This window comes from Streptomyces arenae (assembly GCF_022343545.1).
GTDB classification, from domain to species: domain Bacteria; phylum Actinomycetota; class Actinomycetes; order Streptomycetales; family Streptomycetaceae; genus Streptomyces; species Streptomyces humi.
In genome coordinates, this window is the sequence record NZ_JAKQYH010000037.1 from 1 (window position 1) to 57,671 (window position 57,671).

Below are 57,671 nucleotides of genomic sequence, written 5' to 3' on the forward strand. Positions count from 1 at the left end.
GGTGGTGCCGGGCCGGGCGCGGGTGCCGGGCCGGGCGCGGGTGCCGGGCCGGGCGCGGGTGCCGGGCCGGGCGCGGGTGCCGGGCCAAGCGGTGGGCCGGATCTGTTGCCTACGGCCTCCGCTGTCCGTACCCGGGCCGTCGTGCGTGAACTCTTGTGGCCGCAGCGGGCGTTGGCGGTCGCCGGCTTCGGCACGCTGGTGGTCGCCACGGCCGTCGGGCTGCTCACCCAGCCGCTGCTCGGGCACATCGTCGACGTGGTCACGGAGCACCGCTCCCCCGCCGCGCTCACCTGGCCGGTGCTCGCGCTCGCCGGGGTCGCCCTGGTCCAGGGCGTCACGACCGCGCTGGGCATGTCCCTGGTCTCCCGGCTCGGCGAGACCGCGCTCGCCCGGCTGCGCGAACTGTTCGTGGCACGCGCGCTGTCGCTGCCGCTGGAGCGGCTGGAGCGGGCGGGCTCGGGCGATCTCAACGCCCGGGTCACCCGCGACGTCTCCCGGGTCGCCGACGCGGTCCGCGGCGCCCTGCCGGAACTGGCCCGCTCCGCCCTGTCGATCGTGCTGACCCTGGGCGCCCTCGCCCTGCTGGACTGGCGGTTCCTGCTGGCGGCACTGGTCGCCGTGCCGGTACAGGCGCACACCGCGCGCTGGTACGTCCGCAACGCCGTGCCCCTGTACGCGCGGGAGCGGATCGCCACCGGGGCGCAGCAACAGCAGCTGCTGGACACCATCGGCGGGGCCCGGACGGTCCGGGCGTACCGGCTGCAGGACGGCCACGCCCGCCGGGTCGCCGAGCGCTCGCGGACGGCGGTGGAGCTGACCATGCGCGGAGTGCGGCTGGTGCTGCGCTTCTACAGCAGGCTGCACATCGCGGAGTACCTGGGTCTCGCCGCCGTACTGGTGACCGGGTTCCTGCTGGTGCGGTCCGGATCCGCCTCGGTCGGTACGGCGACGGCCGCCGCGCTGTACTTCCACAGCCTCTTCGGGCCGGTCAACACCGCGCTCGTGCTGCTCGACGACGCCCAGTCGGCGACCGCGGGACTGGCCCGCCTGGTCGGGGTGGTCGACGAGCCCGCGGCCGCCGCGGACCCGGACGGTCGTACGGCCGCCGCGCCGGGCCCGCACGCCGTGACCGTCACCAAAGTCACGCACGCCTATGTGCCCGGCCGCCCGGTCCTGCACGGCGTCGGCCTCGAGGTGCGGCCCGGGGAGCGGGTCGCGCTGGTCGGCACCACCGGGGCGGGCAAGACGACCCTCGCCAAGCTGGTGGCCGGACTGCACCGTCCGCAGGCCGGCCGGGTCGACGTCGGCGGCGCCGAACCGGACGCCGCCGGCGGTCTGGTGGGCCTCGTCACCCAGGAGGTGCACGTCTTCGCGGGACCGCTCGCCGACGACCTGCGGCTGGCCCGCCCCGAGGCGGCCGACAGGGAGCTGCGGGAGGCGCTGGCCACGGTGGGCGCCCTCGGCTGGGCCGAGGCGCTGCCGGAGGGTCTCGACACGGTCGTCGGCGACGGCGGCCACCGCCTGACCGCCGACCAGGCCCAGCAACTGGCGCTGGCCCGGCTGCTGTTGGCGGATCCTCCGGTCGTCGTGCTGGACGAGGCGACCGCGGAGGCCGGCAGTTCGGGCGCCCGGCTGCTCGACAAGGCCGCCGAACGGGCGCTCCGGGGCCGTACGGCACTGGTCGTGGCCCACCGGCTGAGCCAGGCCGCCACCGCCGACCGGGTGGTCCTCATGGACGGCGGCCGGGTCGAGGAGGAGGGCACCCACGACGAACTCCTGGCAGCCGGGGGCCGGTACGCGGCCCTGTGGCGCGCCTGGACGGACCACCGCGCCCCCGCGGCCACCGCGGACACTCCCGCCGGGGAACCGGCCACCGCCGACACCCCCGCCTGACCTCCCGCACGTACAGGACCCGTCGCCGAAGAACAGAAGGATCACCCGATGCCCCGCGCCACCAGAGTCTCCAGGCTCACCGGTCTGCTCGCCTCCGTACTCCTGCTCGCGGCGACCGCGGTCGCCTGCGGCTCCTCCGACTCCGGGGACGGCTCCGGCTCGTCCGCGGCCGGCGGTTCGGGCTCCTCCGCGTCCGCCGGCGCCTTCCCCGTGACGATCGCCCACAAGTACGGCAGTACGACGATCAAGTCCGAGCCCAAGCGGATCGTGACCGTCGGCCTCACCGACCAGGACGCCGTCCTCGCCCTCGGCAAGGTGCCGGTCGGCACCACCGAGTGGCTCGGCGGCTACAAGGGCGCGATCGGGCCGTGGGCGCAGGACAAGCTGGGCGGCGCGGCGGCGCCGACCGTGCTGAAGGACACCGGGACCGGGCCCCAGGTGGAGAAGATCGCCGCCCTGCGGCCGGACCTGATCCTCGCCGTCTACTCGGGGCTGACCAAGGCCCAGTACGAGAGCCTGTCGAAGTTCGCGCCGGTCGTCGCCCAGCCCGGGCAGTACAACGACTACGGCGTGCCGTGGCAGCGGCAGACCGAGGAGATCGGACAGGCGCTCGGCAAGGCGGACCAGGCCAAGACGCTGGTGGCCGGGGTCGAGGCCAGGTTCGCGGCGGCCGGGAAGGCGCACCCGGAGTTCGCCGGCGCGAGCGCCGTCATGGCGACGCCGTACGAGGGCACGTTCGTCTACGGCAGTGAGGACCCGCGCTCCCGGCTCCTGTCCGACCTGGGCTTCTCGCTGCCGAAGGACCTCGACAAGGTGATCGGGGACCAGTTCGGCGCCAACATCAGCAAGGAGCGCTTCGACCTGCTCGACCAGGACGTGGACGTGTGGATCGTGCCGGACACCACCACGGCGGTCGCCAAGCTGCACGCCGACAAGGTCTACGCCGACCTGAACGTGGTGAAGCAGGGGCGTGAGGTCTTCATCAAGGAGACCAGCGACTACGGTAACGCGGTGTCCCTGTCGACCGTGCTGAGCATCCCCTACGTGCTGGACCGTCTGGTGCCGCAGCTGGCGGCGGCGGTGGACGGCAAGGCCTCGACGAAGGTGGCGCAGCCCGCCGCGTAGTCCACGCGGAGAAGCGGGAAGCGGGGAAGCGGGGGCCGATCCGGGATCGGCCCCCGCTTCCGTGTGTCAGGCGCCTTCGACGAGGCTCCTGGGCCGCAGGTCCGTCCAGTTGGCCTCGATGTGGTCCAGGCACTCCTGCCGGCCCGCCGGTCCGTGGACGACCGTCCAGCCTGCCGGTACGTCCACGAAGTCGGGCCACAGGCTGTGCTGGCCCTCGTCGTTGACGAGGACGGTGTAGACGCCGTCGGGGTTCTCGAACGGGTTGCTCATGTCAGCGGGTCCTTGCCTTCCGGTCGGTGCGGTGCTCGGTCAGGGTGGCGTGGTGGATCGGTCAGGGGTGGCGGGGTGGGTCGGTCGGTGTGCGGTGGTGGTCAGTTCAGTTCGTCCGCGCGGCGCACCAGCGCGGTCAGCGCCCGGAACCAGCTCTCGGCCAGCTCCCGTACCTCGTCCTCGGTGAGGAGTCCGGCCGCGTACGCCCAGTGGGCGCTGAGTTCCGGTCCGGCGGGACGGTCCTCGGTGAGCGCGTTCAGGGTGAGCGCGTGGGACATCGGCATGCCCGGGTCGGCTTCGAGGTCGGCGGCGTCCTCCTCGGGGGCGTAGGACCAGTCGGCGGCTTCGGGGCGGCCGAAGCGGCCCATGTAGTTGAACTCGATCTGCGGCTTGCCGAGTTCGGCGAGGCGCGGACCGGTCCCGGGGTTCAGGTGGCGGAGCAGGCCGTGGCCGATGCCGGCGGCGGGCAGGGCGGTGAGGTGGTCGCGGATCCGGGCCACCGCCGAGTCCAGGGCGGGGCCGCCGGCCGGGGCGCCGGCCGTGCCCGGGTCGAGCCGGACCGGGACGACACTGGTGAACCAGCCGACCGTTCGGGACAGGTCGGCGGCGCCCGCGAGGTCCTCCGCACGGCCATGGCCCTCCAGGTCGACCAGCACGGGCCCGCCGGCCGTCGTGCCGCCCGGCGTCCGGGCCGCCCGCCACTCGCCCACGGCCAGCGCGAACGCGGTGAGCAGCACGTCGTTGACGCTCGCCCCGAAGGCGGCCGGGGCCCGGCTCAGCAGCGGGCCGGTGACGTCGGCGGGCAGGGTGAGGGACAGGTGGCGGGTGGTGGCGACGGTGTCCCGCGCGGGGTCGAGCGGGCGGGGCAGCGGCAGTTCGGCGCCGGGGGCGAGGACCGCGTGCCACCAGGACAGCTCGTCCTCGGTGGCCGGGTCGAGCGCCCGCGCGCCGAGCAGCCGCGACCAGCGGCCGAACGACAGCTCCACGGGCGCCGGTTCGGGGGCTCGGCCGCCCCGGACGGCCGCCCAGGCGCCGGCCAGGTCGGGCAGCAGTACGCGCCAGGAGACGCCGTCGACCACCAGGTGGTGGACGAGGAGCAGCAGCCGACCCGGCCGGCCGGGGCCGGTGTCGAACCAGACCGCCCGCACCATCGCCCCCGTCTCGGGGTCGAGTTGGCGCAGCGCCGTCTCACCGTGCCGGGTGACGGCGGCCCGCAGCGCGGTCTCGTCGGCGGCGTCCCGTACGTCGACCCGGGTGAGCCAGGTCCGTACGTCGGTGTCCCGCGCGGCCGGCACCCACAGGGCGGGCTCCGGTTCGCGTACGAGCCGGGCGCGCAGCATGTCGTGGCGTCCGGCGAGGGCGCCGAGCACGGCCAGCAGGCCGGGTCCGGTCAGGTCGGCCGGGGTGCGCAGGAGGGCCGCCTGGTGGTAGGCGGCGAGCGGGCCGCCGCGGTCGAGCAGGGCCCGCATGATCGGGGTGAGCGGCACGCCGCCCGTGCCGTCGTCGTGGGCGGCGCGCCGGTCCCGCGCGCCCAGCGGCACGGCGACGGCGGCCAGGGCGGCGACGGTACGGTGCTGGAGGACCTGCCGGGGTGTGATCCGCAGGCCGCCGGAGCGGGCGCGGGCGACGAGCTGCATGGCGACGATGCTGTCCCCGCCGAAGGCGAAGAAGTCGTCGTCGGTGCCGATCGCCTCGGCGGGGATGCCGAGGGCGTCCGCGAACAGGGCGCGCAGGGCGCGCTCGGTGTCGTTCTCCGGGGCGCGGCCGCCGCCCACGGCGGTGAAGTCCGGGGCGGGCAGGGCGGCCCGGTCCAGCTTGCCGTTGGACAGCAGCGGCAGCCTGTCCAGGACGACGACGGCGGCCGGGACCATGTAGTCGGGCAGGACGGCCGCGGCGTGCGCCCGCAGCTCCGCCCCCGTGGCGCCCGAAGCGCCCGCAGCACCCGCAGCACCCGCGGCGCCCGCGGCGCCCGCGGCGACGGCGTACGCGATCAGCTGCCGTACCCCGGGGCGGTGTTCGCGGGCCACTACGACGGTCCGGGCGACGGCCGGATGGGTGTCCAACGCTGCCTCGATCTCGGCGAGTTCGACGCGGTAGCCGCGGATCTTGACCTGGTCGTCGGTGCGTCCGGCGAACTCCAGCAGGCCGTCCTCGGTCCAGCGGGCCAGGTCGCCGGTGCGGTACATCCGCGTCCCCGGCACCCCGAAGGGGTCGGCGACGAAGCGTTCGGCGGTGAGGTCCGGCCGGCCCAGGTAGCCGCGGGCCAGTCCCGGTCCTGACAGGTACAGCTCGCCGGTGACACCGGGCGGGACCGGGCGCAGGGCGGTGTCCAGGACGTAGGCGCGGGAGTGGTGGACGGGTCGTCCGACGACCGGGCGGGCGCTGTCGCGGACCCGGCCGACGAGGGCGTCGACGGTGGCCTCGGTGGGGCCGTACAGGTTGACCGCCTCGGTGTCCGGGAGCGCGGCCAGCCGCTGCCACAGCGACTCGGGCACGGCCTCGCCGCCGAAGCCGACCAGCGCGAGCGGGCAGTCGCCGTCGGGTCCGATCAGCCCGCTGTCCGCCATCCGGGCCAGCAGGGAGGGGGTGACCTCGATGAAGTCGATGTCCTGTGCGCGGACGAAGGCGGCGAGGAGTTCGGGGTCGCGGCGGGTGTCGTCGTCGGCGATGTGCAGGGCGTGTCCGTCGAGCAGCCACAGCTGCGGCTGCCAGGAGGCGTCGAAGGCGAACGACCAGGCGTGGGCGACGCGCAGCCGGCGGCGGCCGGTGCGGTCCTTCGCGAGGTCGTGCAGGTCGTGGCGGTGGCTGTGGAAGAGGTTGGCGAGCCCGCGCTGGGTGACGACGACGCCCTTGGGGCGGCCGGTGGAGCCGGAGGTGTGGATGACGTAGGCGGGGTGGTCGGGGCCGGGGGCGGTGGGTTCGGCCTGGGGCAGGCCGTCCGTCGGGGTGTCCAGGAGGAGGACGGGGGTGTCGCCGGCGGGCAGGCCGGTGGCGGTGTCGGAGGTGGCGAGGACCAGGACCGGGCGGGCGTCGGCGAGCAGGGCGGTGACGCGGCCGGCGGGCAGGCCGGGGTCGAGGGGCAGGTAGCCGGCGCCGGCCTTCATCACGGCGAGGATGGCGGCGATGTGATCGGCGGTGCGGGGCAGGGCGAGGGCCACCAGCCGCTCGGGGGCGGCGCCTTGTCCGGCCAGGACGCGCGCCAACTCGTTGCTGCGGGCGTCGAGTTCGGCGAAGGTCCAGGTGGTGCGGCCGTCGGTGACGGCGATCGCGTCCGGGGTGGCGGCGACCTGCGCGGCGAACAGCGCCGGGACCGTACCGAGGCGTTCGGCGGCCGGCAGCGCGGTGTCGTTCCAGGTCTCCAGGACGGTGCCCCGGTCCTCCGGGCCGAGCAGGTCGAGGCGGCCGACGGGACGGTCCGGGTCGGCGGCCATGCCGGTGAGGACAGCGGTCAGGGCGTCCGTGATCCGCCGTACGGTGGCCGCGTCGAACAGGTCGGGGCGGAACTCGGCGGTCACCCGCAGCCGTTCGGCGGGTTCCACGGCCCAGGCCAGCGGGTAGTGCGTGGAGTCGGCGTGGTCGCGGACGGTGACGCGCGGCGCGTCCCCGCTCGCCTGGTCGCGCTCCGCCACCGGGTACGACTCGAACACCACGAGGGTGTCGAAGAGTTCACCGAGTCCGGCGGCGCGCTGGATGTCGGCGAGGCCGAGGTGCTGGTGGGCGATGAGCCGGGACTGCTCGTCCTGGAGCCGTGCCAGCAGGGCGGCGGTGCTCTCCTCGGGGCGGATCCGCACCCGGACCGGGAGCGTGTTGATGAACAGGCCGATCATCGCCTCGGAGCCGGGCAGTTCGGGTGAGCGTCCGGCGACGGTGGCGCCGAACACCACGTCGTCGCGCCCGGTGAGCCGGCCGAGGAGCACGCCCCAGGCCGCCTGTACCAGGGTGTTGACGGTGACGCCCCGGCGGCGGGCGAACGCCTCCAGCGCCGCGGTGCGGTCGGCGGCCAGTTCCACGGTGTGGGTGCCCGGGACGGTGGCCGTCCGGTCGGGGTCGGCGGGTGCGAGCCGGGTGGGTTCGGCGAGGCCGGCGAGGGCCTCGGACCAGGCGGCGGCGGAGACGGCCGGATCCTGGGCGGCCAGCAGCCGCAGATGGGCGCGGTACGGGGCGGGCGGGGCCGGGGTGCGGCCCTCGTAGCGGGTCCACAGCTCTGCGGTGAGCAGCGGCAGCGACCAGCCGTCGAGGAGCAGATGCTGGTGGGAGAGGACCAGCCGGTGCCGGTCGGGGCCGACCCGGGCCAGCAACAGCCGTAGCAGCGGCGGTTGTTCCGGGTCGAAGCGGCGCCGCTCCCGCTCCAGCAGCCGGTTCCACTCCCCCGGTCGCCCGGTGAGGTCGAGCTGCCGCCAGGGCAGCACGGCGGTGCGCGGTACGACGGCCACGGGCCGCCCGCTGGACAGGTACCGGAAGCCGCCGCGCAGGTTCTCGTGGGCGTCGAGCAAGCTCTGTCCCGCGGCCCGCAGCCGGTCGGCGTCCAGGGGCCCTTCGAGGTCGTAGGAGACCTGGACGGTGTAGACGTCCGGGCCGTCGTCGCCGGCGTCCACGGCCGCGTGGAAGAGGAGCCCGGCCTGGAGCGGGGTAACGGGCAGCACGTCGGTGCCGGGGGGCAGGCCGGCGAGTTCGGCGCGCTCGGCGTCGGCGAGGTCGAGCAGGTCGGTGTCCTCGCCCCGCTCCTCGGAGGCGGCCGTCGTCGTCACGGCGGCGAGTCCGGCGACCGACCTGTGCCGGAACACGTCGCGCGGGCTGAACGCGAGGCCGGCGGCGCGGGCCCGCGCGACCAGCTGCATGGCAGCGATGCTGTCCCCGCCGAGGGCGAAGAAGTCGTCGGTCGCACCGACCCGTTCGAGGCCGAGCACCTCGGCGACGAGGACGCCGAGGGTCTCCTCCAGCGGGGTGCGCGGCCGGGTGCCGGTGACCTCGGCGGCGAAGTCGGGCTCGGGCAGGGCCCGGCGGTCCAGCTTGCCGTTGGGGGTGAGCGGCAGGGCGTCGAGGACGATCACGGCGGCCGGGACCATGTGGTCGGGCAGGGCGGCCGCGGTGTGCGCGCGCAGCGCCGCGGGGTCGGCGGTGGCTCCGGCGGCCGGGACGACGTACGCCACGAGGCGGTCCGCGCGCATGAGCACGGTCGCGTGGGCGACGCCGGGGTGCCCGGCGAGCACGGTCTCGATCTCGCCGGGCTCGACGCGGAAGCCGCGCAGCTTGACCTGGTCGTCGGTGCGGCCGAGGTACTGGAGCTCGCCGTCCGCCGTCCAGCGGGCCAGGTCGCCCGTGCGGTACATGCGGCTGCCCGCCGGGCCGTACGGGTCGGCGGTGAACCGCTCGGCGGTCAGCCCTGGCCGGTCCAGGTAGCCGCGGGCCAGCTGGACGCCCGCCAGGTACAGTTCGCCGGCCACGCCGGGCGGCACCGGACGCAGGTGGGCGTCGAGCACCTGGGCGCGGGTGTTCCACACCGGGCGGCCGATCGGCACGGTGACCGGGTCGGCGGGCACCTCGTGGGCGGTGACGTCGACGGCGGCCTCGGTGGGGCCGTACAGGTTGTGCAGGCGGCTGTCCGGCAGGACCAGACCGCAGCGGGCGGCCAGCGCCGCGGGCAGGGCCTCGCCGCTGCACATCACCTGGCGGAGGGTGGTGCAGCCGGCGGCGGTGGGCTCGTCGAGGAAGGCGCGCAGCATCGACGGCACGAAGTGGGCCGTGGTGATCTGCTCGCGGCGGATCAGTCCGGCCAGGTACCGGGGGTCCTGGTGGCCCTCGGGGCGGGCCACGACCAGGGTCGCGCCGGTGACGAGCGGCCAGAAGAACTCCCACACCGACACGTCGAAACTCGACGGCGTCTTCTGCAGCACCCGGTCCCCGGCGGTGAGCCGATAGGTGTCCTGCATCCACAGCAGCCGGTTGGCGATCGCCTCGTGGGGGACGCAGACGCCCTTGGGGCGGCCGGTGGAGCCGGAGGTGTAGATGACGTAGGCGGGGTGGCGCGGGTCGGGGGCGGTGGGCAGCGGGGCGTCGGCCGGGTGCTCGGGGGTGCCGTCGGCGGCCACCGTGAGGCGGGGCACGCCGGTGTCCGGGAGGGCGACGCCGTCGGCGGTGACCAGGCAGACGGGGCGGGCGTCGGTGAGCGTGTACGCCAGCCGCTCGGCCGGGTGGCCGGTGTCGAGGGGCAGGTAGGCGGCGCCCGCGCGGTGCACGGCGAGCAGGGTGACCACGAGGGCGACGGAGCGCGGGAGGGCGACGGCGACCGTGGCCTCGGCGCGGGCGCCGTGCCCGGCGAGGGTCCTGGCGAGCCGCTCCACCCGCAGGTCGAGTTCGGCGTAGCTGAGCGCGGTGCCCTCGAAGACGAGTGCCGTGGCTTCGGGGGTGCGGGCCGCCTGGGCGCGGAACAGCTCGGGCAAGGTGGTGGGCGGCAGCGGGTGCCCGGTGGCGTTCCAGCCGGTGAGGACCAGCGCGTGTTCCTCGTCGCGCAGGACGTCGAGGCCGGAGACGCGCCGTGCGGGGTCGGCGGCGACCTGGGCGAGCAGTGACTCGAGGCGGCGGGCGAGGAGTTCGGCGGTGCGCTCGTCGAAGAGGTCGGCGCTGTACTCGATCCAGCCGTCGATCTGCTCGCCGCGCTCCACGAAGTCGAAGCCGAGGTCGAACTTGGCGCTGTCCTGGCCGACGGTCTCCCGGCGGACGGCGAGGCCGGGCAGCACCAGGCCGTCGCCCTGTTCCGCGAGGTGGACGACCATCACCTGGAACAGCGGGTGCCGGGCGAGGGAGCGTTCCGGGTTGAGGGCCTCCACCAGCCGCTCGAAGGGCAGGTCCTGGTGTTCGTAGGCGGCGAGGTCGGTGTCCCGGACGCGGGCGAGCAGTTCGGCGAAGGTGGGGTCGCCGGTCAGGTCGGTGCGCAGGACCAGGGAGTTGACGAAGAAGCCGACCAGGTCTTCGAGGGTCTCGTCGGCGCGGCCCGACACGGGGGCGCCGAGCGGGATGTCCTCGCCGGCGCCGAGCCGGTGCAGCAGGGCGGCCACGGCGGCCTGGGCCACCATGAACATGCTGACGCCGTGCTCGCGGGCGAGGCCTCGCAGGGCGCCGGCCAGGGCGGGCGGGACGGTGAAGCCGGTGGTGCCGCCACGGCCGGTGGGCTCGGCGGGACGGGGCCGGTCGGTCGGCAGGTTCAGCTCGGCGGGCAGTCCGCGCAGGGCCTCGGTCCAGTGGGCGAGGAGTCCGGGTTCGGCCGCGGCCAGCAGGTCGCGCTGCCAGAGCGTGTAGTCGGTGTAACTGGCGGGCAGCGGCGCCCAGTCGGGGGCCCGGCCGGTGCTGCGGGCCGCGTAGGCGGTGGCGAGGTCGGCGAGAAGGGGGCGGTCGGACCACTCGTCGGTCGCGATGTGGTGCAGCAGGAGCAGCAGCACGTGCTCGTCGGGTCCGATGCCGAACAGGGTTGCGCGCAGGGGGAGTTCGCGCGCCAGGTCGAAGACGTGGCGGGACTTCGCGGCAAGGTCCTCGAACGCGGCGCTCTCCAGGGGCACCTGGATTCGTGCCGGGTCCAGGACGTGCTGGTGCGGGACTCCGTCGACGGCCGGGAAGACGGTCCGCAGCGGGGCGTGCCGGGCGGCCACGTCGTTCAGCGCGGCCTGGAGGGCGTCCCGGTCGAGGGCTCCGGTGAGCCGCCAGGCCGAGGGCAGGTTGTAGGCCGTGCTCGCGCGGTCGACCTGGGAGAGCAGCCAGAGCCGGCGTTGCGCGGAGGAGAGCGGCAGCGGTTCGGGGCGCGGGCGTGGGGCGGCGAGCGCGGGCCTGGTCCCGGCGGGGGTGCCGGTGCGGGCGGCGAGGCGGGCCACCGTGGGCGCCTCGAAGACGGCGCGGACGGTGAGGCCGGCGCCGAGTGTGGTGCGGATGCGGCTGACCAGGCGCATGGCGAGCAGCGAGTGGCCGCCGATGGCGAAGAAGTCGTCGTCCACACCGATCCGTTCGAGGCCGAGGACGTCGGCGAACAGGGCGGCGATGATCTCCTCGCGCGGGGTGCGGGGCGGGGCGCCGTCGCCGGCGGCGGTGAACTCGGGGGCGGGCAGGGCCTTGCGGTCGAGCTTGCCGTTCGGGGTGAGGGGCAGCGCGTCGAGGGTGACGTAGGCGGCCGGGACCATGTGGGCGGGGAGTGCGGCGGTGGCGTGGGCGCGCAGGGCTGTCGCGTCCACCACCGGGCCCGCGTCGGGGACGACGTAGGCCACCAGGGTCTGGTCGCGGACGGCGACCGTGGCGTGCGCGACGGCCGGGTGGGCGGCGAGCACGGCCTCGACCTCGCCGGGCTCGACGCGGAAGCCGCGCACCTTCACCTGGTCGTCGGTGCGGCCCAGGTACTCGACCGTGCCGTCCGGCGTCCAGCGGGCCAGGTCGCCCGTACGGTACATCCGGCCGCCGGCGGGGCCGAAGGGGTCGGCGACGAACCGTTCGGCGGTCAGCCCGGGCCGGTCCAGGTAGCCGCGGGCCAGTTGGACGCCGGCCAGGTACAGCTCGCCCGGGACGCCGGGCGGCACCGGGCGCAGCCCGGCGTCGAGGACGTACAGGCGGGTGTTCCACACCGGGCGGCCGATGGGGACGGTCGTCGCGTCCGGGGTGATCGCGACGGCGGTCACGTCGACGGAGGCCTCGGTGGGGCCGTACAGGTTGTGCAGTCCGGCGTCGAGCGTCTGGTGGAAGCGGCGGGCGAGGGCGGCCGGCAGCGCCTCCCCGCTGCACAGCACGCGGCGCAGGGCGGAGCAGCCGGCGGCGGTCGGCTCCTCCAGGAAGAGCTGGAGCATGGAGGGCACGAAGTGGACGGTGGTGACGTCCTGTTCGCGGATCAGCGCGGCCAGGTACGCGGGGTCGCGGTGGCCCTCGGGACGGGCGACGACCAGGGTGGCGCCGGTGATCAGCGGCCAGAAGAACTCCCACACCGACACGTCGAAACTCGACGGCGTCTTCTGCAGCACCCGGTCCTCGGCGGTGAGGCCGTACGCGTCCTGCATCCACGACAGACGGTTGACGATGCCCTCGTGCGGGACGACGACGCCCTTGGGGCGGCCGGTGGAGCCGGAGGTGTAGATGACGTAGGCCGGGTGGCGCGGGTCGTACGACGTGGGCAGCGCGCCCTCGGGGCCGGTGGGCAGGGCGTCACGGATCACGCAGACCGGACGGGCGTCCTCGACCATGAGGGCGAGCCGGCCGGCCGGGTAGTCCGGGTCCAGCGGCAGATAGGCGGCACCGGCGCGGTGCGCGGCGAGCAGGGCGACGACGAGGTCCGCCGAGCGCGGCAGGGCGACGGCCACGGTGCGCTCGGGGCCCGCGCCGAGACCCGCCAGGACGCGGGCGGTGCGCTCGACCCGGGCGTCCAACTGGGCGTAGGTGAGCCGCTGTTCCCCGAAGACGAGGGCGGTGGCGTCGGGGGTGCGGGCGGCCTGGTCCCGGAACAGCTCGGGCAGGGTGGTGGGCGGCAGCGGGTGCCAGGTGGCGTTCCAGCGGGTGAGGACGTCGGTCCGCTCGTCCTCGGCGAGGACGTCCAGGTCCCGGATCCGCAGGTGGGGTTCGGCGGCGACCTGTGCCAGGAGCCGTGCCGCGCGGTCCGCCAGCCGGGTGGCGGTGCCGGCGTCGAAGAGGTCGGTGGCGTACTCCAGGAGCAGCAGCACGCGGTCGGACTCGTCGACGTAGGTGAAGTGCAGGTCGAACTTGGCCTGGCCGGTGTCCATGTCGAACCACTCGGTGGCCAGGCCCAGGACGTCGGGGTCGCCGCCGGGCCGGTGGTGGTGGCCGATCATGACCTGGAACAGCGGGTTGCGGCCGGCCGTCCGGGGCGGGTTGAGGGCCTCCACCACCCGGTCGAAGGGCAGGTCCTGGTACTCGAAGGCGGACAGCGACGACTCCCGTACTCGGCCCAGGAGTTCCCGGAACGTCAGTTCGTCGCCGGACAGGTCGGTGCGCAGGACCAGGGTGTTGACGAAGAAGCCGACCAGGTCGGTGAGGGCGTCGTCGGTGCGGCCCGCGACGGGGGCGCCGAGCGGGATGTCGTCACCCGCGCCGAGCCGGTGCAGCAGGGCCGCGGTGGCGGCCTGGAACACCATGAACAGGCTGGTGCCGGTGGTGGCCGTGAGGTCGCGCAGGGCCCGGCCGGTGGCGGCGGGCAGTTCCAGGCGGACCTTGCCGGCCCGGCCGGTCGGCTCGGCGGGGCGCGGCCGGTCGGTGGGCAGCGGCAGTTCGTCCGGCAGGCCGCGCAGGGCGTCGGTCCAGTGGGCGAGTTGGGCCTCGCCCGTGGCGGCCAGCAGGTCCCGCTGCCAGAGGGTGTGGTCGGCGTACTGCACGGGCAGCGGCGCCCAGGCCGGGGCGGTGCCCGTGCGGCGGGCCGCGTAGGCGGTGCCGAGGTCGGTGAGGAAGGGGCGGTCGGACCACTCGTCGGTGGTGATGTGGTGCAGGACGACGGCCACCACGTGGTCGTCGGCGGCGAGCCGGAACACCTCGCAGCGCAACGGGAGTTCGGTGGTCAGGTCGAAGGGGCGGCGCTGGGCCGACCGGACCAGCGCGGGCAGCGCGTCCTCGGTGGTGTCGGCGACGGTGAGGACCGGTGCCGCGTCCCCGGCGGGAACGATCCGCTGGTACGGCTCGCCGGCGTGGACCGGGAACACGGTGCGCAGGGCCTCGTGGCGGGCCGCCACGTCCCGCAGGGCGGTGCGCAGGGCCCCGGTGTCGAGGTCGCCGCGCAGCCGGAAGACCAGCGGGTAGTTGTAGGCGACGCCGCTGCCGGTGATCTGCTCGACGAGCAGCAGCCGGCGCTGCGCCGGGGACAGCGGGACGCGGTCGGGGCGGTCGGTCACCGGGGTGACGGGCGGCCGGGCCGGACCGGCCTCGCCGACCCGGGCGGCGAGCCGGGCGGGCGTGGGGGCCTCGAAGAGGTCACGGATGGCGAGTTCGGCGCCCAGTTCGGTGCGGGCGCGGCTGACCAGCCGGGTGGCGAGCAGGGAGTGGCCGCCGAGGTCGAAGAAGTCGTCCTCCGCACCGGTCTCGGGCAGCCCCAGCACCTCCGCGAACAGCCGGCACAGCACCTCCTCCCGCGGGGTGCGCGGGCCGCGTCCGCCGCCGAGGGCGACGGCGGGTTCGGCGTCCGGCAGGGCGCGGACGTCGAGCTTGCCGTTGGCGTTCATCGGCAGTCCGTCGACGGTGACGAAGGCGGCCGGGACCATGTACTCGGGCAGCTCCCGGCCGAGGTCCGCGCGCAGCCGCCGGACCAGGGCGCCGGTCTCACGCGCGGCGGTGGGGTCGTTGGCGTAGGGGGCGGTGCCGCCGCCGGGGCGGAACAGGCCGCCGGTGAGGCGGTGTCCCGCGCTCAGGAACACGGCGTCGTACGTCCCGGTCTCCGCGGACCAGGTGGTGAGGACCCGGTGTCCGGCGTCGGCGCCGAGCGCGTGCAGGGTCTCGGGGTCGATGCCGTCCGCGCGGAGGCGGCCGTCGGGGATGCCGGTGACGCGCACGGCGGCGGGGGGCCCGGAGCGCGGGCGTCCGCCGACGCGGGCGGCCGGTTCCCCGGCGTCGCGCAGCAGTTGTCCGACGGCTCCGGAGGTCAGGGCGCCCCGGGCGAGTTCGCCCACGGTGTGCGCGGTGCCCCACTCGACGGCCGGGGCGTCGGCCAGGTGGATGTCGGGGTCGCCCGCGTACAGGACGACGTCGTAGCGGTGCCGGGTCAGTTCGTTGTGGTGCCGGCCGCGCTTGGTGCGCAGGTCGGCCCCGTATCCGAGGGTGGTGAAGTAGTCGGGGTCGACGAGGAGTTCCTTCTCCAGGCGGAGCCCGCGCTCCACCGCCCCGGCCAGCTCGGCCTCCGCCGTGCCCCGGGCGCGCTGGATCTCGGTGTGGAAGGTGCGGGCGAGCCGCAGGTTGCGGACGTCGCCCACGAACAGGGTGCCGCCGGGCGCGAGCAGTGCCATGGCGCCGTGGATGACGGCGGTGAGGTAGTCGATGCTCGGGAAGTACTGGATGACGGAGTTGACGACGATCGTGTCGAAGTGGCCGGCGGGCAGGCCGGTCAGGTCGTCGGCGGGCCGGCAGCGCAGTTCGACCCTGGCCGCCAGCTCCGGGTCCCGGGCGCGGAGTTCGGCGCCGATCTTGCGGATGACGGGGGCGGCGAAGTCGGTCGCCCAGTACTCCTCGGCCTCGGGGGCGAGCCGGGACAGCAGCAGTCCGGAGCCGACGCCGATCTCGAGGACGCGGCGCGGGTTCAGGGAGCGGATGCGGTCGAGGGTGGCCTCGCGCCAGTCGTGCATCTGCTCGAAGGGGATGGGCCGGCCGTCGTAGGAGCTGTCCCAGCCGTCGTACCGCTCGGTGAAGACGGCGGTGCCGATCTCCTCGTACTCGTCGGAGTAGATCTCCTGCCACTCCCCCACCTGTGCGGCCTCGGCGGCGGAGCGGTCGCCGGTGTCGGCGCCGGCGGGCACGACGTAGCCGACGAGCCGTTCGTCGCGGACCACGACGGCGGCCTGGGCGACCAGCGGGTGGCGGCTGAGGGCGGTCTCGATCTCGCCGGGTTCGACGCGGTAGCCGCGGATCTTGACCTGGTCGTCGGTGCGGCCGAGGAAGTCGAGGTTGCCTCCCCCAGCCTCCGGCCGGGGGGACCCCCAGGGGTTCCGGCGCACCAGGTCGCCGGTGCGGTACATGCGCTCGCCGGGCGCGCCGAACGGGTCGGCGACGAACCGCTCGGCGGTCAGGCCGGGCCGGCCGAGGTAGCCGCGGGCCAGGCCGATGCCCGCGATGTACAGCTCGCCGGGCACGCCGTCGGGCACCGGACGCAGCCAGGTGTCCAGGATGTACGCGCGGGTGCCGCGGATGGGCCTGCCGACGGTGGGGGTGGCGGAGTCGAGGGTGCCGCCGCCGAGGGTGTTGATGGTGTACTCGGTCGGCCCGTACAGGTTGTAGCCGTAGGTGCCGTCGGTGTCGCGCAGGGCCGTCCAGACCGTCTCCGGGACGGCCTCGCCGCCGAGCAGGACGAGCGGCGGCACGTGGCCCTCCAGCAGGCCCTGCTCGATGAGGAGCCGGGCGTAGGTGGGGGTGACGTTCACGACGTCGATGCGGTGGTGCTCGCAGTAGGCGGCCAGCGCCTCCGCGTCGCGCCGCAACTCCTCGTCGCAGACGTGCACTTCGTGGCCCTCGACCAGCCAGAGCAGCTCCTCCCACGACATGTCGAAGGCGAAGGACACGGTGTGCGCGACGCGCAGCCGCCGGCCGCCGGCCGACGCGACGGCCGGTTCGAAGACCTCCTTCTGGTGGTTGAGCCGCATGTTGGTGAGGCCCCGGTAGGGGGTGACGACGCCCTTGGGGCGGCCGGTGGAACCGGAGGTGTAGATGACGTACGCGGGGTGTTCGAGGCTGAAGCGGCGGCGGACGGGGGTGTCCGGCAGTCCGGCCAGCTCCTCCCGGACCGCCGGGTCGTCGAGCGGTACGCGGGCCGTCCCGGTGTCCAGGGTGGCGGAGACGGCCGCGTTGGTGAGCAGCAGCAGCGGGCGGGCGTCGGCGAGCATGAGGGAGAGCCGGTCGGCCGGGTGGTCCAGTTCCAGCGGCAGGTAGGCGGCGCCGGTGCGCAGCACCGCGAAGAGGGCGACCACCATGTCCAGGGAGCGCGGCAGGCCGAGGGCGACGACCCGTTCGGGTCCGGCGCCGCGCGCGATGAGCAGCCGGGCCGTGCGGTTCACGGCCGCGTCGAGTTCGGCGTAGGTCAGGGTGTGCTCGCCGAAGACCAGGGCGCGGGCGTCGGGGGTGCGGGCCGCCTGCGCCGCGAGCAGGTCGGCGACGGTGTCCTCGGGGCCGGGGACCCGGCTCGCCGCCCACTCCTCGCGCAGGGCCGTGTGCTCGGCAGGCAGCAGCGGGTCCAGGGCACCGACGGGTGCCGTGAGGTCGGCGGTCAGGCGGTCCAGGAGCAGGGTGAAGCGGTCCAGGAGGGCCTGGGCGCGGTCCGCCGGGACCAGGTCGGGGCGGTGGGTGAGGGTGACCGCGATCCGGTGGCCGGGGGTGACGACGAGGTTGGCCGGGTAGTGGGTGGCGTCGACGTTGGCGACGGCCCGCGCGCCGTGCCGGGTGCCGAGGGCCGCCAGCCGGTCCTCGGTGTCGTTGTCGCGCAGCACGAACAGGGTGTCGAACAGCTTGCGGTGGCCGGTCTCGGCCTGGAGCACACCGAGGCTGAGGTGCTCGTACGGCATCAGGTCGAGGCGTTCGCCCTGGATCCTGCGGAGCAGTCCGAGGACCGGCTCGGCGGGGTCGAAGGCGATCCGGGTGGGGACGGTGTTGAGGAAGAGGCCGATGATGTGCTCGACGTCGTGGACCTCGCTGGGCCGGCCGGCGACCGTGGTGCCGAACACGACGTCGGGGCGGCCGGTGGCGGAGGCCAGGGTCAGTCCCCAGGCGGCGTTGAGGAGGGTGTTGAGGGTGAGGCCGTGGACGCGGCCGGTCTCCCGGAGCCGGTCGCCGAGTTCGGCAGTCAGGCGTACGTCGAGCTGGTCGGGGATGACCGGTTCGAGGCCGTCGGCCGCGGCCGGGGCGAGCAGGGTGGGTTCGTCCAGGCCGGCCAGGGCGGTGCGCCAGGCGGCGGTGGCGGCCGTGTCGTCCTGCCGCTCCAGCCAGCTCAGGTAGTCGCGGTAGCTGCCGGGGCCGGGCAGCGCGGAGGCGTCGCCGCCGGTCTCGTACAGCGCGAACAGTTCGTCCAGGAACAGCCAGGCCGACCAGCCGTCCCAGAGGATCAGGTGGCGGCCGATCACCAGCCGGTCGCCGCGCTCGGCGCCCAGGCGCAGCAGGAGCAGCCGGAACAGCGGGGGCGCGGACAGGTCGAACCGGCGGTGCCGCTCGGCGTCGGTCAACTCCCTTACGCGCTGGTCCTGTTCCGCGCCCGTGAGGTGCGAGAGGTCGACCTCTTCGAGCGGGATCTCCGGGGACTCGACGATGAACTGCACCGGCTGGTCCAGGCCGTCGCTGGTGAAGCCGGCGCGCAGCCCGGGGTTGCGGTCCAGGACGGTGCGGACGGCGGCCCGCAGCCGGGCCCCGTCCAGACGGGTGGCGAAGTCGAAGGTCTCGTGGACGGTGTAGACGTCCAACGCGCCCTGGTCGTAGGCCGAGTGGAAGAACAGGCCCTCCTGGAGGGGGGCCAGCGGCCAGACGTCGGCGACGGCCGCCGGGGCGGCGAGCGCGCGGATCCGCGCGTGTTCGGCGTCGCTGAGGGTGAGGTCGGCCGTGGGGGCGGGCTCTTCCCGGGTGACGGTGCCGGTGGTGGCCGCGAGGGCGGCGGGGGTCCGGTGGGTGAAGACGTCACGGGGGCTGAGGTCCAGGCCGGCCGTGCGCGCCCGGCCGGCGACGCCGATGGAGCTGATGCTGTCGCCGCCGAGGCGGAAGAAGTCGTCGTCCGGTCCCACGTCGTCGATGCCGAGGACCGCCGCGAAGATCTCGGTGAACCGCCGCTCCAGCGGCCCCGCGGGCTCCCGGCGGACGGCCCGCTCGGTGCCGGGGGCGGGCAGTGCGGCCTGGTCGAGCTTGCCGCTGGGGGTGAGCGGCAGGTCGGTGAGGACGACGTACGCCTCCGGGACCAGTGGTGCGGGCAGCGCCTCCGCGAGGGCGGCGCGCAGTTCGGCGGGGTCGGCGACGGCACCGGACGCGGGCACCGCGTAAGCCACCAGACGCTGGTCGCGGACGATGACGGCACCGCGCGCCACCGCCGGGTGCCGCATCAACGCGGCCTCGATCTCGCCGGGTTCGATGCGGTTGCCGCGCAGCTTGACCTGCCGGTCGGTGCGGCCCAGGTACTCGAGGACGCCGTCCGGGCGGCGGCGCACCAGGTCGCCGGTGCGGTACATGCGGGCGCCGGGCGTGGTCGCGTAGGGGTCGGCGACGAAGCGGCCGGCGGTGAGGGCGGGCCGCCGGTGGTAGCCGCGGGCCAGCTGGACCCCGGTCAGGTACAGCTCACCGGGGACTCCGTGAGGCACCGGGCGCAGGCAGCCGTCGAGGACCCGGAGGCCGGTGTTCCAGACGGGCCGGCCGATGGGCACGGTGGTGTCGGGTGTGCCGTCGTGGGCGTGGTGCGTCACGTCGACGGCGGCCTCGGTCGGGCCGTACAGGTTGTGCAGGGGTACGCCGGTCAGCTCGCGCCAGCGGGCGGCCGCCCGTCCGGGCAGGCCCTCGCCGCTGCTGAAAACGCGGCGCAGCGAGGCCGCCCAGGACGGGTCCGCGGTCACCTCGGGGGAGGCGAGGAACGCCTCCAGCATGGACGGCACGAAGTGCGTGGTCGTGACGGACTCGGCCCGGATCAGGCGGGTGAGGTGGCCGGGGTCGCGGTGTCCGTCGGGAGCGGCGAGGACGACGGCGGCGCCCTCGCACAGCGGCCAGAAGAACTCCCAGACGCTGACGTCGAAACCGGCCGGTGTCTTCTGGAGCACCCGGTCGGTGCTGTCGAGCCGGTACGCGCCCTGCATCCAGGCCAGCCGGTTGCCGATGGCGCGGTGGCTGACGACGACGCCCTTGGGGCGGCCGGTGGAGCCGGAGGTGTAGATGAGGTAGGCGGGGTGGTCGGGGCCGAGCGGCGCGGACGGCGGTACGTCCGCCGGGTCGTCGTCCTCCGCCTCGACGTGCAGGACGTCCAGTCCGTCCGTCCCCGGCAGCCGTGCCGCGTCCCGGGCGGTGGTGACGACGGTCCGGGCTCCGGAGTCGGTCAGCATGTACGCGATGCGGTCGGCCGGGTGGTCGAGGTCGACCGGCAGGTAGCCGGCGCCCGACTTGAGCACCCCGAGCAGGGCCACCATCAGCTCGGCCGAGCGCGGTACGGCGACAGCGACGAACTGTTCCGGCCCGGCGCCCCGGGCGCGCAGCCGCCGGGCCAGCCGTTCGGCGCGGGCGTCGAGTTCGGCGTAGGTGAGGGTGGTGTCAGCGAAGACGACGGCGGTCGCGTCGGGGGTGCGCGCGGTCTGCGCGGCGACGGCGGCGGGCAGGGTCGTGGCGGGTACGGCGTGACGCGCGCCCTCGGGGTGCCCGCGCTCGGCGTCGGTGAGCAGGTTGAGGGCGGTGACCGGGCGGGCGGTGTCGTCGGCGAGGGCGTTCAGGATCCGGGTGAGCCGGTCGGCGAGGGTCCCGGCCGCGGCGCCGGGGACCCGGTTCGCGTGGTGCTTCAGACGCAGGTCGAGGCGGCGGCCGGGCTTCACGATCAGGGCCAGCGGATAGTGCACGGCGTCGTGGAAGGCGTGTCCGGTCAGGCGGACCGTGCCGGTCGGGTCGGTGAGGTCCGCCTCGGCGGGGTAGTTCTCGAACACCACGAGGGTGTCGAAGAGTTCGCCGCCGTCGGCGTGGCCGGCGGCCCGCTGGATCTCGGCGAGGCCGAGGTGCTGGTGATCGAGGAGCGCGCTCTGCTCCCGCTGGAGGCGTTCCAGGACGGTGCCGAGCGTGTCGGCCGGGGTCCAGCTCAGCCGGGTGGGCAGGGTGTTGATGAAGAGGCCGACCATCGACTCGATGCCGGTCACGGCCGCGTCCCGGCCGGAGACGGTGGTGCCGAAGAGGACGTCCTGGCGGCCGGTGAGCCCGCAGACCAGCAGGCCCCAGGCAGCCTGGACGACCGTGCCCAGGGTGACGCCGTGTTCGCGGGCGCGGGCGGTGAGCCGGGCGGTGGTGCGCTCGGGCAGTTCGACGCGGATCTGGGCGGGCTCGATCGGTCCGGCGGCGGGGGCCTCCACCAGGCGGGTCCGCTCGTCGACGCCGGCCAGCGCGGCCCGCCAGGTGTCCCGGGCGGCCTCTCGGTCGGCGCGGGCGATCCGCGCCAGGTGGTCGCGGTACGCGCCGACTTCGGGCAGGGGGGCGGGTTCCGGGCCGTAGAGGGCGAGGAGTTCGCGGTGCAGGACGGGCAGCGACCAGCCGTCGGCCACGATGTGATGGAACGTCAGGACCAGGCGGCTGTGGTTCTCGTCGAGGCGGATCAGGGCGCAGCGCAGTAGCGGCGGGTGGGCGAGGTCGAAGCGGCGGGCGCGTTCGTCGGCGGCGACGGCCGTCGCGAGGCCCGCGCGGACGGCGGTGTCCTGGGCGGACAGGTCGACCTCGTGCCACGGCAGGTCGAGTCCGGTGGCGATCAGCTGGACGGCCCGGCCGTCGGGGAGCCGGCGGAAGCAGGCCCGCAGCGGGGCGTGCCGGTCCAGCAGTCGCTGGGCGGCCTGCCGGAGGAGGCCGCCGTCGACGGGTCCGGCGAGTTCGATCACCTGCTGGACGACGTAGGCGTCGTGCTCGGCTCCGTCGGCCAGGGCGTGGAAGAAGAAGCCCTCCTGGAGCGGGCCGAGCGGCAGGACCTCGGCGACGGTGAGCGGCGAGTCGCCCTGGAGCGCGGCGAGTTCGCCGGCGGTCGGCTGGTCCCAGGGGAGGTCGGTGGTGCCGGTGGTGCCGGCCCCGTCGGCGGCGGTGCGGGCGACGCCGGCGAGCTGGGCGACCGTGCGGTGCCGGAAGACGTCGCGCGGGGTCAGTTCCAGACCGGCGCGGCGGGCCAGCACCAGCAGCTGGATGGCGACGATGCTGTCGCCGCCGAGCACGAAGAAGTCGTCGTCGACGGTCACCGAGGGCACCCGCAGGGCGCGGGCGTACAGCTCGCACAGCAGCCGTTCGCGTTCGGTGCGCGGGGCGCGGCCCGAGCTGAGCAGGGCGTGGTCCGGGACCGGCAGGGCCGCCGGGTCGAGCTTGCCGCTGGGGGTGACGGGCAGCCGGTCCAGTGGGACCAGGGCGGCCGGGACCATGTAGTCGGGCAGGAACTCGGCCGCGTGCGCGCGCAGTCGCACCATGAGGGCGCCGACGTTGCGGAACGGGGCGGGGAGGTTGGCGTGCGGGTGCGGCCGGCCGGGGACGTAGAGCGGGCCGGCCCCGGTGTCGTCGCCGAGGGTGAACACCGCGTCGAGGCTGCCGTCCTCGGCGTCCGCGGTCCAGGTGAGGGCGGCCCGGTAGCCGTGCCGGGCGGCGGTCTCGTGCAGGGCTTCCGGGTCGACGCCCGCGCTGCCGGTGCGGCTGCTGTCGTCGAGCGTACCGAGCGCGGCCAGGTCGGGGACGAGCCGGGCGTTGGGGATGCCGGTGACGCGCAGCCGGGCGGGGCGGTCGGCGCCGAGGTGGTCGCCGAGGGCCCCCGGGGTGCCGAGCGCGGACCAGGCGAGTTCCGTGCCGGTGGGCGCGGGGGCCGCGGTGCCGGGGCGCAGGACGACGTCGTACCGGTAGCGGGTGAGTTCGTTGTGGTGGACGCCGCGCTTTATCCTGATGTCGGCGGTGAAGCCGTCCAGGGTCGCGAAGTAGTCGGGGTCCAGCAGGAGTTCGCCCTCCCAGGCGACGGCCCGGTCCACGGCGGCGCGCAGGGTCTCCTTGTCGTCGTCGGTGGCGCGCCCCGACTCGATGGCGGCGGCGAGGGTGCGCAGCAGGCGCAGGTTGCGGACGTCGCCGACGAACAGCGCGCCGCCGGGGGCCAGCAGGCGCGCGGCGGAGCGCAGTACGCCGGTGAGGTAGTCGACGCCCGGGAAGTACTGGGCGACGGAGTTGACGACGACCGTGTCGAAGTGGCCTTCCGGGAGGCCGGTCAGCTCGTGGGCGGGGCGGGCGAGCAGGGTGACCTTGCCGGTCAGTTCAGGTACGCGGTCGACCTGGGCGCGCAGGGCGCGCACCGCCTCCTCGGAGAGGTCGGTGCCGACGTACTCGGTGCAGCCGGGGGCGATCCGGGACAGCAGCAGGCCGCTGCCGACGCCGATCTCCAGGACCCGGCGGGGCCGCAGTCCGCGGATCCGGGCGACGGTCGCGTCCCGCCACTCGCGCAGGTCGGCGAGGGGCAGCGGCAGGCCGTCGTACATGCTGTTCCAGCCCGCGAAGTTCTCCTCGAAGCCGTCGGATCCGGCTGCCGTGTAGAGGAGTTCGTGCAGGTCCTTCCAATCGGCCACGGCCTCTTCGGTTCCGGCGGCGGCGTCCAGGGAGGGCACCACGTAGGCGGCGAGGCGGCGGTCGCCGGGGCGGTCCTCGCGGACCACGACGGCGGCCTGTTCGACGGCAGGGTGGGCGCGCAGCACGGACTCGATCTCGCCGGGCTCGACACGGAAGCCGCGGATCTTGATCTGGCTGTCCACTCGGCCGTGGAACTCCAGCCACCCGTCTGACTTCCAGCGGACCAGGTCGCCGGTGCGGTAGAGCCGTTCGCCGGGGGCGCCGAACGGGTCGGCGACGAACCGCTCGGCGGTCAGCGCGGGCCGGCCGAGGTAACCGCGGGCGAGTCCCGCGCCGCCGAGGTACAACTCCCCCACCACACCTGCAGGTACGGGCCGCAGCCGGTCGTCGAGGACGTAGGCGCGGGTGCCGGGGTCGGGGACGCCGATGGGCACGATGGTGCCGGCCGGGGTGTCCGGGTCGCAGCGGCCCAGCGTGGAGTTGGTGGTGGCCTCGGTGGGGCCGTAGGCGTTGAACATCATCCGGCCCCGCGCGTAGCGGCCGACGAGTTCGGGCGAGACGCGTTCGGTGCCGGCCAGCAGCGTTGCCGCGGGCGGGAGTCGCACGTCCTCCGGCATGGCCGCGAGCAGGGCGGGCGGCAGGATCATGAAGGTGATGCCGTGCTCGTTCGCGTAGTCCGCGAGGGGCGCGCCGGGCACCCGGCGGTCGGCGGGTACGACGACCAGGCGGCCGCCGGAGAGCAGACCGAGGCAGAGGTCCCAGAAGGCCACGTCGAAGCTGGGCGAGGCGAACTGCAGGACGCGGCTGTGCGGGCCGATCCCGAACCGCTCGCGCTGGGTGGCGACCAGCCCCGCGACACCGGCGTGGGAGAGCACCACGCCCTTGGGGCGGCCGGTGGAGCCGGAGGTGTAGATGACGTACGCGGCGTGCGCGACGGTCAGCTCGTCGGTGGACGTGGGGTCCCGGTCCGGGTGGGCGGCGAGTTCGGCGAGCGTCCCGGGGGCGTCCAGGACCAGCGGGTCGAGGCCCGGCGGCAGGTCGGGGACCATCTCGGCGGTGGTCACGAGGCAGACCGGACGGGCGTCCTCGAGCATGTACGCGATGCGGTCGGCCGGGTAGTCGGTGTCGACCGGCAGATAGGCGGCGCCGGCCTTCAGTACGGCGACCTGCGCGACGATCATGTCCGCCGAGCGCGGCACGGCGAGCGCCACCACCTGCTCGGGGCCGGCGCCCCGGACCACCAGCGCATGGGCCAACCGGGCCGCGCGGGCGTCGAGTTCGGCGTAGGTGAGACGGACGTCCGCGTGGACCAGGGCCACCTCGTCGGGGCGGACGGCGACCTGCTCGGCGAACATGCGCGGCCAGGTGCGCGGGGGCACGTCGTGGGCGGTGTCGTTCCAGCCGTGCAGGATCACCTGTCGCTCGTCGGCGCCGAGGAGCCCGAGGTCGGCGAGCGGTGCCCCGGGACGGCCGAGGGCGTCGGTGAGGAGCGTGGCGTAGTGGCCGAGGATCCGGTCCACGGTGGCGGGCTCGAAGAGGTCGGCGGCGTAGTCGGCGCGCACCTGTCCGTCGGTCACGGACAGCGCCAGGTCCAGCGGGCCGCCCTCGTCCCAGGGGGCGGTGCCGAAGCCGGTGGCGCACAACAGGCTCGCGCCACGGCCTGGTTCGGGTGCGAGCAGCCGTACCAGCTCGGCGGTGGGCAGGCGGTGGGCGGCGGCCTCGGTGCGGACGGCCGTGACGTGCTCGCGCAGTTCGGCGAACGTCCGGTCGCCGGACACCGACAGCCGGAGCGGGAGCCCGTCGTGAGCGGTCGTCAGGTCGTGGGCCGTGCTGCCGCCGTACCGGTGGAGCAGGGCGGCGAAGGCGGCGAGCAGGGTGGTCTCGTCGGCCGTGGTGTCGAGCGGCACGGCGCGGACGGCACGCGGCCGCCGCCCCCGCGGGCGTGGCGGGTGCGGGTGGTCGAGCGGCAGGGCGGTCTCCGGGGCGGGGACGGTGAACCGGTCCCGCCAGAAGGCCTCGGTGGGTGTCGCCCGCGCTGCCGGTGCCGCAGCGGAAGACGGTGAAGAAGGAGCGGAAGAACGCGTGTTGCCCGACACAGCTGCCCGTGCCTCCCCATAGGTGCGCAGCGGCTCGGCGGAGCCGCGACCGCTCGCATAGTAAGGTAAGGATTGCCTAACTCAACAGTGCCCATGTGGTTTCGGCGGCCAAGCCACGGCGGCTGAGGTTATGCTCACCTAACCTGCTATCAGGACTGTTCGCGGTCCGTCCGGACGACGGCATGGAGACCCGCAAGTGGCTTCAGGCAGAAGGCTTCGCGCCACGGTGCTGGTGACGGTGATCGTCGCCCTCCTGGTCCTCCTGTCCCTGCTCTCGGTGGCCCTGGGCGCGTTGAGCGTCCCGCTCGACCAGGTGGTCCGCGCCGTTCTCGGCCGTCCGCCCAGCCGGCTCGTCGACAACGTGATCTGGTCGGTGCGCGTCCCGCGCACCCTGCTCGGGCTGACCACCGGCGCCGCGCTCGGCATGTCGGGCGCGCTGATGCAGGCCCTGACCCGCAACCCCCTCGCGGACCCCGGGATCCTCGGGGTGAGCGCGGGCGCGTCCTTCGCGATCGTGGTGTCCGTGGCGGTGTTCGGGGTCGGTTCGCTGTACGGCTACGTGTGGTTCGCGTTCGCCGGGGCGCTCGCCGCCAGCGTCCTGGTCTTCCTCCTCGGGCGCCTCGGCAGGTCCGGGGCGACCCCGGTGAAACTGGCCCTCGCCGGTGTGGCCGTCACCTCACTGCTGTCCTCGCTGACCAGTGCCGTGGTCCTCACCGACCAGGACGCGCTGGACCGTTACCGCTTCTGGTCCGCAGGCACGCTCGCCGACCAGGACTCCGGTGACCTGGTGCGCGTCCTGCCGTTCCTCGCGGTCGGGGCCGTGCTCGCGCTCGCCTGCGCGCCCGCCCTGAACAGCCTCGCCCTCGGCGACGACGTGGCCGCCTCCCTGGGCCGGCGGCTGGGCCTGGTACGGCTCCAGGGCGTCACCGCGATCGTGCTGCTGACCGGCGCCTCGGTCGCCGTGATCGGCCCGGTGGTCTTCCTCGGCCTGGTCGTCCCGCACATCGCCCGGCTGCTGGCCCAGTTCTCGGGCATCGGCCCCGACCACCGCTGGCTGCTGCCGCTCTCCGCCGCGCTGGCTCCCGTACTGCTGCTGTCCGCCGACATCGCGGGCCGGATGGTGGCCCGGCCCACCGAGATCCAGGCCGGCGTCCTCGTCGCCTTCCTCGGCGGCCCGTTCTTCATCGCCCTGGTCCGCCGCCGCAAGCTCGCGGAGGTATGAGCGTGCCCGCACCGTCCTCGCCCGCCGCTCCCACCGGGCCCGTACAGCCGGCGCCCGGCTCCCGGAAGCCGTCGGCCTCGGCACGGCCCGTGCTGCGCGACCGGCCGTTCCGGCTGGCCGTACCCCCGGTCTCCGGCATGCTGCGGCCCCGCCTGCTGCTCACCGGAGTGCTCGTCGCCGCGGGCACGTTCGCGCTGTTCTGCTGGGGCCTGGCCGTCGGCGACTACCCGGTCACCCTGCCGGGGGTCGTCAAGGCGCTGTTCGGCGCGGGCGATCCGGGAACCGTCATCGTCGTCCAGGACCTGCGGCTGCCCCGCGCCCTGACCGGGCTGCTGGTCGGCGTCGCGTTCGGGGTCTCCGGGGCCGTGTTCCAGACGATGACCCGCAACGCGCTGGCCAGCCCCGACATGATCGGGCTCACCGAGGGCGCCGGCACCGCGGTGGTCGCGGCCGTGGTCCTCGGCTGGACCGGCGGCCTCGGACTGTCCACGCTGGGGCTGCTCGGCGCCCTGGCCACCGCGCTGCTGGTGTACGCGCTGGCCTGGAAGGGCGGCGCCACCGGCTACCGCATCATCCTCGTCGGCATCGGCGTCTCGTGGATCTGCACCAGCGCCACCGACTTCCTGGTGGCGCGCGGGAACCGGTTCGAGGCCGAGGAGGCGCTCGGCTGGCTGGTCGGCAACCTCAACGGCCGCACCTGGGGCCAGGTGGACGCGCTCGCGGTCGCGCTGGCCGTGCTGCTGCCGGTCGCCCTCGGACTGGGCCGCTGGATGCGCACGCTCCAGCTCGGCGACGACGTGGCGGCCGGCCTCGGCACGCCCGTCCAGCCGGTCCGGCTGGCGCTGCTGCTGACCGGCGTGGGCCTGGTCGCCTTCGGCACGGCGGCGGCCGGACCGGTGGCCTTCGTCGCCCTGGCCTGCCCGCAGATCGCGCTGCGGCTCGCCGGCACCCCGGCGCCGCCCCCGCTCGTCTCCGGTCTCACCGGCGCGTTCGTCGTCCTCGGCTCCGACCTCCTCGCCCGCGAGGCGGTCCCCGGGACGGAACTGCCGGTCGGGATCGTCACCGGCGCCCTCGGCGCGCCGGTCCTGCTGTGGCTGCTCGTCCGCGCCAACCGCGCGGGATCTGGAGGCTGATCCGATGTCGTCCACCGACCCGCGGCCGACCCCGTCCACCCAACGACCCTCTTCCAGCATGGAGTTGCGGGCCCGCGGGCTGCATCTCGCCTACGACGGGCGGCCGGTGGTGGAGAACCTGGACCTCACCGTGCCCACCGGCCGGATCACGGCCATCGTCGGGGCCAACGCCTGCGGCAAGTCGACCCTGTTGCGCGCCCTCGCCCGGCTGCTGGCCCCGCGCGAGGGCGTGGTCGAACTGGACGGTGCCGACCTGCGGTCCATACCGACCCGCGAACTCGCCCGCCGGCTCGGCATCCTGCCGCAGACCCCGGTGGCGCCCGAGGGGCTGACCGTCGGCGACCTGGTGGGCCGCGGCCGGTCCCCGCACCAGACCTGGTGGCGGCAGTGGTCCGCGGCCGACGAGGAGGCGGTCGGGGCGGCGCTGGCGGCGACCGGCCTGACCGGACTCGCCGACCGGCCGGTGGACGAGCTCTCCGGCGGCCAGCGGCAGCGGGCGTGGATCGCGATGGCCGTCGCCCAGGGCACCCCGGTCCTGCTGCTGGACGAGCCGACCACCTACCTCGACCTCGCCCACCAGATCGACGTACTGGACCTGATCACGGACCTCAACCGGCGCGAGGGCCGCACGGTGGTGATGGTGCTGCACGACCTCAACCAGGCCTGCCGGTACGCCGATCACGTCATCGCCATGAAGGCCGGCCGGATCGTCGCCGAGGGCGCGCCGGCCGAGGTGGTCACCGAGGCGACCGTCGAGGACGTCTTCGACCTGCGCTGCCGGATCACCCCGGACCCGGTCAGCGGCACCCCGATGGTGATCCCGCTGGGGCGCCACCACCACGACGGCGACGCCCGGGAGACCGAGGACGCGGTGCCGGCGGCGCTCGACTGACGGACCGGCGGCACGGAGGAGGGCGGTCGCGGCCCGGGCACAAGTGCGCCGGAGCCGGACGCCGTTCAGGTGACGGACGGGACGTGCGGAGCGGGACGCCAGCGGCCGGACACCGGCAGCGGGGGTGGCGGTAGCCGGCCGTCAGGGGTGGGACGTACGGGGCGGGACGCCAGCGGGCGGGCACCAACGAGCCGGGGGGCAGGAGCCGGCCGTCAGGGGTGGGACGTACGGAGCAGGACGCCAGCGGGCGGACACCGACGAGCCGGGTGGCAGGAGCCGGCTGTCAGGGATGGGACGTGAGGTATCCGCCCATCGTGCGGAACCAGGCCGTCGCCGCGTGCTCCGTGCCGTCGTCCGTGCGGACCCGGCGGACCAGCAGCCCCCGGCCGCGGCCGGTGTGGGCGTCGGGGCCCGCCACCACGACCACGCCGTCGCCCTCGCGGATGAAGATCCGGCCCGGCGTGCCGCCGTAACGCCCCTCCGAGACGGCCGCGGAGACGATCCTCAGCCGCTCGCCGCCCTGGAAGGCGTAGGCGTTCGGATACGGGTCCGACTGGGCCCGTACGAGGCGCTCCAGGCGTTCCGCGGGCCAGCTCCAGTCGATCCGGCTGTCCTCCGCCGAACGCTTGTGGAAGAAGCTGGCCCGGGTGCGGTCCTGCGGTATCCACCGCCCGGCGTCCCGGCCGGAGGCGATCAGGTCCAGGGACTCGCGCACGATGGGCGCGATGAGGTCGACGGTCCGGTGGAACAGGTCGGTCGCCGTGTCGGCGGGCCCGACCGGCACGGAACGCTGCACCAGGACGTCCCCGGCGTCGAGTTCGGCGTTCATCCGGTGCGCGGTGACCCCGACCCGCTCCTCGCCGTTGATCAGCGCCCAGATGATCGGGGAGAACCCGGCGTAGGCCGGCAGCAGCGAGTCGTGGATGTTGAGGGTGCCGTGCGGGGGCAGGTCGAACAGCTCCGGGGGCAGCCAGGTCCGCCAGTTGTTGGCCACGATGATGTCCGGCCCGGACTCCCGTACGGCGGCGAGGAGTTCGGCGTCGTCGGGGCGGTTCCGAAGCAGGACCGGTACGTCGTGCTTCTCCGCGAGCTCGGCGACGCTGTCGCCCCAGATCTTCTCGTAGACGTGCTCGCTCTTCGGGTGGGTGACGACGAGGACCACCTCGTGGTCGGAGTCGAGCAGCGCCTGCAACGTGCGGTGACCCCACGTCTGGTAGCCGAGCATGACGACCCGCATGAATGGCCCTTCCCTTCAAGACTCCATTGCTAGGTAAGCCTTACCTTATCTAGCATGAGGCTGCCTGAGGGAGGCGATGCCACGGTGAAATCACCGGTCATGGGTTCCGATGTCGTCCACGACATCGTCGGGATAGGTTTCGGTCCGTCAAATCTCGCTCTGTCCATCGCCGTCGAGGAACACAACGCGGGCCTCACGGCGGACCGCCGGCTGACCGCCCTGTTCCTGGAACGCCAGCCACGGTTCGGCTGGCACCGGGGCATGCTGATCGACGACGCCACGATGCAGGTCTCCTTCCTCAAGGACCTCGTCACCCTGCGCAACCCGACCAGCGACTACAGCTTCCTGTGCTTCCTGCGCGAGCAGGGCAGGCTGATCGACTTCCTGAACCAGAAGACGCTCTTCCCGCTGCGGATGGAGTTCCACGAGTACTTCGAGTGGGCGGCGGCGCGGGTCGCGCACCTGGTGTCGTACGGCAGCGAGGTGCTCGCGGTCGACCCGGTGCGCGACGAGGCCGGGCAGGTGGTGTTCTTCGACGTCACCTGCCGGGACACCGCGCGCCCCGGGGGCACCGTGACGCACCGGGCCCGCAACATCAGCGTGGCGACGGGACTCGAACCGCACGTCCCGCCCGGCCTCGGCCTAGCCGAACGGGTCTGGCACAACAGCGAGTTGATGCCACGCTCGGAGCAACTGGCCCGATCGGGGGCGCCGGTGCGGCGGGCGGTCGTGCTCGGCGCCGGGCAGAGCGCCGCCGAGACGGTGGACTACCTGCACCGCACGTTCCCGGACGCGGAGGTGTGCTCGGTCTTCGCCAAGTACGGCTACACACCCGCCGACGACAGCCCGTTCGCCAACCGGATCTTCGACCCCGAGGCGGTCGACGTCTACTTCACGGCGCCGTCCGAGGTGAAGCAGTCCCTGCTCGACTACCACCGGTCCACCAACTACTCGGTGGTCGACATGGATCTGATCGAGTCGCTGTACGCCACCGCGTACCGGGAGAAGGTGGCCGGCCGCGAGCGGCTGCGCTTCCTCAACGTCTCCCGGGTCCGGGAGGTCGCTCCGGGGCCGGACGGCGGCCTCGGCGTCACCGTCGAGTTCCTGCCGACCGGTGAGCGCCGGGCGATGGCCGCCGACGTGCTGGTGCTCGCCACCGGCTACCGGCCCCGGGACCTGGCCGGGCTGCTGGGCGACACGGCCAAGCTCTGCCTCAAGGACGACGGCGACGAGATCCGGGTCGGCCGCGACCACCGCGTGGAGACGGCGCCCGAGGTCCGTGCCGGCATCTACCTCCAGGGCGGGACCGAGCACACCCACGGGCTCACCAGCACCCTGCTGTCGACGGTCGCGGTCCGGGCGGCGGAGATCCACGGAGCCCTGGTGGCCGACCGGGCGACGGCGGCCTGAACCGCCCCCACACCCCCGTGGCCCGGCCGGTACGGCCCGCCCGGGCCACGGGCCTCTCCCCCCGGCGCCCTCGCACCCCGCCCGCATGACCCCGCGCACCAGCCGGCCGGCCCCGTCCGGCGACCCGTCGACCGGGCGGTGTCAGTGCGGGCCGTGGGTCCAGTGGCCGGCCGTCATCGTGGCGTGCACCGGCATCGCGCGCAGTGTGTCCAGGTCCGCGTCGAGCGGGTCCACGTCCACCACGACCAGGTCGGCCGGGTCCCCGACCCTGATGAGGCGCCGGCCGCGGGCCGCCGCCGCCAGCGCGTCCCGCAGCGGCAGGCGCTGCTCCGGATGCCAGGCGGGGCGGTCGTCGTCGCTACGGCCGACGGCCGCCGCCACGGCCAGCCAGGGGTCGAGCGGGGAGACGGGGGCGTCCGAGCCGAACTCCAGCCGGGCACCGGCGGCCAGCAGGTCCGCGTAGGCGAAGGCGCGTCCGGTACGGCCGGCCCAGTACCGGTCCGCCACGTCACGGTCGTCCGTCGCGTGCCGGGGCTGCACGCCCGCGATCACGTCCAACTCCGCGAAGCGCGGCAGGTCTTCGGGGCTGAGCAGCTGGGCGTGCTCGATCCGGCCACGGCAGCGCACGGCCTCGAAGGCGTCCAAGGCCACGGTGTTGGCGTGGTCGCCGATGGCGTGCACGGCGGGTTCGATGCCGTGGGCGGCGGCCCGGCGCATGAGCCGTACCAGGTTCCGTGGTGACGTCTGCTCCAGGCCGTGCGAGCCGTCCGTGTGCTCCAGGCCCGGGTAGGGGTCGCGGCACAGCGCGGTACGGGTGTTGAGCGAGCCGTCCGTGAAGAGCTTGAGGGGGCCGACCCGGACCAGGTCGCCGTGCCCGCCGATCCCGGACCCGGTGCGCAGGCCCCGCGCGACGGCCGCGTCCAGGTGCTCCGGATAGACGGCGGCGGACACCCGTACGGCGGGCGGGAGCCGCGCCGAGCGGCGCTCCCAGGCACCCACGGTGTCGCCGAACTGGAAGTCGATGACACCGGTGATCCCGCGTGCCGCGGCGGCCCGGCAGGCGTCGGCGACCCAGCCGTCCACCGTCTCGGGTGACGCCTCGGGAAGCGCCGAGAGCACCTCGTGCCCCTCGTGTTCCCGGACCAGACCGGTCGGGTGGTCGCCCCGGCCGGCCAGCGCCAGGCAGGCGGAGTTGAGCCACACGGCGTGCAGATCGGCGCTGACGAGGGCGACGGGCCGGTCCGGTGAGACCGCGTCGAGGAGCCGCTTGTGCGGGGCGTCGGGCCACAGCGCGTCCCGGAAGCCGTACCCGAACAGCACGGTCCCGGCGGCCGTGCCGCCGCCGTGCCGCCGTACCCGGTCGGCCGCCTCCCGTGCGGAACCGGTGCCGGACAGGTCCAGCCGACGGCGCACGCCGGCCCACTCCGCGAGGTGGACGTGGGCGTCCCACAGTCCGGGCAGGAGCACCCGGCCCTCCAGGTCGACGACCCGTTCGTCCGCGGCCGCCCCGACGGGCGCCGAAGACCCCCGCTCCCGCTCGGCGATCACATGGCTGACCCTGCCGTCCGCCACCCGCACACCGACCAGCGGTCCGCCCGCCCCCAGCCGCACCCGGTCGAGCGTGACCGCGGGGCGGCGGGGTGTCCGTGCGAAGTCCGTCATCGAGCCTCCAGCCGTGACGCCCCGGTCGGGATCACCCCCGGACAGCGCCAGCAGAAACTTAGGGTTACCTAACTCATTTGATCGCACCGGGACTTCCGGACGCAACAGCCGACCCACAAGGGAACCGGTTCGGCCGGGCCGGCGGACCCGGGGGGGCTGACTAGGGTGGGGGCATGGACGCTCGTACAACTACCGGCCGACCGGCAGCCGTTGACCCCGCCGAGCTGCTCGCCGACCCCTACGCCGTGTACGCACGGCTGCGGGAGGCCGGGCCCGTGCACCGGATCGCCGGGACCGACGGACTGCCCGCCTGGCTGGTGACGCGGTACGAGGACGTGCGGCAGGCGCTCGCCGACCCGCGGCTCTCGCTCGACAAGGCGCACGCCAGGCCCGGCGGCTACCGCGGGCTCGCGCTGCCGCCCGCGCTCGACGCCAACCTGCTGAACATGGACCCGCCGGACCACACCCGGGTCCGGCGCCTGGTGTCGCAGGCGTTCACCCCGCGCCGCGTCGCCCTCCTGCGCGAACCGGTCCGGCGGACCGCCGACGCGCTGCTCGACGCCGTCGTGCCGCTGGGCCGTACCGACCTCGTCGCCTCCTACGCGGCGCCGCTGCCCATCGCCGTCATCTGTGAACTGCTGGGGGTCGCCGAGGGGGACCGGCCGGACTTCCGGTCCTGGACGGACGCCCTCGTGGTCCCCGACCCCGCGCGGCCCGAGCGCGCGAGGCAGGCGGTCGGCGCGCTGCTCGCCTTCTTCGCCGGACTGCTCGCCCGCAAGCGCGCCGAACCCGCCGACGACCTGCTCTCCGCCATGATCGCCGTACGGGACGAGGAGGACCGGCTCAGCGAGGACGAGCTGATGTCCCTGGCCTTCCTCATCCTGTTCGCCGGGTACGAGAACACCGTCCACCTCATCGGCAACGCCACCCTGGCCCTGCTGACCGCCCCCGCCCAGCTGGCCGCGCTGCGGGCCGACCCCGCCCGGCTCGGCCCGGCCGTGGAGGAACTGGCCCGCTACGACGGCCCCGCCCCGCTCGCCATCCGCCGCTTCCCCACCGAGGACGTCACCATCGGCGGGGTCACCGTCCCGGCGGGCGAGACCGTGCTGCTGTCCCTGGCGGCGGCCCACCGGGACCCGCGCCGCTTCCCCGAGCCCGACCGGCTGGACATCGGCCGGGCAGCCACCGGGCACCTGGCCCTCGGGCACGGCATCCACTACTGCCTCGGCGCGCCGCTCGCCCGCCTGGAGACGGAGATCGCCCTCGCGGCCCTCCTGGAACGGCTGCCCGGTCTCGAACTCGACGTACCTGTCGAACAGTTGCGGTGGCGCCCGTCGATGCGCACCCGGGGGCTGCTCGCCCTTCCCGTGCGGTACTGACGGGGCGGCGCGGGGTCAGGCCGCGGTGGTGGTGTCCCGGCGGGAGACCGCCAGGTAGCCGACGAAGCAGACGATGGCCGCCGTCCAGGCGAGGGTGACCGGTCCCAGCCCGAGTCCGAGCCCGCCCCGGGAGTGGCCGAGCGCCATCCAGTCGGCGAGGGAGGCGCCGAGGGGGCGGGTGATGACGTAGGCCGCCCAGAAAGCGGGCACGGCCTTCAGGGCGCCGGCCCGGTGGGCGAGGGCGGGCACGCAGATCGCGGCGCCGAAGAGGACCGCCGAACCGAGATAGCCGAGACCGGCGGTGGCGGTCAGGTCGCCGGCGGCGGTGCCGAGGGCGAAGGTGGCGAGGACGGCGGCCCAGTAGAAGGCCTCCCGGCGGCGGGTGCGGATGCCGTGGATGGACAGCGTCCGCTCGACGGCGTACCAGAGGGCGAAGACCGCGGCCAGCGCGAGCAGGAAGAACGGGGTGGACAGCGTGTACGGCACGCCGAGGCCGACGTGCAGGACGTCGGCGGCCATCGTGCCGAACACGCTGACCATGACGACGGCGGTCCAGTAGACCCAGGCGATGTACCGGCGCACGGCGAACTGCACGGCCAGCGAGACGGCGAGGGCGAGTCCGCCGAGCGCGACCGCCGGCACCGGACCGAGGACCTTCGCGAGCAGGTCCGAGGCGGTCTCCCCCATCCCGGTGGTGAGCACCTTGATGATCCAGAAGTAGGCGGTCACCTCCGGCACCTTGTTCGCCAGGGCGCGCAGGGAGGCTCGGGGGCGGTCGTCGAGGAGGTGCTCTGTGGTCATGAGCCGCACGATGACACGGGGCACCTTCGGTGCCACAGACGCCTTTGCCATTGTTTTGGGGCTTCTGGTGCATGGCTTTCACCAGCGCCCCGGCAACCTGAACGCAACCTGAACGTCCCGGTGCGAGCGCTGTTCACCGCGGTTCGCGAGGTGATACGCGTGGGGGTTCGCCCGATGGTCTAGAGTTCCCGGTGTGCGTCTACAACCCTGTAGTCACGCAGGGATCGGAGAGACCGTGCGGCACCGGATCCTGGTCGTCGAGGACGATCACGCCCTGCGGGGCGTGCTGCGCCGCGCCCTGGCCGACGAGGGCTACGAACCGGTGCCCGCCGCCGACGGCACCACCGCCCTGCGGCTGGCCGGCACCGGGGTGTCCGCGGCCGTGCTGGACGTCGGGCTGCCCGACGCGGACGGCCGGGACGTGTGCCAGGCGATGCGCGCCAACGGCTTCACCGCCCCGGTCATCCTCCTCACGGCCCGGCACGGCCTCACCGACCGGCTGTCCGGGTTCGCCGCGGGGGCCGACGACTACCTGTCCAAACCGTTCCATCTCGCCGAACTCGTCGCCCGGCTGCGGGCCACGCTGAAGCGGGCCGGGCCGCCGGCCGCGGCCACCGCCGGGGACCTGGTCCTGGACGCCACCCGGTACCGGGCGAGCGTCGGCGCCGCCGAGGTCGGCCTGTCGCCGACCGAGTTCCGGCTGCTGGCCACGCTGGTCGCCGCGGACGGCGCCCTCGTGAGCCGCCGGAACCTGGTCCGGGCCGCCTGGCCGGACGGAGCCCAGGTCAGCGACAACACCCTGGACCAGTACCTGAGCCGGCTGCGGCGCAAGCTGCGCGAGGCCGGCAGCGACCTGACCCTGCGCACCGCCCGTGGCATCGGCCACCGCCTGTCGTGACCACCCCCACCACCCCCGACACGCCGCCCGGCCAACCGGCGTTCGACAACCCGCGTCACCGAACGGCCCCCGACACCCCGCGTCGCCGAACGGCCACCAATCCCCCGCATGGCCGACCGGCCTCCGACGCCCCGCCTCCCCGACCGGCCCCCGACACCCCGCATCGCCGAACGGCCCCCGACGCTCCGTGCCCGTACCTGCCTCCCGACGGCCCGCGCCGTCTCGCGTTTCGCGCCCCGCGCCGCCTCACGTTTCGTGGCCTGCGCCGCCTCGCGTTTCGTGGCCTGCGGGCGCCGGCGCCCCGCACCCTGCGGGGGCGGCTCTCGCTCGTGGCGGTCACCACCGCGGCGCTGCTGATCACCGTGCTGACCGTGGCGTTCACCTCCGTGATGGACCGGCACCTGGAACACCAGGCGGACGACGAACTGCGCAACCGGGCGGACGCCGTCGCGACGACCGTCGACACCAGCGGACCCCGCGCCCGGGTCCTGGAGACCGTCAACGACCGCCTCCTCGACGCGAACGTGTGGATCTACACCGGGACCCGCCTGCTGGAGCGCCCCCCGTCGGCCGACGGCGCCCTGACTCGGGCCGCCGACCGGCTCGCCGCGCCGGGGCACGGCGCCTGCACGACCGCGGCGGCCGGCCGCCCGCACCCCGTACGCCTCTGCGCCCACGCCGTGACCGGCCGCCGCAGCTCCGCCACCGTCGTCACCGCCCTGGACCTCACGCCGTACCGCGACTCGGCGGACACCCTGCTGCTGGGGTCGCTGGTCCTGGACGCCGTGATGCTGGCCTGCACCTACGCGCTGACCAGACTGGCCGTCGGACGGGCGCTGCGCCCGGTGCGGATCATGACCGACCAGGCCACCGAGTGGAGCACGGTCGGCTCCGACGAACGCTTCGGCGCGGCCGACCAGCCGGCCGAACTCGCACGCCTGGGTGCCTCGTTGGACGCGCTGCTGGACCGGATAAGGACCGTGCTGCGGCACGAGCGGCAGCTGACCGGCGAGCTGTCGCACGAGCTGCGGACCCCGCTGACCCGGATCGTCGTCGAGCTCGACTGGTGGCGGTCCCGGCCGCGTTCCACCGCCGAGACCTGCGCCACCCACGAGGTGATCACCGAGGCCGCCCGGTCCATGCGCGCCATATGCGACACCCTGCTCGACGACGCCCGGGAGGACGTGCGCGGCACCGGCGATGTCCCCGGGACCTGCCAGGTCGGCCCCGTGCTGCGCCGGCTGGTCGAGGGCCTCGGACCGCGGGACCGGGTGACGGCCGTCCTGGACGTCACGGACCCGGCACTGGCGGCCGGCGTCACGCCCGCGCTGCTGGAGCGCATCGTCGGCCCGCTGCTGGCCAACGCGCTCCGGTACGCCGGCTCCACGGTGACCGTGTCCGCGCGGCGGCGGCCGGAGGGTGTACGGATCGCCGTCACCGACGACGGTCCCGGCGTGCCGGAGGCGTTCGCCGCGGAGCTCTTCCGGCCCGGCCGGCGGGCCGACCCCGACGACGGCCATGACGGCGCCGGCCTCGGGCTGCCGCTGGCGCGACGGCTGGCCCGTGCCGCCGGCGGCGAGGTGACCCACGACCCCGCGCACACCACGGGGGCACGCTTCCTGGCGGACCTGCCCGCCGGGTGAGGGGCCACGCTTTCCCCGGCCGTGCCTGAATTCAGGGTGACACCTTTCGTCCGGTGTTCCGTGAGCGCCTTTTCTGCACTCACGCGTTTCAAACATTCAATTGGGGCCCACGCCGAGAAATGACTTCCTCCGCTCCCGTGCCCCCGTGACCTGGCAGGGCATCCGACGGCCCAGGGTTACGTGAACTCCCCCAGCAAAGTCAAGAGTTGACATGTCGCCAATGGGTGTCTCAGGATCACAACCACATCACGGGGCCTCCCGTGAAACTCCGTACAACTGACGCACCGGCGCCCCCTGCCGCACCGTGCGCATTCCCCGGTCGATTTCCCCCACCCGCCGATCGACGATTCCCCTCCCTTTTCTCCTGACGGCCTCCTACGGCGCCGCGCGTGCCGCCGTCATTCGCCGTGCCCCTGTTCCGACCCCGGTCCCGTCCCCGACAGGAAGGCCAGGCCTTGCCGGTGCAGAACACTCCCGACCCGACCCCCGCGGATCCGGCTCCCCGCGTCCGGCCGGCGTCCTTCGCCCAGCAGCGGCTGTGGTTCCTGGCCCAGCTGCCGGGCGGCAACACCGCCTACAACGAGACCCTCGCCTTCCGCCTCGACGGACCACTCGACCGCGCCGCCCTGGCCGCCGCCCTCGACGCGCTGACCGACCGGCACGAGAGCCTGCGCACCCGGCTGGTGGCCGAGGCGGGCGGAGTGTGCCAGCACATCGACCCGCCGGGCTCCCGCCACCCGCTCACAGTCGAGGACCTCGGCGCCCACGACGACCCCGTGACCCGGGTGGCCGCCGCACAACGGGATGAGGCCGAGAGGGAGTTCGACCTGGCGGCCGGTCCGCTCTGGCGCGCTCGGCTGCTCGCCCTGGACGGCGCCCACCACGTGCTGCTGCTGACGTTCCACCACAGCGTCTACGACGGTGCGTCGATGAACGTGATGATGCGCGAAGTGGGCGCGCTCTACGAGGCGTTGACGACCGACGTGTCGGACGGCCTGCCGGAGCCGCGGCTCCAGTACGCGGACCACGCGCAGTCCCAGCGGGAGTCCGTGCTCGGCGGTGCGCTCGCGGCCCAGGAGGCCTACTGGCGGGACACGCTGGCCGGTGCACCGCCCGTCCTCGAACTGCCGCTGCCGGGGCCGCGGCCGGCCGAGCAGGGGTACGACGGCGGACGCGTCGGGTTCGAGCTGGACGCGGACGTGACGGCCGCGCTGCGCGCCCTGGCCCGGGAGCACGGGGCGACCCTGTTCGTCGCCGTGCTGACGGGCTGGGCGATTCTGCTGTCCCGGCTCTCCGGGCAGCAGGACATCGTTGTCGGCAGTCCGGTCGCCGGCCGGCGCGGCCCGGGGGCCGCCGGGCTGATCGGTTTCCTAGTCAACTCGCTCCCGCTCCGGATCGACCTGTCCGGTTCCCCGACGGCGGCGGAGGCGCTGGCCCGCACCCGGGCGGTGGTCCGTGCCGCGCTGGCCCACCAGGACCTGCCGTTCGAGCGCATCGTCGAGGTGGTGAACCCGCCCCGCAGCGCGGCCCACACCCCGCTGTTCCAGACCATGCTGGCCTGGGTCCCGGACCGGCACGACCTGCTGAAGCTGCCCGGTGTGGAGGCCTCGCCGCTGCCGATCGCCCACGCCCCGGCCAAGTTCGACCTGGCCCTGTCGGCGACCGAGTCGCAGGGGCGGGTCACCGGACACCTCGACCACGCCACGGCGCTGGTGGACACCGCCACCGCCGCACGCTGGGCCGGGCACCTGCGGCAGCTCCTCACCGACATGTCCCGGCACCCGCACCGCACCGTCGACACGCTCGAACTGATGGACCCGCGCGAGCGCCTGGCACTGATCGGCGCGGGCGACGCCACACGGGCGCGGGGCGCGGACGACGGTGACCTCTCCGCTGCCGTGGGCGGCGGTGACCCCGCCGACGCGACGGCGACGGCCCTGCGGACGGCCTCCGGTCTCACCGAGCTCTTCGAGGCCCGCGCCCGCGCGCACCCCGCCGCGATCGCCGTCGCCGACCGCGACCACGAACTCGACCACGCGACCCTCGACCGGCGTGCCAACCGGCTCGCGCACGCCCTCGTCGCCCGTGCCGTCCGCCCGGGTGACGTGGTCGGACTGCACGCCCGCCGTACCTGTGACCTGGCCGTCGGCATCCTCGGCATCCTCAAGGCGGGTGCCGCCTACCTCCCGCTCGACCCGGGGCAGCCCCGGGAGCGGCTGGCCGCCATGGTCGAGGACGCCGCGTGCCCCGTGGTCCTCAGCGACCACACCGGCGAGGACCGGCCGGCGGACTGGCTCGGCCTCGCCGCCGTCGAGGCCGAGGGTGCGCGCGGGGACGGGCCACCGGCCGGGATCACCCGCAGCCCGGACCAGCTGGCGTACGTGATCTTCACCTCCGGGTCCACCGGGCGGCCCAAGGGCGTCGCCGTCGAGCACCGCAGCGTCCTCAACCTGTTCACGGTCTGGCACGACCGGATGGGCACCGCCGCCGGCGAGGCGGGCTCGGCCTGGTCCAGCATCGGTTTCGACGCCTCGGTCCACGAACTGCTGCTGCCCCTCACCACCGGCGGTGTGCTGCACATCGTCCCCGAGGAGCTGCGCGGCGACCCGCAGGCGCTGTTCGAGTGGCTGCGTGAGCGGAGGATCGTCCAGGCGTTCCTGCCGCCCGCCTACGTCAAGTGGGTCGACGAGGACCCGGCGGCGCGGTTGCGCGGGCTGGCCCTGCGCAGGCTGCTGACCGGCGTCGAGTCGCTGACCGAGGCCGCGCTGCACCGTATGACCGAGCAACTGCCGGGCCTGCGGGTCTGCTTCGGCTACGGCCCGACCGAGGCGACCCTCTACAGCACCGCCCACTACGACCCCCGCCCGCTGGACCGGCCGTGCCCGATCGGCCGCCCGCTGCCCGGCACCCGCGCCTACGTCCTCGACGCCCGGATGCAGCCCGTCCCGCCCGGTGTCGTCGGGGAGCTCCACCTCGGCGGGGCGGCCCTCGCCCGCGGCTACCTGGGCCGCCCCGACCTCACCGAGGAACGGTTCCTGCCGGACCCGTTCGTGCCCGGTGCCCGTGTCTACCGCACCGGCGACCTCGCCCGCTGGGGCGACGACGGCCTGCTCCACTACGTGGGCCGCGCCGACGACCAGGTGAAGCTGCGCGGCTTCCGTATCGAACCCGGCGAGATAGAGGCGGCGTTGACCCGGCTGCCCGGGGTGCGTGAGGCCGTCGTCCTGGCCGACGACGACCAGGCGGGCCGGCCCCGGCTGGTGGCCGCCGTCGGCCGGGGCGGCGCCGCGCCCCGCACGAACGCCGACTGGCGCACGGCGCTCGCCCGCAGCCTGCCGGACTACATGGTCCCCGCCGTCGTCCTCGACCTGGAGACCCTGCCGCTCGGCCGGAACGGCAAACTCGACCGCGCCGCCCTGCTGCGCCTGGTCCACGAACAGACCGCCGGGCAGGTCAACACCGCCAGCCCGCGCGACCACGTCGAGCACGCCCTGTACCGCATCTGGCAGGGCATCCTGCTCCGTCCCGCGATCGGCGTCGGCGACAACTTCTTCGACCTGGGCGGCACCTCGCTGTCCGCCATCAAGATGGCCCACGAGGTCACCGAGACCTTCGGGCGCCGGCTGCCGGTCGCCGAGGTCATGGTACGGCCGACGATCGAGGCCCTGGCCGCGCTGCTGCGCGCGGACAGCGCGGACAGCGCGGACGGCACCGAGCGGGCCCCGGGCAGCCTCGTCGAGTTCCGCCGGGGCACCGGCCCCCGCGTCGTCTGCGTCCACCCGGCGGGCGGCACCGCCTTCTGCTACCTGCCCCTCGCCGCCCATCTCCCCGAGCGCACCGGCCTGTACGGCATCCAGTCCCCCGGTGTGAACCCGGGCGAGGAGCTGCTGCCCACCGTGGAGGCCATGGCCGAGGCGTATCTGCGTTTCCTCGAACCGCTCGGCGACGGACCGCTCGTACTGACCGGTCTCTCCTACGGCGGGCTCGTCGCCCACGAGATGGGACGCCTCCTCGGCCGCGCCGGACGCACCGACGTGAGCGTGGTCCTGCTCGACACCCAGGCGACCGACGACCCCGAGGCCCGCGCCGCGATCGCCGCCGTCGACGCGGACGAGTTCCGCGACAAACTCGTGAGGTTCAACGGGATGTACCCAGGGATCGAAGACGCCCAGGTGGACCGCTACTTCCGGCTCTACAACCACAACCGGCTCACCGCCCGCGACCATGTCCCGGGCGCCTCACCGGCCCGGCTGGTCCTCGCCCAGGCCGTGCCGGACGGCACCGACACGCCCTTCCACGCCGAGGTCCGTGCCTTCTGGCGACGGCGCGCACGGGGCGGGTTCCGGGTCGAGAGGATGGAGTGCGACCACTGGGAGATCCTGGAGGGCACCGAGACCGCCCGGGTGGCCGCCCTGCTCGCCGCCGAACTGGCCCACCACGAGAGCGCGTTGACGGACGCGGTGCGCTCCGGCGCGGTACCGGTGGGAGGCGCGCGATGACGGACCGCGACGCGGCCTCCGAAACCCGCGAGGTCTCCGAACTGGCCGCGGCCGTGCTCGCCCAGGCCCGTCGTACGCCCTCAGCCGTGGCCGTCGAGGACGGCGGCCGGCTGCTCGACTACGCCGAACTCGACCTGCTCAGCGGCCGGGTGGCCGCGCGGCTGCGGGAACGGGGCGTCGGCGCCGGGCAGTCGGTCGCCGTCAGCCTGCCCCGGTCCTGGCGGCTGGTCTGCGTCATGCTCGGCATCCGCCGCGCGGGAGCCACCGTCGTCCCCCTCGACCGGCTCAGCCCGCCCGACCGGCAGCGCCACATCCTCGACGACTCCGGCGCCGTCGCGGTCGTCCACGACGGTACGGCCGGGTACGCCGACGGGATGGACGCCGACCTGCTCCTCGGACCGACCGGGACGACGGCGTCGACCTCGGCGACCCCGCAGACCGGCGCGACACCGCACACCGGCGCGACCGCGCCGACTGGGGCGACACCGCCGACTGGGGCGACCGCGCCGGCCGACGGTGGGACGGCCGACGGTGGGGCAGCCGACGGTGGGGCGACCGGTGGTGGGGCGGCCTACGGTGGCACGGTCGGTTTCCTCTTCTACACCTCCGGAAGCACCGGCCGCCCCAAGGGCGTCGAGGTCACCGACGCGGGCGTGCTGCGGCTGGCCCGGCCCGGCTGGCTCGGCCCGGGGTCCGGTACCCGCTTCGCCTGCCTGTCCAACCCGGCCTTCGACGCGCTCAGCTTCGAGGTCTGGGCCCCGCTGCTCACCGGCGGAGTCTGCGTCGTACTGGACGACTCCCAGGTGCACAGCCCGCACCGGTTCGCCGCCGTGCTGCGGGAACGCCGCGTCGACACCCTGTTCATCACGGTGGCGCTCTTCAACACGGTGGTGGACAGGGTCCCGGACTGCTTCGCCGAGACCGCGCGGGTCCTCGTCGGCGGCGAACGGCTCGACCCGCGCGCGATACGCACCTGGTACGAGGCCAACCCGGACTCCGGCACCGTGCTGCACAACGTGTACGGGCCGACGGAGGCGACCACGTTCGCCCTGTGCCACCCGATCCCCCGGGACTTCGACGGCGACTCGGTCCCGATCGGCACCGCGCTGCCGGGGACGGAACTGCTGCTGCGCACCCCGGACGGGCGCCTCGCGGAGGACGGCGAGGTGGCGGAACTCCTGCTCGCCGGACCGGCCCTGGCGCGCGGCTACCGCAACCTGCCCGAGCTGACCGGGCGTTGCTTCGTCCGGCTGGACGACGAGGGCACGGAGAGCGGTGCCGGCGGTGAGAGCGGGTCCCCGCGCCGCTGGTACCGGACCGGTGACCTGGTCCGCCGGGACTCCGACGGGCGTGTGCACCACGTCGGGCGCGCCGACCGGCAGGTCAAGGTGCGCGGGTTCCGCATCGAACCCGGCGAGGTGGAGCAGCGGATCCTGGCTTTGCCCGCCGTGCGCCACGCCCACGTCTGCACCCGGCGCGACGCGGCGGACCGCAACGAACTCCTCGCCTTCCTCGTCCTCGGCGACGACGGGCTCTCCTTCGCCGACTACCAGCGTCACCTGACCGCCGCCCTGCCGGCGTACATGCGCCCCCACCACACCCACCTCGTCACGGAACTCCCGCTGACCGCCAACGGCAAGGTCGACCAGGCCGCGCTGCTGCGTGACACGGAGCCGGACGAGCCGTGGCGCGGCGGGCGCGAGGACGCGGTGCCCGTCACCGCCGAGCAGCGGCCGGTGCTGGAGCTCGCGGAGGAGATCCTAGGCGTCGGCGGCCTGCGGCCCGGCGACCGCTGGATCCCGAGCGGCGGGGACTCACTGAAGGCGCTGCGGTTCCGCTTCGAGATCCTGGAGCGGTACGGCGTCGATCTCCCCCAGGACCTCGTGCTGCGGGCCGACCTCGCCGCTCTCGCGGACGCCGTCCGCACCGCTCCGGCCGACTGCCGCCCGCCCGTGCCGCCGGCCCCGGACAGCACGACCGCGCCGGCCACCAGCGAACAGGAGCGGCTGTGGCTCCTGCACCGGCGCGATCCCGACGACCGCTCCTACGACGTGCCGCTCGCCTTCCGCGTCCGGGGCACCGTCGACCCGTCGGCGCTGCGCCGCGCACTGCGCTCGCTGGTGGAGCGCCACCCCGCCCTGCGCACCCGGCTGGTCCCCGCCCCGGACGGCCTGCTCCAGCGGACCGAGGCGCCGTACGATCCCTGGCAGCCGCTGGACACCCGCGAGGGGGAGCCCTGGCAGGAGACCGCCGACCGCTTCTTCGCCCACCGCTTCGACCTCACCGCGCCCCGGATGCTGCGGGCCGCCTGGACGGAGCGGGCCGACGGCGGACTGCTGCTGCTCCATCTGCACCACGTGGCCGTGGACGGCTGGTCCCTCAACCTCCTCTTCCGTGACCTCGGCGACGCTTACACGGGTGACGCCGGGCGACCGGGACCGGGGGCCGGTCCGCTCGATCTCGGCCGCTGGCAGCGTGACTGGCGCGCGACGCCCGCCTACGGACACCGCCGCGCCCGGCTGCGCGACCACTACGCCCACGCGGGGGAGCCGTCGCCCGCCCTGCCCGGGTCCGCCGCCTCGGGCGGGTCGCGGGCGCGGCTGCTGCGCACCTCCCTCGACCTGGTCCGCCGCACCGCACTGGACCGGAGCGCCGCCGAACTCGGCCTGACCCGCTTCCAGTTGCTGGTGTCGGCGTTCGGTGCCTGCCTCTACGGGGTGACCGGGCAGGCCCGGCCCCTGGTCGCCGCCCCGGTGGCGAACCGGCCGCGCCCCGAGTTCGCCGAGAGCGTCGGCATGTTCGCGAACACCGTGCTCCTCGACCTCGCCCTACGGCCCGACGACTCGCTGCGCACCCATCTGACCGCGCACGCCGACACCGTGCGCCAGGTGCTGGAAGGGCAGGAGGTCCTGCTCGCGGACGTCCTCGCCGACCCGGCGTTCCGCACCCGTACCCCCCTCTTCGACTACCTGTTCGTCCTGGAGAACACGGAGTTCGCGGCGCTGCGCCTGGCGGACTGCGCGATCGAGCCCTTGTGGCCGGAGCCCACCGGCGCCAAATGCGCGCTGACCATGTCGGTGGTGGAACACGAGTCCGGGTTCGACTGCCTCTGGGAGTACCGCGACGACTTCGGCGCCGAACGCGCGGAAGCGGCGGCCCGGTTGTTCCGGGACGCCCTGGACCACCTGACCGGTGACCGCGGCCGGGACCTCGCCCTGCGCGAACTCGTCGCCGGCCACCGCGAGTCGGCGACCGCGTACGGCACCGACCTGGAGCCGGACTTCAGCACAGTCGCCGAGGGCTTCGCCCGCCAGGTGGCCCGCACTCCGGACGCGCCCGCCGTCACCCTCGGCCGGACCACCCTCAGCTACGCCGAACTCGACGCCCAGGCGAACGAGTTGGCGTCCCTCCTGACGCCGCCCGAGGATCCTGCCGCGCCGGCGTCGGTGGCCCTGTACCTCCAGCCGTCCGTCGAGCACGTGGTGGCCCTGCTCGCGGCGGCCCGCCTCAACCTGACCGTCGTCCCCCTCGACCCCGCCTACCCGCCGGCCCTGCTGCGTCATGTGCTGGAGCACGCGGACCCGCTGTGCGTGCTGACCGGCGCCCACGGCCTGGACGCCCTGGCCACGATCGCGCCACCGTTCCTGCCCCGGCACGTCGTCACCCTCGCCGACGCACCCACCGCCCGGCCGGTACCGTACCGGCACCGCGGACTCCGGCCGCTGTACACCCTGTTCACGTCCGGCTCCACGGGCACCCCCAAGGGCGTCCAGGTCCCCGACCGGACCCTGTGCTCCCTGCTGACCTGGCAGCGGGCCGAAGGCGGCCTCGAACGACCCGCCGTCACCCAGCAGTTCGCGATGCTCTCCTTCGACGTCTCCTTCCAGGAGATCCTCACCACCCTGTGCTCCGGCGGTGAACTGCGGCTGGTGAGACCGGCCTGGCGGCAGGACATGCCCACGCTGCTCCGGCAGTTGGAGACGGGGGGCGCGGAACGGATCTTCCTGCCGTACGTGGCACTGCAACTTCTCGCCGAACACGGCGTGCGCACAGGGGTGTTCCCGTCCCGGCTGCGTGAGGTCGTCACGGCGGGCGAGCAGCTGGTGTGCACGGACGCGATCCGGCGCTGGTTCGCCGGGCTGCCCGGCGGCGCCCGGCTGTTCAACCACTACGGGCCGACCGAGACCCATGTGGTCAGCGGCCTGTGCCTCGAAGGCGACCCGGCCCGCTGGCCGACGCGCCCGGCGATCGGGCGCCCGGTGGCGGGTGCCGTCCTGCGGGTGGTGGACGAGGCCGGCCTGCCCGTCCCGCCGGGGGTGACCGGCGACCTGCTCATCGGCGGCCGGATGGCCGGGCGTTGCTACCTGGGCGAGCCCACCGCGCACCAGGACCGGTTCGTGGACGACCCCGGACTGGGGGTCCTCTACCGCACCGGGGACCGTGCCCGCTTCGACGGGCGGGGGCTGCTGCACTACGCCGGGCGCGACGACGGGCAGGTCAAACTCGGCGGGCACCGGCTGGAGCTGGGGCAGGTCGAGGCGGCGCTGCTCGGGTGCCCGGGGGTGGTCAACGCCGTCGCGGGGGTGCTGGACGGGCGGCTGGTCGCCGTACTCCAGTGCCGGGGAGAGGACCCCGACCCGGCGGACCTGAACCGGTACCTGGCCGGGCTGCTGCCGGCCTATGTCCGGGTGGCCCGCTTCCGTCTCCTGCCCGATCTGCCGCGGACGCCCAGTGGCAAGCTGGACCGCCGGGCGGCGCTCACCGCGCCGGGGCGCGAACTGCGACCGGGGCACGCACCGCGGCCGGGCGGCCGGGAGGAGACCGGGCTGTCGCCGCTCGAACGACGGCTCACCGAGCTGTTCCGGGCGGCGACCGGGCGGAGCGTCGCCGTGGACGACCGGTTCTTCGACGCCGGGGCCACCAGCCTGGACCTGATGCGCTTCCAGCTGAGATGCGCGGGCGAGGGTGATCTCCCCTTCTCCGTACCGGACCTGTTCGAGCACGTCACGCCGCGCGCGCTGGCCCGGCTGGTGGCCGGGGGCGACGGCCCCAGCGACACACCGACCGACGCACCGGCCGACACACCGACCGACGCACCGGCCGACACACCGGCGGGCCCGCCGGTACGGCCGGCGGCGCGGCGGTCCGACGAACCCGTGGCCGTCGTCGGCATGGCGGTACGGCTGCCGGGAGCACCGGACCTTGCCGCCTTCTGGGAACTGGTGGTCTCCGGGCGGCGCGGCATCGAGCACTTCGCCGCGGCCGACGGCCGGGTCGGCGCCCGCAGCCAGCCGGCGGGGCTGCTCGCCTTCGATCCCGGGCGGTTCACGATCAGCCCGCACGAGGCCCGGCTGATGGACCCCCAGCAGCGCCACCTGCTGATGAACTGCGCCGAGGCCCTGGCCCACGCCGGGATCGGCGACCCGGCACGGCAGCGGGTCGGTCTGGTCGCCTCCTGCGGCGAGAACACCTACTTCCAGCGCATGCTCCGCAACGGGGACCCGGACGAGCTGCCCGACTCCTTCCGGCTCGCCCTGCACCACGAGAAGGACTTCCTCGCCACCAAGGCCGCCTACCATCTCGGGCTCACCGGACCGGCGTTCACCCTCCAGTCCGCCTGCTCCAGCTCGCTCGCCGGGGTGCACGTCGCCGCCGGGATGCTGCGGCAGGGCGACGCCAACGTGATGCTCGTCGGAGGGGTCCTCGTCGACACCGAGCTGACCGGCGGCTACACCTACCGGCCGCAGCACATCTTCTCCCCCGACGGCCACTGCCGGCCCTTCAGCGCGGACGCCGAGGGCACCGTGGGGGCGAGCGGGGCCGGTGTGGTCGTACTCAAGCCGCTGGCCGCGGCCCGCCGGGACGGCGACACCGTGTACGCGGTCGTCACCGGCTCGGGGCTCAACAACGACGGGGCCGGCAAGCTCGGTTACAGCGCGCCCTCCCTGCCCGGGCAGCGGGCCGCGATCCGGGCCGCCCTGGACCGGAGCGGCCGTGACGGCGCCGACGTCGGGTACGTCGAGGCGCACGGCACCGGCACCCGGCTCGGCGACCCGGTCGAGGCCGCCGCGCTGCGGCAGGCGTACGGGGCCGCAGCGGACGCGCGGATCGCGCTGTCCTCCGTGAAGAGCCAGATCGGGCATCTGGGTGCGGCGGCGGGCGTCGTCGGGCTGGTGCGGGCGGTACTCGCCGTGCACCACGGGGTGATTCCGCCGACGGCCGACTTCGACCGGCTCAACCCGGAGATCGACGACGGCGCGTTCCGGGTCCCGGTGACCGCCGAACCCTGGCCGGCGGCCCCGGTCAGGGTGGCCGGGGTCAGCAGCTTCGGCATCGGCGGCACCAACGCGCACGTGGTGCTGGAGCAGGCGGCGCCGGCACCGGTTCCGTACCCGGCGGAACCGCTGCCGTGCCTGGTGCTGTCCGGGGCCTCCGAGGCCGCGGTCCGCGCGGACGCGCACCGTATCGCCGACTACCTGGCGGCCCGGCCCGAGACCTACCCCCAGGTGCTGCGGCACCTCCAGTCCGGCCGCCCCGCCCTCGCACACCGCGCGGCGGCCGTCTGCCCGGACGCCACGTCCGCCGTCACCTGGCTGCGCACCCTGCCGATCGTCACGGCAGCGGCAGAGCGAGGAGAGCAGGGGGAGCAGGGGGAGCGGGCGGCGGAGGTCGCGGCACGAGCGGTGCGAGGGGCGTCGGAGACGGCACCGACGGCGCAGGAGACGGAAGAGGTGCCGTCGGCGGCGGAAGTGCCGGCGGTACAGGCAGCGGAGGCGGAGGCGGTGCCGGTGGTGCAGGTCGCGGTGGGAGCGGCGGTCGGGGGACCCGATCCGCATGCCCTCGCCGAGGCATGGGCGGCCGGGCACACCATCGTATGGCCGACAGGCCCGGTGCCCACGCCCGGCGCTTCCGAGGCCGCACCCACGCCCGGTGCTTCCGGGGCCGCGCCCGCGGCGGCCCTCGCGTCGGCGCCCGCGCCCTGGGACTTTCCGCCGCCCGCCTTCGACACGGCCGAGTACGACTTCCTCCTCGCCCGCGAGGAGCGGTCCGGTGTCTCCCGGCTGCCCGCCGCGCGGTGGCTGCACCAGCCCCTGTGGACGCGCTCGCGCCGCGCCCGCACCGGCACTCCGGTCTCCCGCCGTACCGCCGTGGTCGTCACCGGTCCCGGACAGGACGGCGAGAGCTGGCGGTTCCTGGAACGCCACTACGCACGGGTGGTGACCATCCGCGCCGGGCAGGGCCTGACCCGGCTCGGCGACGACCGTTACGAGGCCGACGTCGCCGATCCCGGCCGGCTCGCCGCCCTGCTCGACCTGCTGGCCGGCGCCGGTGAACCGCCCGTCGACTGGCTGCACGCGCTGCCGCTCGCGCTCGACGGCAGCCCCACGGTGTCCGCGCTGGAGCGGGCGGAGTGGGCCTGTCTCGACACGGTCGCCGCGCTCACCCTGGCCCTGGCCGACCGGCCGGAGCCGCAACGCCCCCGCGCCTGGCTGCTGTCCCAGCGGGCGCAGCCGGTCACCGGGGCCGTCCACACCCCCGAGGCCGGTCTGCTCGCCGGGGCCCTCGAAGTACCCCGACAGGAACTGGGCGTCACGCTGCGCTGGGCCGACCTGCCCGGCCCGCACCCCGCCACCTGGGCCGCCCACCTGCCCGACCTGCTCCTCACCGACCCGACCGACCCCACGAACACCGACCCGGCCAACCTCACGAACGCCGACCTGATCGCCCCCACCAACGCCCACCCAGCCGCCCCCATCAACGGCGCCGGTGTCGGTGTCGTCGCCGGTGAACCGGTCGCCGGGCGGGCGACGGCGCTGCGTGACGGCTTCTGGTGGCGGCGCGCCACCCTGCCGGTCCCCGCAGGTGAGGCGCCGCGGCCCGCCGCCCCGCCCGGCACCCATCTGATCCTCGGCGGCACCGGCGGCATCGGCAGCACACTGGCCGCGAACCTCCTCCGGCACCCCGGCAACCGGGTCCTGCTGGTCGCCCGCGGCACCGACGAAGTACCCGCCGCGCTACGGCGGTTCGGCGGTCGCGTCACTCTGGTCACGGCCGACCTCGCGGCCGAGGATCCCACCGCGGTCGCCGAGCGGCTGTCACCGCTGCTCGACGGCCTCGCCGGCATCGTGCACGCCGCCGGCACCGCCGCGGGCGGGCTCCTGGCACGGCGCGAGCCGGCCGCCGCCCGCCGCACCACGGCGGCCAAACTGCGCGGCGCCCTCCTCGTCGAAATCCTCGTCGCCGAGCACGCCCCCGACTACGTCCTCTACTGCTCCTCCGCGGCGGCCGGACTCGGCGGGGTCGGCCAGTTCGACTACGCGGCCGCCAACGCCTGCCTCGACGCCCACGCCCACCGCGCCGTGCCCGGCGGCGACGCCACGGTACGGATGAGCGTCGGCTGGGACGCCTGGCGGGACGTCGGCATGGCCCAGGCACACGCCGCCCACGGGGACGCGCGGCACCGGGAGCACCTGACCGTGGCGCTCAGCCCGGAGGAGGGCGCGGCCGTCTTCGAGCGCGCCCTCCACCTCCAGCTGCCATATCTGCTGGTCAGCACCACGGACCTGACGGCCGCGCGCGCCTTCTACGCACCGATCGCCGCCGACGGACCCCCGGCCCGCGTGCCGGGCGACCCCGGCACGGAGATCACCGAGATCGTCCGGTCCCTGCTCGGCGTGGACGCCGTCGACCCCGAGACCCCGCTGTACGACCTGGGCGCGGACTCGCTGACCCTGCTGGAACTCCTCGACGAGATCGAACGCCGGCACGGCACCGGCATCGAACTGTCCCGGCTGAGCCACCGGGTGAGCCTGACGGAGATCCTCGGACACGTCGGCGTCGGCACCGGCCCCCAGGGCCGGAGGGAGGCCCCGCACGGCCGGGTGGACGTCGACGTGTGGCAGCGCGGGGCCGGCTCTGACGTGCTCTGTCTGGTGCATCCGGTCGGCGGTGACGTCCAGGCCTACCGGCCTCTGGTGGCCGCGCTCCCCGACGACCTCACCGTCTGCCTGATCGCCGATCCCGGCCTGCGCGACCCCGGGCTGCCCGACCGCACGATCGAGGAGCGCGCCGGGCACTATCTGGCCGCCCTGCGGCGGGAGTTCCCGGAACCCGAACGCCGACTGCGGCTGACCGGCTGGTCGTTCGGGGCGTGGACGGCGCTGTCGATGGCCGCGCTCGCCGAGGCGGAGGACCGGCCGGTGACCGCCCTCCACCTCCTCGACCCGCCGCCGCCCGGAGCCGGACAGCGCCTCGCCGGTTACGACGAGGAACAGATCCAGGCCGTCTTCACCCGCGAACTCCGCGGAAACGGCAACGGCGGCGACACCGACACCCCTGCGAAAAGCCTCCCGGTATCCGGCCGTGCCTACGCGGAGCGGCTCGCTCGCTGCTGCCGGGCCAACCTGGCCGCCATGGCCGGACACCGGCTGCCCCGGCTGCACCGGACGCCCACCACCGTCTGGCTGGCGGCGCGCCCCGTCGGCGAGGCGACCCTCGCGCCCGAGCCGACCGCCCCCGGCGCCTGGGACGCCCATCTGCCGACGCCGTACCGGCTGCGCCACGTAGACGCCGACCACTACCAGATCGTCGCCGAGCCGTACGTGGGGGAGATCGCCGCCACCATCGCCGAGGCACCGTCCGCCGCCCGCGCCGCGACCCGGCCCGTCACCGGCCCGGCAGGGAGTCCGTCCGGCGCCCGGCCGCAGCCCGCCGGCCGGATCTGAGGAGGCCACCCGTGCAGCATCCGTACACCCGCCTGCCCGCGCGGTCGTTCTGGCGTACCGCGGTCGCCGAACCCGACCCGGCGGACATCGACGGCCTGTGGACGCCGAAGTTCGCGATCGGCCAGGACGATCCCGTCATCACCGCCGGTTCCTGCTTCGCCGCGCACATCGGCCGGGCCCTGCAAGCCGAGGGCATGCACTGGTACGACGCCGAGCTCCCGCCTCCGGGCCTGACCGCCGCCGAACAGGCGGCCCGCGGCTACCGCCGCTTCTCCTTCCGGACCGGCAACGTCTACACGGCCGCCGCGCTCCGCCAGTGGGTCGCCTGGGCGCTGGCCGAGGAGAAGCCGCCGGAGGAGGTCTGGGAGGAGGACGGCCGCTTCCACGACCCCTACCGGCCGGCCGTGGAACCGGACGGCCACGCCGGCGCCGACGACGTGCTGCGCGCCCGCGCGGTCACCCTGGACGCCGTCCGCACCGCCCTCGTCACCGCCGACGTCCTGGTGTTCACCCTCGGGCTGACCGAGGCCTGGCACGACGTGCGCACCGGCACCGTGCTGCCGATGTGCCCCGGGACCGTGCGCGGCCGCTACGACCCCGCCCGGCACGTCCTGCACAACCACACCGTGGACCGGGTGCTCCGCGACCTCTCCGACGTGCTCGCGATGGCACGCGGCGTCAACTCCCGTCTGCGTACGGTCCTCACGGTCTCCCCGGTGCCGCTGACGGCGACCGCGACCGGCCGCCACGCCCTGGTCGCCACCACCCACTCCAAGTCGGTGCTGCGCGCGGCGGCCGGTCAGCTCGCCGACGCCTCGGACGACGTCGACTACTTCCCGTCGTACGAGATCGTCACGGGCTTCCCGTACCGGGCGGCGTTCTTCGAACCCAACCTGCGCACCGTCACCCCCGACGGGGTGGCCTTCGTGATGCGGCACTTCTTCCGCGCCGTCCGGCCCGGGACCGCCCCGACGCCGAACCCGGACACACCCGCACCCGCACCCGCACCCGCACAGACCATCCCCGTCACCGGCGGAGAGGACCACTGGTGTGACGACGCCGTGCTCGACTACCACGCCCCCCGTGCCCGCCCGGTTCCTCCTGCTCGGTGACTCGCACGCCGGCTGTGTGGGACGGGCCGCGCGCCAGGCCGGACTGCCCTTCGTGGGCGGTCCGGTCGGCTCGGGACGCGACTTCCTCAGGCCCTTCTTCGACGTCGCCGACGGCGGGGGTGAGGGTGAGGGTGAGCCGGTCTTCCGGAACGGGGAGGCCGGGCGGCTGGTCCGGGAGTTCCTGGACGCGCTGGAGGTGACCGGGCTCGCGAGGCTGGAGGTGCCGCTCGTGTGCACGTTCGGGCTGAGCGCCCACACCGTGGCCACCCGGCAGAACTGGGACATCCACCGCGACCGGCACGGCACCGTGCCCGAGGGGTTCCTGCGCAGCACCCTCTTCGCCGACCTGGTCCGGGCCGCGGTCCGCGGCGCGCTCGCCTTCTACGACCACACGGCCGCCCTCGGGCTGCGGGTGCTGGCCCCGCTGCCGCCGCAGCGCGTCCCCGGCATGTCCGACCCGGCCGTGTTCTTCGCCGCCCAGACCGTCATCGGCGCCGAACTCGCCGCCCGCGGGGTGGAGATCGTCGACCTGCGCGCCCGCGTCACCGACGGCTCGGGACGGCAGCGGCAGGTCTTCTGCCAGGCCGACGACACCATCCACGGCAACCTCGCCTTCGGCCGCCTCGTGATCGCCGAACTCCTCGACCGCGGCCTCTGACCCCACTCACCCGTTTCCAGGAATCCCAAGGAGATCCCTCATGGAGGACTACGCACTGCGGGCCGTCGAACGGCTCACCACCCGTCCCGCCGAGCCCTACGACACCCTCTCCGTCACCCCCATCACCCCGGTGCTGGGCGCCGAGGTCAGCGGCCTGGACCTGTCCCGTGAACTGACGCCCCAGCAGGAGAAGGAGCTCAGGCACGCGTTCGGGACCCACCACGTCCTGGTCTTCCGCGACCAGGACCTGAGCCCCGAGGCACACAAGCGGTTCGCTGGCGTCTTCGGCGAGCTGCACCCCGTCGCCCTGGCGGCCGAGGGATCCGATCCGCACATCCTGGAGATCAAGGCGGACAAGGACTCCAAGGCCGTGGCGGGCAACGGCTGGCACTCCGACGGCACCGCCGACGCCGAACCCTCCCTCGGCTCCATGCTGTACATCACGAGGATCCCCGCGGGCGGCAGCGGCGGCGACACCCTGTTCGCCAACATGCACCTCGCCTACGAACTGCTCTCCCCCGCACTGCGCGGGTTCCTGGACGGCCTGACCGCCCTCCACGACGGCGCCAAGCCCTGGACGGACGCAGGGCTGACCCCGCCGCCCGAGTACGACGTGCCGCGCACCGAACAGCCGGTCGTGGTCCGCCATCCGGAGACCGGCCACCGGCTGCTGTTCGTGAACGCCCCGTACACCTCGCACATCACCCAGCTGGCGCGCCCCGAGAGCGACGCCCTGCTGGCGATGCTGTACGGGCACATCGCCCGTACCCCGCTGCTGCACTGCCGGGTCCGCTGGCAGGAGCGCACCCTGGTGTTCTGGGACAACCGCAGTGTCCAGCACCACGCCGTGTGGGACTACTTCCCGCACACCCGTGAGGGCCGCCGGGTGGCGATCGACGGCACGAGCCTGCACGCCTGACCGCGCCGGAGGGAAGCGGCCATGACACACACGGCGGCCACCGCCACGACCACGACCACCACTACAGCCACAGCCACGACCACGGCCACCGCCACCGCCACCGCCGCGGTCACGGCCGACCGGGAGTCCTTCCTCGCCGCCTTGCGGAGCCGGCGGGACGAGCCGCCCGCGGCCGGCGTTCCCGCCTGGCTGTCCGGCCTCGCCACCGCCGTCCACGGGGAGCTGCCGCCGTCCGACGCGGACGCCTGGGCGGTCCGCCTGCACGGCCTGCTGAGCACCGCGCAGGCGCCGGCCGGGCTGCGGTCCGTGCACATCTGGCAGGCGGACACCGTGCTTCCGCTGCTCACCGCCGGTGCCGGAAGGGACGCGGTGGCGGACCTGCACCGCGCGGCGGCCCGGGGCACGCCCGCCGGCCGTGACACCTGGCGGCCAGCCCTCGGCCCGGTGCTGCTGAGCCTGTTCGAGGCCGCCTACGACCGGGCGTCCGCCTACGCCGAGGGACACGCCGGCGCCCGTGACTACGCCCTGGCCAACGGGAGTTCCGCGGCCGAGGCGGAGGCGTACGGCCACGAGTACGCGCGGCTCAGCAGCGGGGCGAACGCCCGTGCCTTCGCCGAGGCCCACGCGGAGGCCCTGGGTCCGGCGCTCGCGGCGGCGTACGCGGCCGACGACGGCCGGGCCTACGCCGGCACGTATCCGGGGGCGCAGCTGCGCGCGGTCGTACGGGCCGCGTCGGCACGGGAGGACCCCCTCCCGGCCCGACGCCTCGCCGACGGCCTCCTCACGGCCCTGACCGCTGCGGAGGCCTAAAGGGTGTTGCGAGAGTCCCGCCTGCCTCGCAACACGCCGCCCTAGCCCCGGGACAGGGAACCGCCGTCCTCGCGGCTCACCTCGTGGTGACGGCCGCCGGGGCCGGGCAGGGGTTTCAGGTCGACCTGGATGCGATGGGTGGAGTCATGACTCACCGAGCCGCCGACGCGGGCGTCGACCACGCCCAGGCGCAGTCCGGCGCCGCCCTCACCACCCCGGTGGAACTGCACCGAGAACTCCAGGCTGACCTGCTCCACGCTGAACCGCCAGTCGCTCTCGGCCCCTTCGGCCTGCGCCCGCACCAGCTCCGCGCGCACCGCGCCGATGGCCTCCGCGAGGCCGATCGGTTCCGGATCCCCCATGACAACACCCCGCCGGCTTCCGTTGACTGACCGATCCGAGCCGCTCACAAGTCTAGGGACGCAGCATGCCCCGCGCGTAGTGTGAGACAGCATGGGGGAACTGCGTGCGGACTGGAGACTCAGGCTGCGACGCGAGGACGCGCACGGCCCCGTCTGCGGGGCCGGTGTACTCGTCGACCAGCACACGGCGCTGACCTGTGCCCATGTGGTGCGCCACCCGGACGCGACGATGTGGCTGGAGTTCGCCGAGAACGGCGAGCTGGAGCCGGTCGCCGCACGGGTCATGGCGGGCGGCTGGCTGCGGGACGGCGAACGCGGCGCGGACGTCGCCGTGTTACGACTGGACAGCCCGCGCCCGCGGGCCCGTCCCGCTCCGCTGGAGCGCCGGCTCACGGCCGGCCTCGAGGTGTACGCGACCGGCTACGCCGAGAGCTTCGACGACGGCATGAGCCTGTGGGGCCGGATCGGCGGAGCCAGCGGCGACCGGGTCCAGCTCGACTCCCTCACCAAGGCGCAGGTGGTGCGCGCCGGTTTCAGCGGTGCCGCGGTGTGCACCCGGCCGCGGGACGGCGCGCCCGCCCGTGTGGTCGGGCTCGTCGTCAGCTGGCGCGGCGACCTGGGCGCCCCGCTGCCGGAGGACAACCGGCTCGCCTTCTCGTACCTGGTGCCCGTCGACCGCATCGCCGAACTCTCCCCGGTCGTGGCCGCATTGAGCGGTCCGGATGCCTGGGACCACGGGTTCGGAGAGCGGGTGGCACGCTGGTTCGACGACCCGGACGAGGAGCCGGTGAAGATCAGCGTGGTGCCCCCCGGAAGCGGCAAGGAGCGGTCGCTGAGTCATCTGCTGCACCGCGCCGACGTGGTCCATCGCGGCGGTGACAGCAGACCGCGCCTGGCCGACCACGCGCTCGGGGTGGGCTCGTTCCCGGTCGGCGCCTACCTCGCCCACTGGGAGTGGCTGCTCGGCACCCGGAGCCGGCCGGCCCCGGCGGCGGGGGCCGTGCCCGCCCGGCCGGGCACGGTCGTCGTCCACGGCCTCGACGAGGACCCGCAGCCGGGCCAGCTGATCGAACTTCTCTCCCGATTAAGGGAGCTGGACTTCCGTCTGCTGCTGGTCTTCCGCCGTGAGGGCGGCGCCGGCTGGGCCGCCGCCCGCGACGACCTGCTGCGGCCCGCGCTCCTGGACCACGCGGACGCCCTGCTCGACCGGCTGGAACTCGCCGAGTTCGGCACCGCGGTCCGCCGGGGCGTCGTCGCCAGCGCCTCGCTCGGGTCCGTCACCGAGACCGCCGACCTGCGCCGGGCCGAGCGCCGCCGGATCGACGGCGTACGGGACCCCCAGCAGCATCTCGCCCGGCTGCGCGCACTGGTCAGAACCCTGCGCACCGACCTGAGCCGCCACGGCACGGCCCACCGGGAGGCCCGGTGACGCGGCCCGTACGGCGGGAACAGGCATCGCGCTACCCCGGGCGGAGGCCGGCGTCACCGCGCACCAAGCGGGGCGGGGGGTGGCCGTGGCGGTGACGAGTTGTCCGCACCGGCGTTTCGACGGTGCTCCGTGCGGCGGGGCCGTGCTGGCCACCGGCTGGTGCGGTGTCTGCGGCCGGGCGGCGGACGGGCCCGGGCTGCCCGCGCTGCCGGCGGAGCCGCGGGGCCTCGGCCCGGACGAACTCCTCGCACTGCCCGAGCGCCCCGCCCGTCCCGCCGGGGCCCGCCTGATCCGTCCTGAGGCGCCGCTGAGCATCCGGATGGGCTGTTCGGCGGCCGACTGCGGCATCATCTTCGCCCCGCCCTACACCGCCGGCCCGGTCCCCCTCAAGGGGTACTGCCCGGCCTGCGGCGCGCGCTACTCGTACGAACCGGAGCTGAGCCGGGGCGAGATGCTGCGCGACCAGTACCGGATCATGGGGCCCATCGCGCACGGCGGCCAGGGCTGGGTCTACCTCGCCGAGGACACCCACCTCGGTGACGTCGT

At 74.9% G+C, this 57,671-nt stretch carries 23 protein-coding genes (1 of these 23 running past the window's edge); 17 read left to right on the top strand and 6 right to left on the bottom strand.

The annotated features are described in order from the left end of the window. The first annotated feature begins 141 nt into the window (after window positions 1-141). Both MB828_RS15570 and MB828_RS15575 read left to right on the top strand, forming a co-directional pair. Complete coding sequence (locus tag MB828_RS15570) at window positions 142-1,893, top strand: ABC transporter ATP-binding protein (RefSeq protein WP_301648679.1); 1,752 nt, start codon at window positions 142-144, stop codon at window positions 1,891-1,893. 48 nt (window positions 1,894-1,941) lie between these two features. Further along, window positions 1,942-3,018, top strand: a complete 1,077-nt coding sequence (locus MB828_RS15575; RefSeq protein WP_301648680.1) for an iron-siderophore ABC transporter substrate-binding protein — start codon at window positions 1,942-1,944, stop codon at window positions 3,016-3,018. Between the two features lie 66 nt (window positions 3,019-3,084). Here the strand turns inward: MB828_RS15575 and MB828_RS15580 are convergent, their stop codons facing one another. Both MB828_RS15580 and MB828_RS15585 read right to left on the bottom strand, forming a co-directional pair. Continuing rightward, complete coding sequence (locus tag MB828_RS15580; protein ID WP_133027758.1) at window positions 3,085-3,288, bottom strand: MbtH family protein; 204 nt, start codon at window positions 3,286-3,288, stop codon at window positions 3,085-3,087. Window positions 3,289-3,389: 101 nt separating this feature from the next. After that, complete coding sequence (locus MB828_RS15585; protein WP_301648681.1) at window positions 3,390-25,334, bottom strand: non-ribosomal peptide synthase/polyketide synthase; 21,945 nt, start codon at window positions 25,332-25,334, stop codon at window positions 3,390-3,392. Window positions 25,335-25,530: 196 nt separating this feature from the next. Between MB828_RS15585 and MB828_RS15590 the strand changes: the two genes are divergently transcribed. From MB828_RS15590 to MB828_RS15600, 3 genes are read left to right on the top strand one after another with little or no spacing between them, the layout of a single operon-like run. Beyond that, window positions 25,531-26,556, top strand: a complete 1,026-nt coding sequence (locus MB828_RS15590; protein ID WP_301648682.1) for a FecCD family ABC transporter permease — start codon at window positions 25,531-25,533, stop codon at window positions 26,554-26,556. Continuing rightward, a complete protein-coding gene (locus tag MB828_RS15595; protein WP_430381389.1) occupies window positions 26,553-27,689 on the top strand; it encodes a FecCD family ABC transporter permease in 1,137 nt (378 codons plus the stop codon). Before MB828_RS15590 ends, MB828_RS15595 begins: the two co-directional genes overlap by 4 nt. Window positions 27,690-27,693: 4 nt before the next feature. After that, window positions 27,694-28,581 (top strand): ABC transporter ATP-binding protein, encoded by an 888-nt coding sequence (locus MB828_RS15600; RefSeq protein ID WP_301648683.1) that lies wholly within the window; start codon window positions 27,694-27,696, stop codon window positions 28,579-28,581. Between the two features lie 283 nt (window positions 28,582-28,864). On the opposite strand, the gene MB828_RS15605 is transcribed toward MB828_RS15600, so the two are convergent. Then, window positions 28,865-29,818, bottom strand: a complete 954-nt coding sequence (locus MB828_RS15605) for a methionyl-tRNA formyltransferase (protein ID WP_301648684.1) — start codon at window positions 29,816-29,818, stop codon at window positions 28,865-28,867. Between the two features lie 84 nt (window positions 29,819-29,902). Between MB828_RS15605 and MB828_RS15610 the strand changes: the two genes are divergently transcribed. Then, window positions 29,903-31,228, top strand: a complete 1,326-nt coding sequence (locus tag MB828_RS15610; RefSeq protein ID WP_301648708.1) for a lysine N(6)-hydroxylase/L-ornithine N(5)-oxygenase family protein — start codon at window positions 29,903-29,905, stop codon at window positions 31,226-31,228. A 141-nt stretch (window positions 31,229-31,369) separates the two neighbouring features. Here MB828_RS15610 and MB828_RS15615 read toward each other — a convergent pair whose 3' ends face one another. Continuing rightward, entirely contained in the window at window positions 31,370-32,890 is a 1,521-nt protein-coding gene (locus tag MB828_RS15615; protein WP_301648685.1) for an amidohydrolase, read from the bottom strand. Window positions 32,891-33,063: 173 nt separating this feature from the next. On the opposite strand from MB828_RS15615, the gene MB828_RS15620 reads away from it, so the two are divergent. After that, entirely contained in the window at window positions 33,064-34,269 is a 1,206-nt protein-coding gene (locus MB828_RS15620) for a cytochrome P450 family protein (protein ID WP_301648686.1), read from the top strand. 15 nt (window positions 34,270-34,284) lie between these two features. Here the strand turns inward: MB828_RS15620 and MB828_RS15625 are convergent, their stop codons facing one another. Next, window positions 34,285-35,070 (bottom strand): COG4705 family protein, encoded by a 786-nt coding sequence (locus tag MB828_RS15625; RefSeq protein ID WP_301648687.1) that lies wholly within the window; start codon window positions 35,068-35,070, stop codon window positions 34,285-34,287. 235 nt (window positions 35,071-35,305) lie between these two features. On the opposite strand from MB828_RS15625, the gene MB828_RS15630 reads away from it, so the two are divergent. The 8 genes from MB828_RS15630 to MB828_RS15665 all read left to right on the top strand — a co-directional run bounded on the left by MB828_RS15630 (window position 35,306) and on the right by MB828_RS15665 (window position 55,334). After that, window positions 35,306-35,968 carry a response regulator transcription factor gene (locus MB828_RS15630; protein ID WP_301648688.1) on the top strand — a complete coding sequence of 221 codons (663 nt, stop codon included), beginning with the start codon at window positions 35,306-35,308 and terminating at the stop codon, window positions 35,966-35,968. A gap of 329 nt (window positions 35,969-36,297) precedes the next feature. Continuing rightward, window positions 36,298-37,611, top strand: a complete 1,314-nt coding sequence (locus tag MB828_RS15635) for a sensor histidine kinase (protein ID WP_430381390.1) — start codon at window positions 36,298-36,300, stop codon at window positions 37,609-37,611. Between the two features lie 455 nt (window positions 37,612-38,066). After that, complete coding sequence (locus MB828_RS15640; RefSeq protein ID WP_430381391.1) at window positions 38,067-42,110, top strand: non-ribosomal peptide synthetase; 4,044 nt, start codon at window positions 38,067-38,069, stop codon at window positions 42,108-42,110. Continuing rightward, complete coding sequence (locus MB828_RS15645) at window positions 42,107-51,835, top strand: AMP-binding protein (RefSeq protein ID WP_301648690.1); 9,729 nt, start codon at window positions 42,107-42,109, stop codon at window positions 51,833-51,835. Before MB828_RS15640 ends, MB828_RS15645 begins: the two co-directional genes overlap by 4 nt. 11 nt (window positions 51,836-51,846) lie before the next feature. Further along, on the top strand, window positions 51,847-52,947 hold the full coding sequence (locus tag MB828_RS15650) for a GSCFA domain-containing protein (RefSeq protein WP_301648691.1): 1,101 nt from the start codon (window positions 51,847-51,849) through the stop codon (window positions 52,945-52,947). Beyond that, complete coding sequence (locus MB828_RS15655; RefSeq protein ID WP_301648692.1) at window positions 52,919-53,605, top strand: hypothetical protein; 687 nt, start codon at window positions 52,919-52,921, stop codon at window positions 53,603-53,605. The genes MB828_RS15650 and MB828_RS15655 overlap by 29 nt, the downstream gene beginning before the upstream one ends. 40 nt (window positions 53,606-53,645) lie before the next feature. Next, window positions 53,646-54,524, top strand: coding sequence for a TauD/TfdA dioxygenase family protein (locus tag MB828_RS15660; protein WP_301648693.1), 879 nt, complete (start codon window positions 53,646-53,648; stop codon window positions 54,522-54,524). A 21-nt stretch (window positions 54,525-54,545) separates the two neighbouring features. Continuing rightward, complete coding sequence (locus tag MB828_RS15665) at window positions 54,546-55,334, top strand: hypothetical protein (protein ID WP_301648694.1); 789 nt, start codon at window positions 54,546-54,548, stop codon at window positions 55,332-55,334. 41 nt (window positions 55,335-55,375) lie between these two features. Here the strand turns inward: MB828_RS15665 and MB828_RS15670 are convergent, their stop codons facing one another. Then, window positions 55,376-55,696 carry a trypco2 family protein gene (locus tag MB828_RS15670; RefSeq protein WP_133027769.1) on the bottom strand — a complete coding sequence of 107 codons (321 nt, stop codon included), beginning with the start codon at window positions 55,694-55,696 and terminating at the stop codon, window positions 55,376-55,378. 91 nt (window positions 55,697-55,787) lie between these two features. Here MB828_RS15670 and MB828_RS15675 point away from each other — a divergent pair, with 91 nt between their 5' ends. Both MB828_RS15675 and MB828_RS15680 read left to right on the top strand, forming a co-directional pair. Continuing rightward, on the top strand, window positions 55,788-57,125 hold the full coding sequence (locus MB828_RS15675) for a S1 family peptidase (protein ID WP_301648695.1): 1,338 nt from the start codon (window positions 55,788-55,790) through the stop codon (window positions 57,123-57,125). Between the two features lie 91 nt (window positions 57,126-57,216). Continuing rightward, on the top strand, window positions 57,217-57,671 hold the start of the coding sequence (locus tag MB828_RS15680; protein WP_301648710.1) for a tetratricopeptide repeat protein. Its footprint extends 1,855 nt past the window's final position; 455 of the gene's 2,310 nt are visible here — the first part of the coding sequence; it begins with the start codon at window positions 57,217-57,219; its stop codon lies beyond the right edge, outside the window.

Excerpts from the sequence above, each read along its gene's own strand:
- MB828_RS15670 (WP_133027769.1), bottom strand. The coding sequence starts at position 55,696 with ATGGGGGATCCGGAACCGATCGGCCTCGCGGAGGCCATCGGCGCGGTG.
- MB828_RS15620 (WP_301648686.1), top strand. The coding sequence starts at position 33,064 with ATGGACGCTCGTACAACTACCGGCCGACCGGCAGCCGTTGACCCCGCC.
- MB828_RS15575 (WP_301648680.1), top strand. The coding sequence starts at position 1,942 with ATGCCCCGCGCCACCAGAGTCTCCAGGCTCACCGGTCTGCTCGCCTCC.
- MB828_RS15580 (WP_133027758.1), bottom strand. The coding sequence starts at position 3,288 with ATGAGCAACCCGTTCGAGAACCCCGACGGCGTCTACACCGTCCTCGTC.
- MB828_RS15600 (WP_301648683.1), top strand. The coding sequence starts at position 27,694 with ATGTCGTCCACCGACCCGCGGCCGACCCCGTCCACCCAACGACCCTCT.
- MB828_RS15605 (WP_301648684.1), bottom strand. The coding sequence starts at position 29,818 with ATGCGGGTCGTCATGCTCGGCTACCAGACGTGGGGTCACCGCACGTTG.
- MB828_RS15665 (WP_301648694.1), top strand. The coding sequence starts at position 54,546 with ATGACACACACGGCGGCCACCGCCACGACCACGACCACCACTACAGCC.
- MB828_RS15625 (WP_301648687.1), bottom strand. The coding sequence starts at position 35,070 with ATGACCACAGAGCACCTCCTCGACGACCGCCCCCGAGCCTCCCTGCGC.
- MB828_RS15675 (WP_301648695.1), top strand. The coding sequence starts at position 55,788 with ATGGGGGAACTGCGTGCGGACTGGAGACTCAGGCTGCGACGCGAGGAC.
- MB828_RS15615 (WP_301648685.1), bottom strand. The coding sequence starts at position 32,890 with ATGACGGACTTCGCACGGACACCCCGCCGCCCCGCGGTCACGCTCGAC.
- MB828_RS15660 (WP_301648693.1), top strand. The coding sequence starts at position 53,646 with ATGGAGGACTACGCACTGCGGGCCGTCGAACGGCTCACCACCCGTCCC.
- MB828_RS15595 (WP_430381389.1), top strand. The coding sequence starts at position 26,553 with ATGAGCGTGCCCGCACCGTCCTCGCCCGCCGCTCCCACCGGGCCCGTA.
- MB828_RS15645 (WP_301648690.1), top strand. The coding sequence starts at position 42,107 with ATGACGGACCGCGACGCGGCCTCCGAAACCCGCGAGGTCTCCGAACTG.